Origin of the sequence: Pannus brasiliensis CCIBt3594 (genome assembly GCF_036688125.1) — a bacterium.
Lineage (GTDB): Bacteria > Cyanobacteriota > Cyanobacteriia > Cyanobacteriales > Microcystaceae > Pannus > Pannus brasiliensis.
Genome location: NZ_JBAFSM010000002.1, coordinates 56750 through 114420 on the forward strand (window position 1 = coordinate 56750; position 57671 = coordinate 114420).

Genomic DNA, 57671 nt, shown 5'->3' on the forward strand with positions numbered 1-57671 from the left:
AGGTTGTAGTTGGTATCGCCACTGTATTGATAAACGCGAACGTAATAAGTCCCCGCGCTTAGTTGACTGGTGATGCTGTCGTTGGTAGTACCGCCGTTGTACGAACCGGCGATCACGTTCCCGTTCGTGTCGAGGAGGGAGACATCGGCATCCGCGCTCAGTCCCGTTAACGCGAGGTTGAAGGTAGAGGTCGCGCCCAGGGTGAAACGGTAGTAATCGTTGGTGTCCACCGAACCGATAAAATCGCTGTAGGTGGTGGGGGTCGCGCCGACGGCGATCGCCCGCGCGGTCGCGAGGGTGTTACCCGCGTTATCGGGAGGGGTGACGACGGTGGCCGAGAGCGCTAGGTTGTAGTTGGTATCGCCACTGAATTGATAAACGCGGGCGTAATAAGTCCCCGCGCTCAGTTGACTGGTGATGCTGTCGTTGGTGGTACCGCCGTTGGTCGAACCGACGATCACGTTCCCGTTCGCGTCGAGGAGGGAGACATCGGCATTCGCGCTCAGTCCCGTTAACGCGAGGTTGAAGGTAGAGGTCGCGCCCAGGGTGAAATGTAGGTGGTGGGGGTCGCGCCGACGGCGATCGCCCGCGCGGTCGCGAGGGTGTTGCCCGCGTTATCGGGGGTAGTGGCCGAGAGCGCTAGGTTGTAGTTGGTGTCGCCACTGTATTGATAAACGCGGGCGTAATAAGTCCCCGCGCTCAGTTGGCGTGTGATGCTGTCGTTGGTGGTACCGCCGTTGTACGAACCGGCGATCACGTTCCCGTTCGTGTCGAGGAGGGAGACATCGGCATCCGCGCTCAGTCCCGTTAACGCGAGGTTGAAGGTAGAGGTCGCGCCCAGGGTGAAACGGTAGTAATCGTTGGTGTCCACCGAACCGATAAAATCGCTGTAGGTGGTGGGGGTCGCGCCGACGGCGATCGCCCGCGCGGTCGCGAGGGTGTTGCCCGCGTTATCGGGGGTAGTGGCCGAGAGCGCTAGGTTGTAGTTGGTGTCGCCACTGTATTGATAAACGCGGGCGTAATAAGTCCCCGCGCTCAGTTGGCGTGTGATGCTGTCGTTGGTGGTACCGCCGTTGTACGAACCGGCGATCACGTTCCCGTTCGTGTCGAGGAGGGAGACATCGGCATCCGCGCTCAGTCCCGTTAACGCGAGGTTGAAGGTAGAGGTCGCGCCCAGGGTGAAACGGTAGTAATCGTTGGTGTCCACCGAACCGATAAAATCGCTGTAGGTGGTGGGGGTCGCGCCGACGGCGATCGCCCGCGCGGTCGCGAGGGTGTTGCCCGCGTTATCGATCGTTAAAGTTCCCAGTCCCCCGTTAGAAGGAGAGGCAGTATTCGGTAGAAGCGATAAATTCTGCCACGAGGAGTTTTGGAAATTCAAGAAACTTTGAGGGAAAACCGAGTTCGTTGTATTCGCGCTAGTCAGAAGGTCAAACATCATTCAATCTCCAAATTTTTAGTTCGCTGAAGCAGTTCGGGAACAATACGACTGAATACGATCGACGAAAATCTTTTTCAATCACGCGAGGCCGTGAATCACGAGTGAAAAATTTAAACGATGCCAGATTGAATCTAAAACTAGATAGTTAGCTGATCGGTGTCGCGAGCGAGTCTGCCCTTCTTTATCACCGATCGCGTCTAGCCTTCACTGAAAATCGGTGTGAAAAACTAGATTTCACACACGGGGTAAGCGCGTCTTATTTAGGAACAGAACCTAGAAATTTTCCCGCCTTAATACGCTCTGAACGAGCGAGTGACGAAAAATAAAGCTTTCAGCCCTTACCCATTGGATTCCCCGTTCGGTTTTCGAGAGATTTCGATCCCGGATCCAACCTGGATCGCTTAACAATTCGGAGGTCGTGAATCGGGGCAGGAAAGCTTGAAACCCTTATACAGAAAGAATTATAGTTAGCTCATAATCGGGCATCTCTGTCAAGGATCGTTAAGACGCGCTTACCCGGATTTCGCGAGCCGATTCGTTCAAAAAATCGGATCTAGCTGGCATAGTTAAACGAGCATCACTAGATCGAGTCGGTTCGCTCATCCTTAAAATGATAGTTAGAGTCACAACTAAATATACTAAAATCATTTGGCGAGCGTGACTGTGATTCGGATCACGCTCTCCACAAAGGTCTTAAGAACTTAATAGAAATAGACACCTCGACCTTTTTTCTGTTCTTTTTCCCGGCTTTCAACCGTTAGTCGAGAAGCTTCAGCTTATTTATACAGCTAAACAGAAGTATCGATCGCCCCTCGCTCTATTACCTATCAGTAGGTCATATAGGCTCGTGAAACAAACCGAAACCAAAACCCGGATACTCGATGTCGCGCGGGAGCTAAAGCGAGAGGGTCGGCATCCGTAAGGCGAGCGCGCGCGCCCATTCCCCGAAAAAAGACGAGCTACTGGAAGCCCCGATCGATACACCGATCGATTCCCGCGGAGCGTGGACGGTATGGGAGATTCCCCGGAGGAGAAATCACGCCGGTACCGCGGGCTATTCTACCCGACGGGATCGAACCTGTCCGCGTGTTACAGGGCGCGCGAGATGCGGACACGATTTTCACGCCAACGATTAGCCATCACGATCGTTATTTTTTAGCCTTTTTTTCCTGTATTCCGCGGTAATAGCTCCCGTCCGATGTAAAATTTCTTCTTCAGTTCTCCCAGTCGCCACCATAGCCCCGCGCTAATCAAAGCTACCCCCGTTAATACCGCGACGATCGCCAGACCGGATCGATCGACCAGCAGGGAGAATAGGGGTAAAGAAATCCCGAGGAACAACGTCACCACCGCGAGGAGAGTCCGTATTCGGTTAAGGTTTATTAACGCACCTTGACAACTAGCACAGTTTTTAGTATGTGAATGATAGCGCTCTAGCAGAACTTCCTTCGGTTTTCGCGGGGGTAGGGGAACACCGGGGAACGGTTCGGCGTTATATTGATTCACCCACGATCGCAATTCAAAGACGAACAGATCCGCTTTCGTCGGCAGATAACAGGCTCTCGCGTAATTCTCGCTACCGCCACTCTCTTCTAGATAACGCTCTTGAAAATAGAGAAAGATCTGATCGTCTTCGAGAATGCCGTTTTGATTCAGGTGGGAATACCAGGTCGGCGTGATTTTTAAAAAGAATTTCGGCAGATTCGACGAGAATTTAAACGGGAAACGGGCGAAAAGACGACATTCTCCCTTACGGATCGGGGTCGCGTAGACGACGGTTAAGGTACGTCCGAACTGTTTCGAGGTGAGATCGTGCCACATCAAAGCGGGCGCGACGAAAGTGGTGTATTGTTGGCCCAGTGTACCGCGACGCGGCCCCTCCGGCCAGATCCCGGTAAATCCCTGTCGATCGCTGTGGGTAACTTCCAATTCTACCGGGGCGGCGTTGGCGCGGTTGCCGATCGTCAGGTGATGGGTGTAGGGAATGTGACTGGAATCGAGGACGTTTTCGATGAGCGTCAGCGCGTCGTAGGGCAGATCGCGGAAGGTATCCAGACAGATCCAACCGTCGGGATCTTCCTCCATCGGTTCGATAATCGGTACTTTGGTATTCGGGGCATTGTTCGGATCGCCGGCGTAGACGAACAGGAGTCCCTGCCGGACGGTAGTAGCGAAGGAAGTCACGCAAGCGCGTCGGGAGGTTTCCGCGCGGGTTCCCTCCGGCTGTTGGGGGATGAACTCACAGTTACCCGCGCCGGAGAAAGACCAGCCGTGATAGGGACATTCAAGCTGTCCCGCCTCGTTAACGCGACCTTCGGAGAGAGGGGCGAGACGGTGGGGACATTTATCCTCGAAAACGCGCCAGGATTCTTGATTTTTATCCCACCAGATCACGAGATCCCGATCGAGTAGGGTGAAGGGAGTCGGGCGATTTTTAGCGAGATCTTTGACGTAGTGGACGGGATACCAAACCTCGCGCCAATCGAAGCGATCGAGTTCGGTTCCCCCCGCGGGATGACTGCTAACGGGGACGGTGAGGCCGGACATAAATCTTAAAAAAACTTGAACTCTTTACAGAATGTAACAAGTTTTGTCCGGACTTCGCCGGCGAACTTTTAGCGATCGAGGAATTCCGACAGGGGAACGACCGATACTACCGAGTCTAGATCGATCGGGCCGTAAACGTGGGGGAAAGTTTCCGATTCTTCTACCATAGGGAGAGAATCCCCGTCGGGGTGCGCGGGGGCTTCCCATCGCAGGGAAGCGGTCAATTTGTCGCTATCGATGCCTAAAACCACGAGATTCGGCATATCCCGATAGAACGCGTCGGCGATTTTGGGAACCTGTTCCCGCGTCGAACAATGGATAAATCCTTCGGTTTTCAACGACTGGGCGCGATATTCGCCCATCTCGCGGGCGATCTGCCAGCCTCTTTCCGTGGTGATGTGATAGATCATTCGATCGCCGTGACTGCATAAACCTCGATCCTATTGTAGAGCCTCGGAGCGATCGGGCCGAATCCCCGTCCCCTCGCGTCGCGGGAATTTTTCGCTACCGTGTCCGGGAGACGGAAAAGGCTCGGGATTCCTGAAAGTAAGGGCTTACGGGCGAATTTTCCAGCCGGGAGGGTTGACGGGGATGGAACGGGCGATGGGATACGTCCTCTCTCTCGATCGCGCGCGTGGTCGCGTTATCGCGGCGGAAACCGTCGAACCGTCGCGATCGAATGTCGCGGTGGCGCGACGTTGGCGGCCGCTAGAGGAAAGCGATCGAACCGCGCGTCGGAATATCCGGCCAGATAGCGCGTTTTTCCGCCAGTGGACGTGATAGGGGAAGAGGGAGGCGGGGAGACGGGGAAAAAACGGTCCGCGATCGGCGAAAGACGATTCACTAGCAATTGATCGCGAAAAGCTGAAAGTTGAAAGCTGACCGCCGATCGCGCGATTGTTTACCGGGGGTTTTTGGGCAAGCTAAGAGTAGTCGCGTTCCGTCCGGCCAGAGAACGCGCGACACCCGTTCTATGCACCGCGTCCCCCGTTCCTTCCTCCCCGACATTCGAGCGCCCCGGCAATTTCACTGGATACAGCGCTCGCGTCAACAGGGCAATCGGTTATTCGTGTTACTATTCAGCGATATCTTGGCTCTGGCGGGGGCTTGGTTCTGCGCGCGCTCTCTGAATCGTTTTTTCTCCCCCCTTCCCTCGGAATTGGTGTGGTGGAAATGGCTGGGCTTACCGAGTTTATTCTGGGTGTTCGTTCTCGTTACGGTACTCGTGTTCGTTTACGGGGGTCTGTATAATCCGGGGCGATCGAGTCAGGATTACCTGAAAACGACCAAATTAATCAGCCTCGTTTATCTTTCCTCCCTCGTTCTCGGTTATTTTTACGATCCGAAACTCGATCCCCCCCGATCGCTTTTTTTCAGCGCGTGGTTTGCCAGTATCGTTTTCATTCTCGCTTTCCGGTTGGTAGCGACGTTAATTATCGGGCAAATGAAGACGGAAAAGGGGAAAGTTCCCGTTTTTCTGATCGCTCCCGCCGTGAAAGTGCGGAAATTAGTCCGGATCTTGGAACAACGCTATCGGTATCGGGTGGTCGGGGTCGCGCTCGCTAATCACGCGAATTCCGCGGTAACATTGAGGGCGATCGCCGAATCGGGAGCGGTGGAGGTGTTAGCCGACGACATCCCGAACACCGATCTGGCCTCCCGATTGTACTGGCATCTCCGGCGATCGGGCATCGTCCTCCGGCTTCTCCCCTCCAGTCGCGAGATTCTCTACCGTCGCGGTCGCCCGGAAGTGGTCGCCGGTTTACCGACTCTTAGAGTGGAAACGCCCTTATTATCGGGATGGGATTACCGTTGCAAACGGATTCTCGATTTTGTCGGCGCTTTCGTCGGTTTAATTCTTCTATCGCCCCTCTTTCTCGTCGTCGCCATCCTGATTCAAATCTCCTCTCCGGGGCCGGTCTTTTTCCGGCAGGAGAGAATCGGTTTACAGGGAAAACCTTTCCCGATGTGGAAATTCCGCACGATGGTGGTGGACGCGCCGCAACTGCAAGCGCGACTGGAAGCGTGTAACGAGAGCGCGGACGGGGTGTTATTCAAGATGAAAAACGACCCGCGGATCATTCGTTTCGGTCATTTCTTACGGAAAACCAGTATCGACGAATTACCGCAATTATTTAACGTTTTACTCGGTCAGATGAGTCTCGTGGGGCCGCGTCCCCTGCCCGCGCGGGATGTGGAACGGTTCGATCGATGGCATCATATCCGCCATCAGGTGTTACCCGGTATCACGGGACTCTGGCAGATTTCCGGACGTTCCGATCTCGATGATTTCAATGACGTGGTTCGTCTGGATCTTTACTATATCGATAATTGGTCTCTCAATATGGATCTCGATATTTTGGTGGAGACGGTGCGGATCGTGCTGTTCGGAAAAGGCGCGTATTGATGGGGGATTTTCGCTATCAGATATCGGCTTTTAACGCGAGAGTTGTTTAGCGGTTGTATTGGGTTGACGGCTATCGATTTTCGTCGGGATACAGAAAAACTTTACATAGTCAATGCCTTTATGACTTTCTATAACAATCTTTTATTTTTTTTTGATTAACTTCTCAAAAATTAACAATAAATATACCGATCGAGAGAAGGTCAAAAATCAGAAACATTCGAGACGAAAAAGCGATCGATATCATATCGGTTTCAGATAAGTTCCTGTTATTATTCCCTGGAAAGAGAATTTCGCGGGAGAAAGCGATCGCGTGGTTATCGAGAAACGAACGGATAGAGATCGAGCGGGAATCGCTTCTTCCCCTCGTCTAGGAACCCTATATATGCCTAAAAAGCGAGAGAAGCGCGGGAATTCCCTCGCTCTTTATGCGAAAATCATGGTAAATTACGCTATCTGCGTCGGAGTGGTCATTGCGGGTAGTATCGTTCTCCGCGATATGAATACCCGACCCATGAGGGTAGCGCGTCAGGATAATCTCGATCGCCACGCGCGTCCCGCGGCCGCCGCGCTGATCGCCAAGCACTGCCCGATCTGTAAGGAACCCTAACAAATTCTCGCCTTACTCTTGACAGATGCTCTTTAATGTGATAAAGAATTCGGGATAGGAAATACCGGCCGCCTCCGCTCGATGAATGGTGGTGGGGTTTTTGGCGTTGAGGGCGGCGATCGCTAGACTCATGGCGATGCGGTGATCGGTGAAACTGTCCAGTTCCCCACCCTGTAAGCCCGTTCCTCCCGTGATTTCCAGTCCGTCCGGGAGTTCGGTCACTCTCGCGCCCATGCGGTTGAGTTGGTCGGCCATTACCGCCAGTCGATCGCTCTCCTTCACCCGTAATTCCGCCGCGTCCTTGATAATCGTCGTTCCTTCCGCGAAAACCGCCGCCACCGCGAGGATAGGGATCTCGTCCACGAGACGCGGGATAATATCGCCGGCGATCGTCGTCGCTTTTAATTTCGCCGTTTTCACCCGGAGATCCGCCACGGGTTCCCCGGTGACGGTACGTTCATTTTCGAGAGCGATATCCGCGCCCATATCCTGTAAAACCTCTAAAATTCCCGTCCGGGTGGGATTAATGCCCACGTTCTCGATGATTAGCTCCGAATCCGGCACGATCGAACCCGCGACCAACCAGAAAGCCGCCGAACTGATATCCCCAGGCACGATCACCGTCTGCCCGGTTAACGTGGGATAGCCCTCGATCGAAACACTACAGGTATCCGGATCGACCTCCACGTTAGCACCGAAAGCCCGTAACATCCGTTCGCTGTGATCGCGCGATAACGCGGGTTCGGTGACGGTGGTTCGGCCCTCGGTTAACAGTCCCGCGAGGAGGATACAGGATTTCACCTGCGCGGAAGCCACGGGAGAGTGATAGTGAATCGGTTTCAGGGACCGCCCGCGTACCGCGAGAGGCGCGAGGGTATTTCCTTTCCGTCCGCGGATACTCGCGCCCATCTGTTCGAGGGGTTTGACGACGCGGGACATGGGCCGCGAACGTAGGGAACTATCGCCGGTGACGACGAAAAAGCGATCGACACTGCCAGCGAGCAAACCGAGCATTAACCGGATCGTCGTCCCGGAGTTGCCCGCGTCGAGGATGTCGGCCGGTTCCTGTAGATTACCTAAACCGATTCCTTGGATGACGATTTTCTCGCTGTTGAGTTCGGAAATCTCCACGCCCATCGATCGAAAACAAGCCGCGGTACTGCGGGGATCTTCGCCGAGGAGTAATCCTTGGACGATCGTTTCCCCGGTGGCGATCGCCCCTAACATGAGAGAACGATGGGAGATCGATTTATCGCCGGGGATGGTGATGCGGCCCCGCAATCCCCCGATCGAGGCGGGATCGATCGCTAGATCTTGATGGGAGTCGAGGGAATGAAGGGTAACGATAGCCATGAACGTTTTCGGGGTAGACAGGAACCGTGATCTATTTTCTCCCCTTCCCTCGTTTTTTCCCTGTAAACTTATGTAAAGAAGTTTTCAGAATTAGTTCTCATGTCCCGTCGTCAGTTGTTCGGTTTCCTCGGGGCGATCGTCCTCGCGTGGTTCGCGTTGATTCCCGGCGCGCTCGCGTTAGGCGGCCCGCGACCCCCGTTACATCAACCCGCGCCCGATTTCACCCTTCCCACCAACACCGGGGACGGAAATATCTCCCTCTCCGACTACCGGGGAAAATGGGTGGTTCTCTATTTCTATCCGAAAGATTTCACCCCCGGCTGTACCCTAGAAGCGCGCCGTTTCCAGCAGGATCTCCCGAAATACCTCGCTAAAAACGCGCGAATTCTCGGGGTCAGTGCCGATGATGTAGATTCTCACGCCGAATTCTGCGATTCGGAAGGGTTAAAGTTCCCCCTTCTCGCCGATACGACGGGAGAGGTCAGCAAAGCCTACGGATCGTGGATGGGCTACGTTTCCCTCCGTCACACCTATCTCATCGATCCCGACGGCATCCTCCGAGAAATTTATCTGGGAGTCAATCCCGCCATTCACAGCGCGGAAGTTTTAGCCCGTTTGGATGAACTGCAAGCCGGTTGAGGTTTTGGGTAGATGGAGGGATGGGGAGTTCGGAGTTCGGAGTTCGGAGTGGGAAATCAAGATAGAGAGGAGATAATTTCGGGAAAAAATCGAGAGTTTCGAGAAAGTTACTCCCTACTCCCTACTCCTGCCTTCTGCCTTCTGCCTCCTGCCTCCTGCCTCCTGCCTCCCTCACCATAACGGATCGGAATACAGATGAATCGTTAGGGAATCTCGATCGCCCGGAACCCCGCTAATACAGGTACAGAGTGGGGTTCCGTCGTCTAACTCCACCTCGCAAGCGTGACACGATCCCATCAAACAGCCGGTAGTGATATGAATTCCCGCTTTTCGGGCGACATCGAGGAGTAATTCCCCCGGTTCCGCCTCGATAATCACATCATCGGGTAAAAATCGAATCTGTACGCTCATAATATACCTACGCGCGGAGTTTACAAGTTTTCGTGTGAGGAAGGAGTCAGGAGCTAGTAGTCAGGATTCAGGAGAAGGAATACGGGATAAGATAGCTCGCAATCGCAATAAACGCCGATTTAACTTTATATAATTCTAATTTTTGAGGTTTTTAAACTTTTTAAAAGACTAATCTTTACGTGACCTCTCGCGGAATTCATTTTCGCCCCTCTAAAAGCTTCAAGAATTACGATCTAGGACAATATTGCCATTTTTCTCGAAGTTTGCCGATTATTTGATTCTTCCTCCTGACTCCTGACTCCTACCTCCCGCTCGATCGCTTACAAACCCGACAGAATCGGTCTTAAATCGAGATTTTCCTCGATCAGTCGGGCGATCCGATCGAGCGCGACCTCCCGTTGTTCCCGATAATTGCCGATCCCGGTCGGCAGGGAAGGTAAACCGCGCCGTTGGGCGAGATGATTTAACCAAGCGCGTCGCCAGGGGCCGTTATCGAACAAACCGTGTAAATAACATCCCCACAGAGAGAGAGAATCGGTAACGCGTCCCAAACTACTATCCTCGACGAATAAAGAGGGATAATCCCCGTCCGTCTCCCGATCGAAACGACTGATCCCCTGATGGATCTCGTACCCGGTCACGGGTAAACCCTCGCGGGGATAATACGAAATCACCTGACGCTGACGGGTAACTTTATCGGGCGAGATCACCGTGGTCATGGGGAATAAATTCAACCCCTCGCACTCGGTCAGATCGCTCTCCCGGCGATCGGGATCGAGAATTTTTCGCCCTAACATTTGAAACCCGCCGCAAATGCCGAAAATAATCCCCCCGGCCGCGTGATAGTTCCTTAGCTGTTCGGCCATGCCGCTTTCTTGCAGGGCGGCCAGATCGGCGAGGGTGGTTTTCGTGCCGGGGAGGATCACCGCGTCGGGAAAACCGAGCGAGTCGTACAGTGAAGTATAGCGAATGTTTACCGATTCTTCGGCACTTAAGGCATCGAAATCGGTGAAATTAGCGATTCGCGGCAAGCGAAGGATACTGATATCGATCGAGTTTCGCGACGGCCGCGACGTTCGATCGAGCAAACTTAAGGAATCCTCGGCGCTGAACGGGATCTCGCTATAGGGCAGGACACCGAGAACCGGAATCCCCGTATACTCCTCCAGCCAGGTGATCCCGGAATCGAGTAACGATTTTTGCCCGCGGAACTTGTTGATCACGATCCCCTTGATTAACGCTTTCTCCTCGGGTTCGAGAAGGGCTAACGTACCGACAACGTGCGCGAACGCGCCCCCCCGATCGATATCCACCACCAACAGCGTCGCCGCGTTTAAATGTTTCGCCACCCGCATATTCGTGAGATCCCGGTGTTTGAGATTAATTTCCGCGGGACTTCCGGCCCCCTCGCAAACCACGAGATCGTATTCCATCGAGAGTTTTGCCAACGATTCGGTAATCGCGCGCCACCCCCGATCGAAATATTTCTCGTAATATTCCGAGGCCGTGGTCATCCCCACCGCCTGACCCTGAAGAATCACCTGCGAGGTCATATTTCCCTGCGGTTTCAGTAAAATCGGGTTCATCTCCACTCGGGGGATCGTGCCGGCCGCCCACGCTTGTACGGCCTGCGCGTGACCGATCTCGCCCCCCGTCGCCGTCACGTAAGCGTTGAGCGCCATGTTCTGACCTTTAAAGGGCGTGACGTGCCAGCCCTTTTTCGTCAGCAGACGACAGAAACCGGCGGTGAGAAAAGATTTACCCGCGTGGGAGGTGGTTCCCACGATCATGATCGCTTTCATAAAGGAGGCAGGGGGCAGGGGACAGGAGGCAGGAGGCAGGAGGCAGGAGGCTTTCAAGGCGAGAGTTTTTCAGCCGTAGCTACTATCTAAAGAGAGATCTAGCTGACCGCTATCTCGAAACCGAAAACCATCGATCGAGCGTATCCAATATTCTCTGCCAGAAACCGAGACCCGGCAGATCTCCCCCCGCGGATTGCCATTTCTCGACCAACTGCCGCCCGAGAGGGGTCAGGCGGAAACTATCGGTAATTCCCTGTCCGTCTACCTCGCGGCGCAGGATACCCACTTTAATCAGCCAGAGCAGGTGACGTTCGACTTTCGCCTCGCCGAGAGGGGTTCGGGTATAACCGCTCTCGACCCCGGAACGGGCGACGATCGATAACAGGGGAATCCCCCGCTCTTTCATGGCGGTAAATAATTCTAATCGGAAGGGAGAACCGCGGAGGGCGCGATCGGCGCGGCGGACGGTCGCGGCCGGGTACTCGATCGAGGATTTCGGGGGAGAAGATAGGGTCATGGCGATCGGCGACGTGGCGGTTTATTGATATTTAACATTGTATCGACGCTCGATCGCTCTCGTCCCCCCGACGAAACTCGGTAAAATAGAGATCGATCGTTATCTCTACCGGCTATGAACTTTCCCGAATCCCCCGATCGAGACAATCCCTACACCGCGGTCGAGGTCGAGATCGAACCGAACGACGCTCCCCCTCCCGACCCCTCCGAACGTTTCGCCCCCCTCCTGACGAAACTGAAAGCGTGGTACAGCGAATTACCCGTTCCCGCGCGGGTCGCGGTGGCGGTGGTCGGCGCTTTTCTCGCGCTCTCGACCCTGACCGCGATCCTGCGTTTGGTGAGCGCGGTATTAAGCGTGTTAATTCTGGGCGCGATTTTTCTCCTCATCTATCGGTACGCCCTCAAACCGGGCAAAACCTAATAACACATTTAGCGCGCCCTGTCAAGCAATAGGATAAATTATCGATGAACGAGTCAGGAAAAGGAGACATTCTAGCGGAAAACGTCGAGAAGTTAGGCTTGCGGCATATCCAGCGTCATCTATTTCTCTGCTGTGACCAAACCAAACCGAAATGCTGTAGTAAAGAAGAAGGATTAGAAGTATGGGAATACTTAAAGAAACGATTGAGTGAACTAGGACTCGATCGACCCACCGAGGAGCGCCCCTTCTGTATTTTCCGCACGAAAGCGAACTGTTTACGTGTTTGTACCGAGGGGCCGATCCTGTTAGTGTATCCGGATGGGGTATGGTATCGAAAGGTGAATCGGGAGACGATCGATCGGATCGTTCGCGACCACTTACTCGATAACCGGATCGTCGGGGAACACGCTTTCCTCGCGAGTCCCTTATCGGCAGTCCCGCCGAATCCCGACGGATCGAGCGGGGAAAACACCGTTCCGGCGCCAGAAAACAAGTAACTTTACAAATTTTTCCCCGATCGGGGATGTGTATCTGAAATTCATGAATTAAAATCGTGGTAAGCTACCTCGTGACAATACGGGATCTTCTAGAGGTTACTTCCGCGAAACCCGCGATAGGGAATACTGCCGATGAAAGACGCGAACAAGGACAGCAAAAAAAAACTTTTACTGATCGATGATGACCCGAATTTAATCTTACTGGTTAAAGATTACTTAGAATTCAAGGGTTACGTGATCACCACCGCGGAAAACGGTCGAGAAGCCCTAGAAATTCTCGAAAACGAACTACCGGATATGATCATCTGTGATGTCATGATGCCGGAAATGGACGGGTATACCTTTGTCAAGCGTCTCCGCGAGGACGGTCGCGTCAGTCGGATACCGGTGATGTTTCTCTCGGCTAAAGGGCAAAGTCAGGATAAAATCGCGGGGTTAAACACGGGCGCGGTCGTCTATATGGTCAAACCCTTCGAGCCGGAAGAGTTGGTCGCCCAAGTGGAAGCCCTGCTCGCCCGCCCGATCGGCCCGCCCGATCGCTACGATAATATCATTCAGGTTTCCCCGAACGTCGAATTGACCCCGACCGAATTAAAGGTCGTGCAGTTAGTGGCCCAGGGGATGGCGAACAAGGAAATCGCCGAAAAACTGAACGTCAGCCAGCGCACGATCGAGAGTCACGTTTCCAATATGCTCAATAAAACCAGTCTCCACAACCGCACCGAATTGGCGCGCTGGGCGATCCAGAATCGCATGGCCTAGGAAGGAGGGACGGGGAAAAAATCGGCTTTTCCGCCCGGCGTTTCCCGACGATCCCGACTCTCTCGCGAAAGAAACGAAGATCCGCGACCGGTTCGATAGGTCGCGGATCTAGTCCCGTTTTCGGGCGGGAGATTATTTAAACATATTGCTGACGGAATTATCCTCGTGGATACGCCAGATGGCCTCGCCGAGAATCGTGGCGACGGGTAAGACCTTCAACTGGGGGAAACGTCGGGATTCGGGAATGGGAATCGTGTTGGTCACGATCACTTCCTCGACCGCCCCACTGGATAAACGCTCGATCGCCGGGCCGGAAAAGACCGGGTGGGTGGCGCAGGCGTAGACCTGTCGCGCTCCCTTCGCTTTGAGAAGGCGCGCGCCCTCGGCGATCGTTCCCGCGGTATCGATCATATCATCGACGAGAACGGCGGTTTTCCCGGCCACGTCGCCGATCAGGTTCATCACCTCGGCCACGTTGTGGGATTGACGGCGTTTATCGATAATCGCCAACGGCGCGTCATCGAGTTTTTTGGCGAAAGCCCGCGCCCGGGCCACACCGCCCACGTCGGGGGAAACGACGACGAGATCGGGTAAATTTTTACTGAGAAGATAATCGATCGCGACCGGCGTACCGTAGACGTGATCGAAAGGAATATCGAAGTAGCCCTGAATTTGTGCCGAGTGCAGATCCATCGCTAGAACGCGATTCGCGCCCGCTTCCGTGATTAAATTGGCTACCAATTTCGCGGTGATCGATTCGCGGCCCGCGGTTTTACGATCGGCCCGCGCGTACCCGTAGTAGGGGAGTACGGCGGTGATCTGTCTCGCGGAAGCCCGACGACAGGCATCGATCATGATCAACAATTCCATCAGGTGATCGTTGACGGGATTGCAACAGGGTTGAACGAGATAGACATCGCAACCGCGGATCGATTCCTGGATCTGGATGTAAAGTTCACCGTCGGCGAACCGTTTACGGAGCATCGGCCCCACATCCATCCCTAGATAACGGGCGATGTCTTGGGCGAGCGGGAGATTAGCCGAGCCAGAAAACAAACGAAGACGATTACTCTCCGAGGCCGCTTGAACCATCGGATGAAGCGTCAAGGTGGCAGAATAGCTCACGGTAGGTTCTTTACCCTCAACTCAAGGCACGTTCTCTATCATCTCAGGTTTTCTGAAAATGCGAGAAGGTTTATTTCGATTTCGATCATAGCTAATTAATTTTTTACATGACGTAAAATCCGGTCACTTTGTCGGGTGATCCCGATCGATCTCCCGGTTTTCCCCGTATTTTCCGGGAACCGATCCGGGGCGCGGGACGATCGAGCCGCCATCTTCCGGTCGATTCGCGATAAACTATCGATCGCCTTTTCTAAATCCCGATTCGCGACCGACGCGACGCTCGAACCCTTTATGACCCCTCTTTTCATCACCGGAACCGATACCGACGCGGGAAAAACGGTTATCACTACCGCTCTCGTCGCCTATTTTCGTCAATATTTCCCCGAAAAAAGCGTCGGATTGATGAAATTAATGCAGACCGGGATCGGCGATCGAGAATGGTACGGACAGATCTTTCCCGAAAACGTGGAGATCGTCACGCCCCTACACTTTAGCGCGCCCCTCGCCCCCCCCGTGGCCGCCGAGCGGGAAAATCGCCCCATTCCCCTAGAAATCGTCTGGCGGGCCTTTCAGGATTTACAACGGGAACGAGATCCCGTGTTCGTGGAAGCGCTGGGGGGATTGGGTTCCCCGGTGACGCGGGAATTAACCGTCGCCGATATCGCCGCCGATTGGCGTTTACCGACGATTCTGGTCGTTCCGGTGAAATTGGGAGCGATCGCTCAAACCGTCGCCAATGTCGCCCTCGTCCGACAGACGAAGGTTCATCTCCGGGGAATCGTCCTCAACTGTGTTCAACCCCGCACCGAGACGGAAATCGAGGAATGGACACCGATCGATCTGATTCAATCGCTCACCCGCTATCCCGTGTTGGGAGTGATGCCGTTTATCGAGGATCGATCGGATCTGGGGTTCCTCGCGTCGGTGGTGGAGGGGTGGGAGATCGATCGATGGTTCGTCCCGTTGTAATACCGAATTTCCGAGCCTCGTAGCGGGTATAAGAGTGGGGAAAGCCGGGAGAGGCCGATCCGTCCACCTTTTGCCCGTTCCCTTTGCCCTTTACGTTCCTACCTCCCCGCCGTCCCCGGATAGACGCGAGAATAGCGATCGGGGTCGATGTATTTCCCGTCGCAGTTTTCTTTGATCCGGTACTCGATCAATTGGAATCTGGTGTCTCGCCACCGGTAGCGCGCGAAGGTTCCGCAATCTCCCAGGCCGCGATATTTAGTATGGACGGTTAATAATTGTTGTTCGCGATCGTATTCGGGTAAACCGCCGATCGATCTCACCGGGGTTTTGCGATCGCTCCCCGTGTCCTCGATAATTTCTAGGGATAGGGGCGAGATGCTAAAGGTGCTATCCGTCGCTTTGTAGAGATAATATTCGTAATTCCCCTGATAAGCGCCCATGAAGCAGAGAAATTGTACGAGATAGCGATCGCCCGCGAGGGGATACACCGCGGACTCTTCGGCAACGGTTCGATCGATGTCGCCGTCGCATAATTTCAATCTCTCCCGATCGCCGTACACCCGCGCGAGGATATCTGCTTTCGTCACCGTTTTCGCCGCTAGAGTAACGTTGATCGGCGATTGTTGCGAGAACCCGATCGCGAATAACCCGAACCACCCGATCCAAGTGTTCATTTCCCCCCCTCGCGCCTTCGCTTTCCTATAATGAATCGATAGACCCGCCCGCTAAATTCTTCCCGTATGACCCGATCGATCTGGAAAATTATTATTCTCATTATCTCCATTATAGTTTTCGCGTTTTCCGTCCAGAGCATTTCTTTTTCTAACCGATCGTCTCCGATTGTCGCGACGCTACCCGATATCAGCGGACTAGCTTGGGTGGAGGACGGCCGGTTTCTCGCGGTTCACGACGCGAAAGATCCCTCGTCCGCTCGCATCAGTCTTCTGAGCGTTCCCGAGGACGGAAAAACTCTCTCCTGGCAAAGTTTAACGGTGAACTGGCCGGAATCGAGCGGCATCGGCAAGGATCTCGAAGCGATTACCGCCATTCCGGGGACGGATTTCTTTTTACTCGCCGAAAGTGGCGATCGAAAACCCAATCAACGGCTGTTTCTCATATCATACAAAAACGAAAAAGTCAAGATACTCGCGGTAACGAATTGGCCGGTTCCGGTGGAAAACGTGGAGGCGATCGCCGTTACGAGAGTTAACGATCGCTATCTTTTCCTCTACGCGGAACGGGCCGAGAATCGATCGGGTACCGATATCCGCTGGACGACGCTAACCCTCGATCCGTTGCGGTTCGGGGAATTTCGCTCGGTTTCCTTTACCAGTCCCTTCGGTAGTGGCGAGTATGTCCGGCAGATCTCCGATCTCGCGCTGGATAGTCAGGGGAATCTCTATATCGCCTCGACCCGCGATCCGGGAGATAAGGGAGCTTTTCGGAGCGCTATCTATCGAATCGGCCGGGTTTCGGGAGAAAGTGGCGTGATACTCGACCCGAATCCCCGTCCGTTGGGCGAGATCGACGGTTTGAAAGTGGAGGGGGTAACGATCCAGAAGAGGACGACGGGCGATCGATTGTTTTTCGGGACGGATGACGAGGATTACGGGGGGGTTTTCCGTCCGTTGCCGGAAGGATGAGGTCGAAGGAGGCGGGAGGCATCGTCCTACCCTTACCCCGTAGCGCTTACAGAATAATTTTTGCCAAAATCAACGCGAAATCGGTTTATTTTTGCAAATTCATGGCGTTTCCAGGGCGGAATTCGGGGATTTTCGGGTGGCCACGCGTCCCTCTTCCTATCCCGCGGTCTTCCGACCCGCGCGGGGGGAACTTCTCGATCGAATTCTAGATCGATCGCCTCTCCCCCGATCGCCGGATCGCCACCACCGCGGGACGGGGGGGATCGTTCGGTTGTTTTCCGGGCCAGTTCGAGCCGATCGGAACCTTGCGAATCTGGATAAATTCCGCCCCGTCGGTCGTCATCAGGGTAAATTTCCGCTCCTCGAAGGCCATATCCCGCCGGGTTCCCCCATCCTCCCCCGGATGCTGAACCGAGAGGAATAACGTTTCGCCGTCCCCGGTAAAATACGGCCCCGTTAACTCCGTTTCCATCGGCCCGAACGCGAAGGGATAGGCCGTTTTTTCGCCTTTGGGAATCACCCACGCGGAATTATTGCCGAAAACCCCCAGTAACTCCCGCTGGCTTAACGGGACTCTCTCTTTATACCGGCTAGGAACCGCTTGATTTAACCCGCTATTAGAAATATCGCTCACCATCCAGAGATTTCCCTTGCCGTCGAAAGCGAGGTTATCGGGATTGGAAAAACCGCTTCCCCCGTTCGCGGGTTCCCCTCCCGTGGCTACCATTTCCCAGCGGAAGGTCAGCGAGGCAGGATCGTTATTATCCTCGCTTATTTTCATAATCCAGCCGAATTCATAGGGAATTTCGCCCCGCAGCCCACGGAAGATCTCTCGATCGGCCCCGCCATCGTCCGCGTCGGGAGTTCCGGAGGTGAAGGTCAGATATAAATTCCCGTCCCCGTCGATTTCCGCGTCTTCCGGACGACCGGTAGGGGTGATCCCGACCGCGTTGGCCGCGAAATGGGCATCGATGACAATCGCCCCCTGTTTTTCCGTCGCGGTTCCCTCGTAGAGATCGCCTAGGGTTTTGTAGTGGGCTTTGTATTGAATTACTTCTTCGTCATCTCTCAAAAGGAATAAATCCGCGTCGGTGGCGGTTCGATCGACTTTCGGTAACGCGATCACCCCCTCCCCGCGACCCGCGGCGATCTGACTCGGTAGGACGGGATCGATCGCCGTTTCCGGCCGCAACGCGATCCAGCGACCGGTTCCATCCGGGTTAAATTTCGCCCCGTACAGCGTTCCCTCCTCGAATAAGCGGGAATTCCCTTTATCTTCCGGGTTAGAAACCTTGCCGCTAGAGACGAATTTATAAACGTGACCCCCCCGGCGATCGCACCCGGAATAAACGGCGATCGGTTGGCCGGTCCGCGCGAGAAAAGCGACCGACTCGTGGCGAAAACGTCCCAACCAAGTGTGTTTCGTGCCGTAATCGTCCGGATTGGCGGGATCGATCTCCACCATCCACCCGTATTTATTGCCCGCGAGGCCGAACACGTTCCCCCGTCCGTTCACGTCTGCCGAGGTGATCCGAAAAGGGGTCGTATCGGGATCGAGGGAGGAACCGTCGGCTAACACCGGGTCGCTGACCTGATCTTGAAAGTTTTCCTCGGCGCTGAAGACGGTTCCCCACGGGGTCGTTCCCCCGGCGCAATTTTGAAACGTACCGATAATTTTCGCCCCTAAGCCGTCCTCGTAGCCTTTTTTGGCGGTTTTGGTGAAAATGGCGACCGCGGGGCCGGTAGCCTTCAAATAACGTCCGTCATCGAGTCCGGAGATGCCCGTTACCCGTCGATCGCTTTTACTATACGTCCTCTGCCATTTGCCGCGCGCGTCCCGACGCAGGGAGATCACCCCGATTCCCTGATCGATCAGTCCCTCTCGGGAAATCTCGACAATCTTGGCTTTTAATTCGGGATCGTCGAGTTTATAGGCTTTAATCCGCCCGTTTCGCCCCGCTTTTTCTCTCACTTCCTCGAAAGGAAGCTTTTTCCCGATCGCTCTCTCGAAGGTTTGCATCCATGTCCGACCGCTAAGATATTCAAAATTCACGGTTAGATAGCCTTCCCCCGGTCGCGTTTCGACGAACGAGAGATAGTCGTTGTTGTAGCCGAAACGGGAATCGCCGACTTTATCCCCCCAGACCGCGACGATATCGTAGGTAAATCCGTCCGGAAGTACGAGATCGTCGATAATTTCGTAGGTTTGATAGGCTTTCGCTTGATTTCGGGCGGGGATTCCGTCAAAGGGTAGGGGAATGGGCGATCGAACGGGTCGGAAACCTAAGCGGGCCGGATTCGGGGCGATCGAGGCGGATAATGGGCGTTTATCGCGTAAACCGAGGCTAGAAACGCCGATACTCGCGGTTAAAAAGGTGAGGAAACGACGGCGATCGAGAGTCATGATGCGGACGCGGGGTTGACAAAAGTTTATCGAAATTCTACCCCCGCGAGGTTATGAAAGCGTTAATAACTGTTTCTCGATCCACGGCTCGTTAAATATCCGGTCGTAGATACGGTTTTTGACTTTTAAAAAGCCGTTTTCCCGCACGATCAGGCCGGATAATAGTAACTCGATCTCTTCGGGACTCGAACTCGTTTTCACGTCCCCTCGCGAGCGGATCTCCCGGTACAGGTTCAACAGATCGACGGGCGATCGATGGGAATTATAGAGAATCCGATCGGAGATCGTTTTCAGGTGTTCCGGATTATCGTTCACCTCCCAATTTTCGAGAATCGTCGATCGCACCAGATCGTCTACCCATCCGGTCTCGTTTACCTCGGGAATTTCGTCCGCGTATTGATGGATCGTCCGACAGATTTTCTGGGTTAAAAAGGGTTGTCCGTTCGTCCAGTTTAAAATCGCCTGTAAGACAGACTGGGGATTTTTTACCCGTTGTTGAATTCCCCGTAATAACGGTTGCGCTTCGTGCGCTTTAAACCCCTCTAAATGGATCGCCTGTCCGAGGTTAAAAGGGGTGGAATCCCGATCGACGATCAAGCGAGCGGGGGTCGCCACCCCGAATAAAGCGAGGGTTAAGCGTTGGAACTCCGGTCGATCGGAACGTCGGTTATAGAAACTCCGGATCAACGCGAAGAAATCATCCATACAGAACGGTAAATTCAGGATACTATCGATCTCGTCAATGTAAAGAATAATCGGTTCGACGATCTCCCGTAAAATCACGCTCGCGATAAACTCGGAAAGACGGTAAACGGGGGAAAGATCTTGATGTTCCCGCCACCATTGGCGGTGATTGATGCGGGTTAATAGGTCTAACTCGCTGGCCAGGGAATAGGCGAAGCTGGTGTACCATTGCTCTAGCGTCATCTGTTGACTACCGATGCCGGAAATGTCGATCGCCGCGCATTTATATCCCTCGGATTGGAATCGTTTTATCGATTGAATTCGTAGGCTGGATTTTCCCATCTGTCGGGCGTTGAAAACGTAACAGAACTCTCCTTTTTTTAGCGATTTATACAGTTGTCGATCGGCGTTTCGAGCAACGTAAGTTAACGAGTCGATCGGTAAACTCCCTCCCACTTGATACTGATAGAGAAGGGTATCCCGTTCCCCTCTCAATACGGAGTTCTCGATAATCAACTCCGATTGTGTCGCCTCTAAAATCTCTAGGGTTTGTACTAACTCCAGGGTTCTTTCCCATACTTTTTGTTCTAGGGTATTATTCGAGACCGCTAATTCTTGGCGGATCGCTTCTAGGTCGGCATTTTTAGCGGCGAGTCGATCGATGAATTTAACTCTCTCGTTTTCCGCTTTTTTGCGTTCGGTTATATCGGTAGAAATCCCGCAAAGGATAGAAGAATTATTTCGAGGATCGGGCAGGGGAAATTTATTAGAAATATAGGTATGAATTTCTCGATCGTGGATAAGTTCTTCTTCAAATTCTAGGGCTTTTTTTTGTTTCAGTACCGCCAGATCGTTTTTCCGGAGTTTTCGGGCGATCGCCGGATCGAAGATTTCGCGGTCGGTTTTCCCGATAATTCGATCGCCGGAGATCTTGAAAACTTTTTCAAATTGATGATTGACCAATACGTATCGTCCGCGGGTATCTTTTACATAAATCGTCGCCGGGGCGTTATCGAGAATCGCTTGTAAATTTTTTTGATTTTGTTGTAAGGTCTGATTTTCGATCCGGAGAGTTTCTATCTCGGCTTGAAGATTTTGATGGAAAGCGAGCGAGGATTCGTATTGTCTCGCGATCTCGATCGAGATCGCCGCTTGCCGACAGAGAATTTTCAGGGATTCTAACTTTTCGATCGAGAAAGCGCCGGCCATTTCCCGATCTTCCAAATACAGTAATCCCGTGAACCGCTCTCGATCGTGTATCGGCAGGCACAGAACGGATTGAATTCGATGCCGATTCAGATAGACATCCCGACCGAAATGATCGTCGGTGAACGCGTTATCGAGAACGATTTCCCGTCGGGTTTTCCACACTCGATCGACTAGGGAAAGCGGTAGGGTTCCCGCGTCCCGCGCGCTTCGAGACGGACGGACGGCCGAAGCTTTCGAGTCCCTCTCCCCTCGCGCTTCTATCCATAAATCCCCCCGATCTTCCCCGATCAGAACCCCCGTTCTCGCTCCCGAAATCTCTAAGCCGATCTCGATTAACCGGGCCGATAATCGATCGAGGCGAATTTCCCCGGCGATAGTCCTAGAATATTCGAGGAGCGAGGGAAAATCCAGATCGCCGGTAGCCATGAGCGAGTTCTCCTAAAAAGAGAGAGAAAGCGAGTTACCCCGGCGAATCGTCCGAACTCTCGACGTTCGAGTTGATTTCATCGGTCGCGGGCCGGTCTTCCCCGCTCGATCGCTCCTCGATTTCCGGGAGCTTCAGTAAGAATCCCGCGAACAACCAATAATAAATCGAGACCGGTTCGACCGAAAGGGGATAATAGTAAGGATTGTAACTAATAAAAAGAATAAAAATCCAGATACAGAGTCCCCAATGTCGGAACGCGGGAGTTCGTAAACTTCGATAGGCGCGCCAGGTCAAAACACAGAGAATCGTCACCGCTATCATGAAGGCCACGAAACCGACGATCCCCACCTCGTAGAATAATTTGGCGTAATAGGTTTCGATCAGACGGGTTCCATCCTCGTCCGCCAAACGGCGCGCCCCGCTACTAGCCTCTCCTAAACCGAAGCCGAAGGGTTGAACGTACCGGAGAATCCATTGAATCTGTCTGGCCACAAAATCGGTAGGGGGAGAAGCCTGCCATCGAGCGATTAAATTTAACGCTCTCTCTCTCAGAAAAGGAATGAAAAGCACCGAAAGAAACGAGATAGCGCCGATCGTTCCTAATTTTAACGGTAAGCGTTTTTTATTTCGAGCGGTCGCTATCAGCAGAACGAGATAGAAAGCGGGAACCAGTATCAGGGGAAGTCGTTGCCCGGAAACGAGTGTCGCTAACAAAACCAACCCCATCGCGCCCCAACCCGCGATCCGCCACCGGCGCGAGGGGTCGCTAAAACTGGCCGCGTAAGCGATCGCGCTACCGGACACTAAAAACCACCCCCATTGCCAGGGGTCGGAAAAAGTTCCGGGGAGACGGATCATGCCTTGAACGGGATTGTACAGCACCGATCCCCCCACCAAACATTGCGCCTTTAAGGTCGCCTTACGCGTGATATCGGGATAAAAGCGGGTCTGGGATACATCCACTCCCACGGCTAGACGGTTCAAAACCTCGTTATCCGGACACACGCCCTGTACTAATAAAAAATACTGCACCAAGGCCAAACCACAACAGATCAAGAGGAGGACGATTAATAGGCGATTGACCACGAAGAGATCTCGGCGCTGTTGGAGAAGATAATAACCGCACAGAACCAGGGGAATATAAGCGAGAAGGGTTTGTAATCCGACGATTCCCGTTAAAATTCCCCGTCCGCCCTCGGGAATATTCACGAAAAAGAACGTGATCAGACTACTGAGCGTTAAAACACCCGCCGCGATTAAAAAGGGCCGGGTTTGTAAACGGAATTTTTCAAAAGTTTGGGTGGTTAGGAGAATTTTCGCGAGCGCGGGGTAATAAAAAGCATCTTTCGCGATTTTATACAGGGGATAGGCTTCAGCGAAGCGGATCAAGTTTCCCTTGACGGTAAACACCTTAACGATCGAGAAGGCGACGGTACTACTAAAAGGAAGGTAGATGAGGAGCGCGAGTAATCCTAAACGAGGATGGATAAAGGAAGCTACCATCGCGGGAACGGCGAAGATCCCTAACAAGGCCGCTTTCACGTCAAACACGATTCCGAGAACGATAGCGATCATCAACGTCACGATCGCTAGTACCGTTAATAATAGTGAGTCCCTTTCTTTCATCGAGGATTTTGGGTCGATAACCCCGTCCTAAAAGGACGGCTTGACATTCCCACGGGGGAAACCGGTTTTTGTTCCCGATCGGGTGAGAACCGGCTAACTCGTTGAAGTCTCTTCGCCCACCGTTGAGAAACCGGGCCTCTCTTGAACAATACCCGCGTCCATCGGGAGCGCGAGGGAATCCGAACCGGGGACGCGTTCGGAAATAGGTCGCGGATAACGACCCCACGGCTATTTACCGCTTATTTTGCCAGAATCGTTCCTAGCGATCCTCTCCCTTCAACGGTGAGGTAGGTGAAGTGAAGGGCGAAATGATGAGGCTTAGGAGACAGTGTAGCCGATCCGCGGTTTGTAGTCACCCGATCGCTCTCGCTCCTTTTCCTTCCGGACGATTCCGGTCGCTACCGCCCCGACCGGGTTCGATTCGTGAAAATCGGGGGATTCGTAGACAATCTAGTTTTTTTATGTTATAATTGTAGATTGTGCAAATTTCAAAACGAGAGGGTTAATCATGGCGGGTAGCGAACTGAAAGCGGATCTCTGGGTGAACGAGTACATCACGCCCTGGGACATTTATAGTCACGGGGTTTCCCGAATTCTCGCCTATCGGAAAACCGCTTTTCAGGAGATGTACATCGTCGAGTCGGGAGCCTACGGAAAAGCCCTCGTTCTCGATGGCAAATGGCAATCGTGTACGGGCGATGAATTTATCTATCACGAGGCGTTGGTACAACCCGCGACGATCGCCCACGGACAGCCGAAAACCGCCCTGATCCTCGGTGGGGGAGAAGGCGCGACCACCCGCGAACTCCTGCGCTGGAAATCGATCGAGCGGGTGATGATGATCGATATCGATGGCGAGGTGGTGGACGCGTGTGAGGAACATCTCGCGGAAATGCACCGGGGCAGTTTCGACGACCCCCGTTTTGAATTAGTCGTCGCCGACGCGCTGGAAGTGCTGGACACGACCGCGGATAAATGGGATATCATCATCTCGGATCTCGTCGATCCGATCGAGGAAGGCCCCTCTTTCCCCCTCTTCACCAAGGAATATTTTGAAAAACTGCAACGCGTCCTTGCGGAAGGCGGCATCGTCGTCGTCCAATCCGGCCCCGTTTCGCCTCCCTCGGTGAAATATCACGCGCGTCTGGTCAACACGCTCAAAGCCGTTTTCCCCCACGTTCATTCCTACCACGCGCCGACCCCCAGCTACGGATCGCCCTGGGGTTATACCCTCTGCGCGAACCACCCGCTCGATACCCGTCCCGACCCCGACGTGGTAGATAAACTCCTCGCGGAAATGACGACGGGAGAGTTAAAACTGATCGACGGTACGACCCTACTGGGATTATTACAAACCCCCCGCTATATCCGCCGGGCGATCGAGGACAATCCCGAGGTTTACACCCTCGCCGCGCCCCCGAAATTCTTCGGTCAGGGAGTGGTCGGCAAGGAATCATAGACTTCCTGCAAAAATCCAAACTCTCTTGTAGCGACAGGAGTCAGGAGACAGGAGTCAGGAGTCAGGAGGAGAAAGGAGAATTGAAGAGCTTTCAAGGGTATAAAACCGGTATTTCGGTTTAAATATTCTTGAAATTGCAACTTTTTAACTTCAATTCAACTTTCAATTCTTACTTTTGCAGGAGACGAGCGTGAACTAACGTTCACAACCGAGTATGAAAATCTATTTTCATACCGATTTTCCGGGCGTGCCAGTAGGGATACGGGTGGGGGCAAAGGAGAAAGCCTGATGAAGCGACCTTTTTCCTTTAACCTTTTCCCTATTACAAACGAATCTCTCCTGTTTTTAGAAAATCGGGATTAGCCCAAAAAAACACCGAATCCTCGCCCGCTCTCCCCGTCCGGATCGTCCTCGCCACTCTCGGGCCAGGTGAAGCGAAAAGTCGTCCCCCGATCGCCCTCGGATTCCACCTCGATTTTTCCCCCTTCCGTCTCGACGATCTTGCGGACGATCGACAGACCGATGCCGGTGTTTTCGCGCTCGTCGCGGGATTTGAGGGTATGGAAGATCTGGAAAATTCTCTCGTGGTATTCGGGGGCAATACCGGGCCCGTCATCGGTCACGGTGAACTCGTAGCGATCGCCCGCGGGCCGGCCGCCGATCTCGATCCGTCCCGCGCCCCGATCGTGATGTTTGATGGCATTACTAATGAGATTGGTGAACACTTGCCACAACAGCAGACGCTTGGTAAACAAACGGGGCAGATCGGGAGCGATGGCGAACACGAACGAGGGAGGCGGCTGGAGAGAATCGATCGCCTCTTCCAGCAAACGACCGACATCGGTGACTTCCGCGGCCACCGGGAACCGACCGATCCGGGAATACTGTAACAGCCCCTCGATCAGATTCTCCAAACGATAAACCCGCTTCCGCAGTAACTCTAGATGCTGGCGCGTTTCCCCCGGCACTCCCTCGCCGAGATCGTCCTCGATCCAGACCGAGAGATTGGCGATCGCCCGTAAAGGAGCCTTCAGATCGTGGGAAACGACATGGGCGAAGCGATCGAGTTCTTGATTGCGCCACGCTAACTCGTCCGTAAAGCGCCGTAGGGAAACATTCAAGCGATTCATTTCCTCCTCCCGCTCGCGGGCGCGTAGTTCCGCCCGTTTGCGTTCGGTGATATCGAGCGCGATCCCCGTCATCCGGCAGGGATTTCCCGCAACGTCGTAAAACGTCCGGCCGATCGCCGTTAACCAGCGCCTCCCCCGCGTCGGGTGGTGGATACGGAACTCGACATCGAGATCGGCGTGACGTTCTAGCGCGTCCCGGCAAGCCCGATCGACCCGCTCGCGATCGGCCGGCTCGATCGATTCCAGCCAGTTTTTGTAGGACGGCATCACCGAGCGATCGACCCCGTACAATCGATAGTATTCCTCCGACCAAGTGACCCGATCGCCCGGGATATCCCAATCCCACAATCCCGCGCCCGCCGCCCTCTGTGCCAGCCGTAACCGTTCCTCGCTCTCCCGTAGCGCCTCCTCGGCCCGCACCCGATCGCCGACATCGCTGACCGAGGCCACGAATCCCTCGACCTTTCCGGTTCGATCGAATCGGGGAATATACGTCGCTTCCACGTACCGGCTCGGCGCGCCCCGATAGGGAAGCAGAGCCTTGTAAGTAACGATCTCTCCCGCCAACACCCGCGCCACGTAGGGACGGATAATCTCGTAGGCCGCGGGACCCAAAACCTCCGCGAGCGACTTTCCTAACACTTCCGTCGCCGGACGACCGAACCATTCCTCGTAACGGGCGTTGACAAAGTGATATTTTTGTTCGACATCGATAAAGGCGATCAGCGCGGGCAGGGAATTGGTGATCGATCGCGATTCCCCCTCTCTCTGTCGTAGCGCCTCTTCCGTCTGTTGTCGCTCGATCTCCGCCGCCGCCTGATCGGCGAAGATCCGGATCAGCACTTCCGGTTGTAAACTCTCGTCGATCGGTCGATCGTGTTGAACGGTCAGCAATCCCAATATCCGGCCGTCACTTCCCCGCAAACTCGTTCCCAAGTAGCTTTCCACGCCCATCTCGACGAGCCAGCGATCCTCGGGAAATTGTCGCGCCACCCCCCGCCGGTAGAAGCGATCCCGGAGGTGGATCACCCGCTCGCAGGGCGTTCCGGCGAGGGGATACTCGAACTCGGCGCTCGGTCGGCCGTCCATCCAACCGGCGATCGTCCTCGCCCGATCGGGGTTTTCCGGATCGAGGCGACAGATGAACGCGTACCGAACCCGCAGGGTTTCCGCGAGCGAGCGAACTAGGGTTCGGAAAAATTCCCCCCCTCGCGAAGTCGCGCCCTCCACCAAGCGGCGGAGCGTTTTCTCGTAGCGGTGGCGATCGTCGATATCGGTGGAGGTCCCGTACCAATGAACGATCCGGCCCCGTTCATCCCGAACCGGGACGGCGCGAGTCAGAAACCAGCGATAAACCCCGTCGCTCGCCCGTTTAATCTGGGTTTCCGCCTCGTACAACGACTCGCTTTCTAAAGCTTCCGCCCATTTCGCGTAGAGTCGATCGATGTCGTCGGGATGGATCACCTCGCTGTATCGGGAATAGTCCCGCGTTTGTTCGAGGGTGAGACCGGTGTAATCGGTCCATTGTCGGTTGACGTATTGTAGCTTTCCCTCGCCGCTCGCTATCCAGACGATCTGCGGTAACGTGTTCACCAACTGCCGGAACAGTTCCTCGCCGAGCGGGGGGCTTTCTCTCCCGAGACGACGCTCGCCCGCCGACGCGCTCGGTCTCTCGATCGGATGATTTTCGTTTTCGTTCACGACTGTAGGGACGTAAAAGACGGTCGATTCTCGCGAGCCGCTTTCGGGAGATCCCGATCGGGCGGTGTTGATTTTTACCGGCTCACTCCGAATATGTATTCGATCCGTAGTGCCGAAAACTTCTATCGCGAGGGGGATCTAGCCCGATCCTAACTGTCGTCTCGCCTCGTAAAGAATCACCGCCGTAGCGATCGCCACGTTCAACGATTCCACGCCGCCCATCAGGGGAATTCTCACCGCTTCATCGGCTAATCCCGCGAGTTCCGCCGATAATCCCGCCCCCTCGTTGCCCAGTAAAATTAAACTCGGACGGGTAAAATCGATCTCCCAGTGGGTTTTCGTCGCGGTCGGTAAAGTGGCGATCGCCCTCACCCCCCGTTTCTGATAATCTTTCACCAACGAAACGAGATCGGACTCCCCCCCCATCGGCACGCGGAACCATTCCCCCGCGGACGAGCGTAATACTTTCGGATTATCGATCTCCACGCTATCCGCGCTCGACCACACCCCGTCCACTCCCGTGGCCACCGCGGTCCGGATAATCGTGCCGAGATTGCCCGGATCTTGTAATCGCTCTAAAACCAAGCCGATTTGTAACGGATTCCGGACGGGGGGCTGTAAATTCTCCCGGACGATCGTGGCGATCACCCCGTCCGGGTTCACCGTCGTGGCGATCGAGGCCAGGACTTCCGGTGTCACCGTTTCCACCCGTCGCGCCCTTTGTACGGCGGATTCCACCAGTCGAGGGTGTCGCTCGCGCCAGTCTTCCGTGAAACAGACCGTATCGAGGGAACCATTCACCTGAAAAACGGTCTCTAATAAGTGTGTCCCCTCGATCAAGCACAAATTCTGTTCCCGTCGTTCTTTTACACGGTGAAGCTTCCGAATCTGTTTGATCGCGGGATTTTGCTGACTGCTAATCATGCCTAAAAGATAGGTAAGCAAACTTCGAGCGAGCGAAAGTAATCGGCTTTTTTACTTTTCCTTGCTACCCTAGGCATCAGTCACTAGGGATGAATGCGGAACTCGGGACTTGAACCCGAAAGTCCTACGGACACTAGAACCTGAATCTAGCGCGTCTACCAATTCCGCCAGTTCCGCATTTTTTTTCTTACACGATCTCCTAGTATACTAACCCGATCGAAAAAAGTCAAGCGCGTGTTAGGTATTGACGAGACAGTTAAGATATTAGCAAGTTTGGAATAAAGCCGAGGGCGATTTTGCAGAAATCTGATAAAATTCAGATTCGCTCTGCAAACGCTCCCGAATCTACCGCTATTAACACGCGTGGTAAATTACCCTATGACAATCGAGAACGATCGACCCTATTTAGAAATTCAAGGCCGTTATCCCCTCAGCGGTGAGGTGTCCATTAGTGGAGCGAAAAACGCCGCCCTCGTGATCATGGCGGGAGCGTTACTCTGTTCGGACGAGTGCCGTATCCGCAATGTCCCGGCGCTGGCCGATATCGATCGCATGAGCCAGATCCTTTCGGCGTTGGGCGTGAATGTTCGCCGCGAGAGAGACTGCCTCGACATCGACGCGCGGGATCTGCGAAGAGTACAGGCGCCCTACGATCTCGTTTCCCAGTTACGGGCGAGCTTTTTCGCCATCGGCCCGATCCTCGCCCGCACCGGAGAGGCGAATATTCCCCTGCCCGGCGGGTGCGCGATCGGGGCGAGACCGGTCGATATCCACGTTCGCGGGTTACAGGCGATGGGCGCGGACGTGACGATCGAGCACGGGATCGTCCACGCGAGCGTGAGAGGAAACGGCCGCCTGCAAGGGGCGAGATTCTGTCTCGATTACCCCAGCGTCGGCGCGACGGAAACCCTGATGATGGCTGCCACGCTGGCCGAGGGAGAAACGATTTTAGAAAACGCGGCGCGGGAACCGGAAGTCATCGATCTGGCCAATTTCTGTATCTCGATGGGCGCGCGGATCGAGGGCGCGGGAACCCCGACGATCGTGATTTCCGGCGTTCCCCGTCTCCATAGCACCGATTACCCGATTATCCCCGATCGCATCGAGGCGGGAACCCTACTGATCGCCGGCGCGATCACCCGATCGCCTATCAGTCTCTATCCCGTCATTCCCGACCATCTCGCCGCGGTCATCGCCAAACTCCGAGAGATCGGCCCGGACGTGATCGAGGAAGCCCCGAACCGTCTCCGCGTCGTCCCCCGCGATCTGCAAGCGTCCGACATCGAAACCCAGCCCTATCCCGGTTTCCCCACCGATATGCAGTCGCAATTCATGGCGCTGTTGACGTTGAGCGAGGGCAGTAGCGTGATCAACGAAACCGTGTTCGAGAACCGTCTCCAACACGTCGCCGAGTTGAAACGCCTCGGGGCCGATATTAAGGTCAAAGGTAACGTCGCGGTCGTTCGCGGGGTTCCTTTCCTCTCCGGCGCTCCCGTGATGGCCACCGACCTGCGCGCTTCGGCGGCTCTAGTCTTGGCGGGATTGGCGGCACAGGGAACGACGATCGTGCAGGGACTCCATCACCTCGATCGGGGCTACGATAACCTAGAGGGCAAACTCAGAGGATTGGGAGCGAAACTACGTCGCGTCGAACCCTTGACGACCGAAGTATTAGAACCGGTCACGGTATCTTAGGAGGCAGAAGGCAGGAGGCAGGAGGCAGGAGGCAGGAGGCAGGAGATTAATTATCTCCCTCACCTCCCCCATCTTCCTCACCTCCCTCACCTCCCCCCTCCCCACTCTCTATCTCACCATTTTTTATAAGGTAAGAACTTACCGGACATGGTAATTTTGACTCGATCGCCCTTCGGATCTTCCTCTTTCTCCACGTCGAGGGTGAAGTCGATCGCGCTCATGATGCCATCGCCGAATTTCTCGTGAATCACCGATTTCAGCGGCATTCCATACACCTGCATAATCTCGTAGAAACGATAGATCAGCGGGTCGGTCGGCACGATCGGCCCCAGCCCCTTCACCGGATACTCGATCAAGCTCGCCACGACATCCGGCCCCAATTCCAGAGCCTCGGCGATTTTCTTCGCCTCTTCCGGCGAAGCGCTCGCCTGACGGTAGAACACGGCGGCGATCCACACCTCATCGCGCCCGACGATCGATTCGAGATCCGTGAAGCTCAAACCCTTGTCTTTCTTGGCCTGTAATAATTTTTCGGTGATTTCAGGTATCATCGGTCATTTTTTGCTGAATTTATCAGACATTAGTGTAATCGACCGAAAGCGATATAAGCAAAATTTATTCTTTCGATTAGAAAAAATTTTATCATTAAACTTTACAAAACTTAAAAAAGTCGCTAAGATAAGCTCATGTCAAAGCGAAGAACCTTGACAATTTCATACCTAACGGAATCATAAACCAATGACCACGACCCTACAACAGCGCGAGAGCGCTTCTCTGTGGGAGCAGTTCTGTCAGTGGATCACCAGCACCAACAACCGTATCTACATCGGTTGGTTCGGTGTTCTCATGATCCCCACCCTGCTCACCGCCACCACCTGCTTCATCATCGCCTTCATCGCCGCTCCCCCCGTGGACATCGATGGAATCCGCGAACCCGTAGCCGGTTCTTTACTCTACGGCAACAACATCATCTCCGGTGCTGTCGTTCCCTCTTCCAACGCCATCGGTCTGCACTTCTACCCGATCTGGGAAGCCGCTAGTCTCGACGAATGGCTCTACAACGGTGGTCCTTACCAACTGGTAATTTTCCACTTCCTGCTCGGCGTGTTCTGCTACCTCGGTCGTCAGTGGGAACTGTCCTACCGTCTCGGTATGCGTCCCTGGATCTGCGTGGCTTACTCCGCGCCGGTATCCGCCGCTACCGCCGTGTTCCTGATCTACCCGATCGGACAGGGTTCTTTCTCCGACGGTATGCCCCTCGGGATCTCCGGAACCTTCAACTTCATGTTCGTGTTCCAAGCCGAGCACAACATCCTGATGCACCCCTTCCATATGTTGGGTGTTGCCGGGGTCTTCGGCGGTTCTCTGTTCTCCGCGATGCACGGTTCTCTGGTAACTTCCTCTCTGGTGCGTGAAACCACCGAGATCGAATCGCAAAACTACGGTTACAAATTCGGTCAAGAAGAAGAAACCTACAACATCGTTGCCGCTCACGGTTACTTCGGCCGTCTGATCTTCCAATACGCTTCGTTCAACAACAGCCGTTCTTTACACTTCTTCCTCGGAGCCTGGCCGGTAATCGGTATCTGGTTTACCGCGATGGGTGTAAGCACGATGGCGTTCAACCTCAACGGTTTCAACTTCAACCAGTCGATCCTCGACTCCCAAGGTCGCGTGATCAGCACCTGGGCTGACGTTCTCAACCGCGCCGGCATCGGGATGGAAGTAATGCACGAGCGCAACGCTCACAACTTCCCCCTCGACCTCGCCAGTGGTGAAACCGCTCCCGTGGCTCTGACCGCTCCCGCGATCAACGGTTAATTCCGAATTAACGAACAAAAAGGCATCCTCGAAAGGGGGTGCTTTTTTGTCGCGAAAATTTTGACGGAAAAACCTGTTTATAAACTATCAAGTAATGTACGGAAAATGATTTATTTCCAAAAGACAAATTATCAAATAGCCTTTAAAATCGATCGAGAATCTATGAGTTTAGTCTCTCGATGGCGAAAAGGCTTTGAATATTCGCCTAGTCAACAAGAATATCTGATGGGAGCCTGTGATGGTACGCCTAGTATTCCGACTATCCTGAGAATAGTCGATCAACAAAAAGTTTACCTAAAAATGGAATTCGATTTTAATTATATCTTTGAAGGTGTTTTTGAAGGATGTGAATCGAGTGAGTTAGTCTATAGGGAAGCTACAAGCTATCCAAATAACGCGCGAGAACCGAGAGATATTGTTCTCAAAATTGAAGGAGAACCCTATCAATCTTCGATCGCTTGGCAAAACTGGTATGATTCCGAAGTTTTTTCAGGGAACTATACCTATGAATTCTTGGAAAACCCGACTTTTGATATGAGGGATATTAGGGTTAGATATAGTAATGGTGAAGAGATTTATTTAGATGACTCATTAAGCCTTTGGAGTAATTAATAAATTATATCCGGTTCGCCCGTAACCTAACTGAATTGCCAGCACTTTCTAGTTCGATCGCTCATCTAGATGCTGAAGATTCCCTCGCGCTCATTAATATACCTTCTGCAAAAGTGAGAATTGCAAGTAGAATTTACTTTAAAACTGACGATTTTAAGAATATTTGGCGAAAAATCCAGTTTTTATATTTTTTTAAATTTTTCCTTCTCCTTTCTCCTCCTAACTCCTGACCCCTCTAATGATTCGGCAGACGTAGGCGCGAGGATTGCATCGGGATTAAAATTCTCGTGAGTTCGCGTAATTGTTCCGCGGTTCCCATGCAGATTAACAGATCTCCGGCCATCAGTTCCGTTTCTCCCGTCGGCCCGCCGATGAGTGTGCCGTCGGCGCGACGGATGGCGAGGACGAGCGCGCCCGATCGAGAGCGTAAATGGGCTTCCCGGAGGCTCGAACCCACGCAGGGGCAGGTTTTCGGGTCGATGAGAAACTCTTCCATGTAAAACGATCGATCCGTCCCCGTCAGAATCCCATCGACAAAATCCATCACCTGCGGTCGTAAAGCCGCCGCGGCCAGCCTCCGGCCGCCGGTAATGTAGGGAGACACCACCGCGTCCGCTCCCGCGCGTTGTAGCTTCTGTACCGCCTCTTCCGTACTGGCGCGGGCGATCGCGCGGATCTTCGGGTTGAGGGTTTTCGCGGAGAGGACGGTGTAGAGATTTTCCGCGTCGGAAGTCAGCGCGGACACGATACAGATCGCCCGATCGATCTTCGCCGCGATGAGGGATTCATCGAGGGTCGCGTCGCCGAGAAAGGCGATATAATTCAATTCCTTGGCCCGATCGATCTGTACCGGATCGGCATCGATGACCACGAAGGGGATTTTCTCCGCGTAGAATTCGATCGCCACCTGTCTCCCGGTGCGACCCAAACCGCAGATAATGTAGTGATCGGATAATTGCTCGATCAAGCGTCGTTCCTGTCGTTGACGGATACCCTCTTGAAAATAGCCTTGAATTAACGCCTCGGTCAACCGGTTGACGATATAACCGATGCTCACGACTCCCAAGATGATCAGAACCATCGTGAACAATCGTCCCCTCTGTCCCAGCGGGTTGATCTCGCCGAAACCCACCGTCGCCAGCGTGCTGATCGTCATATAGGCCGATTCGATCCACGTCCAGCCCTCCACGAAACGATACCACAGCGTACCGAGAAGGAACACGCTGGCGAGGGCGATGAATCCCCGGATTAACTCCTGGCGTAGTCGGCGGTATTTGTCTTCCACGATCGACAAGACGCGATAACCTCTTTGACTGAACGGTAAATTACAATGGTTAGAGTTGTTAAATTTACAGAATGCTAATCCGAGCGCCCCTTCGGTTCTGTTTACAATTTTCCCTCATAATTTAAGGATTAGGAGTAAATCGTGAGTCCTGAAACCCTTCTAGACCAGCCTACCGCGACGGCAACCCCGACATTGACACCCTTCGATCGAGACGCTTTCAACCAGTATGTAATGAATACCTACGCGCGCTTCCCGATCGCCATCGAAAAAGGCGAGGGATGCCGTCTCATCGACACGGAAGGCAAAGAATACCTCGATTTCGTGGCGGGAATCGCGACCTGTACCCTCGGTCACGCCCATCCCGCGCTGATCGAGGCCGTAAGCAAACAGATCGAGAAACTGCATCACGTCTCGAATTTATACTACGTTCCCGAACAGGGAGAACTCGCCAAATGGATCGTAGAACATTCCTGCGCCGATAAAGTTTTTTTCTGTAATTCCGGGGCGGAAGCGAACGAGGCGGCGATTAAATTAGTCCGCAAATACGCGCACACCGTCCTCGATTTCCTCCAGCAACCCGTCATTCTCACCGCTCGCGACAGTTTTCACGGTCGGACGTTAGCCACCATCACCGCGACCGGTCAACCGAAATACCAGAAAGATTTCGATCCCCTCGTGCCGGGTTTCGAGTACATTCCCTACAATGACATCGAGGCGGTGGAGAACGCGGTCGCCGATCTCGACGAGGGCAACCGTCGCGTCGCCGCGATCATGCTCGAACCGTTACAGGGAGAGGGAGGAGTCCGCCCCGGCGATATCGAGTATTTCCGGAAACTGCGGAAAATGTGCGACGAGAATAATATTCTGCTCGTTTTCGACGAGGTACAGGTCGGCGTGGGACGTACCGGGAAACTCTGGGGTTACGAGAATCTCGGCGTGGAACCGGATATTTTCACTTCCGCGAAAGGACTCGCCGGCGGCATTCCCATCGGCGCGATGATGTGTAAAAAATTCTGTGACGTGTTCGAGCCGGGTAATCACGCGAGTACCTTCGGGGGGAATCCTTTCGCCTGCGCGTCGGCCCTCGCGGTACTACAGACGATCGAGCGGGATAATCTCCTAGAAAACGTCCGCGAACGCGGCGAACAGTTACGCGCGAAGTTAAAAGGAATCGCGACGAAATACCCCGGTATCTTCGTCGATGTCCGCGGTTGGGGCTTGATTAACGGGATGGAAATTAGCGCCGATAGCGAGTTAGTTTCCCCGACGATCGTGAACGCGGCGTTAGCGGAAGGGTTATTGATCGCGCCCGCGGGGCCGAAAGTTCTCCGTTTCGTTCCCCCGTTAATCGTTACGGAAGCCGAGGTCGATCGGGCGATCGGGAAACTGGAAACCGCGATCGCGAAAGTCGTGTAACGGCAAATCTCGCGCGAAAAAGCGAGGGGGTAATCTAAATAACCATCCCCGAAAAAAGTCTCTGCTACACTAAAACCAGTAGATGCACCCTGATAAAGCCGGAGAGTCAGACAGATGGCTCTCCTTTTTTTCGCGCGCCGCCCGTCTAGAGAACGGCGCGATCCGTGATTCTACCGACGCGGTACCTTCGCGGTTCGGGCCATATCCTTGAATTGATTCAGGCTGGGGCCGGGACGACGACGGGACGCGGGAGGGGTAATCAGATATTTGGTCGCGAATTCCACTTCCTTCGGTTCTACCTTGCCGTTGGTGCTGGCGGTAGGAGCGGGAGCGGGAGCGGGGGCGGCTTTGGGTTCCGCTTTTTTTACCGAGGTTTTTTTCGAGACTCCTTTTTTGGCCGTCGGGGCGGGCGCCGGGGCTTCGGCGGCCGGGGCTTCGGCGGCCGGGGCTTCTACCGCGGGCGCGGGAGTTTCGGTTTTGGTCGCGGGTTTACCGCCATCGGTATCTTTTAGTTCTAGGAAAAATTTGGTTTCTTTCTTGCCAAAGATTTTATTTAACATCGAGGATCTCTCCGGAAAAATCGGGAAACGCGAAAGACTAAGCACTTAAAAATCTATCATTTTCCGGGATCGGGAATCAAATCAATTCGATCGAGCGTTCTCTCGACTCCGAACCGACTTTAGAAGGCATTTTCGAGGATTAAAACGCGAAAGTAATCTATAAAAGCGATTGCAATCGCCTAAATTCTCGATAACTTCTTTTTGATAGCCCCACTTTCCGTTCTCTTCGGCAAGCCGAGCGATCGAGAGGGGAGAGAGAAAAACGGTTCCGAGCGTCGATCGGGGGATTTTTGGCAATATTTCTTTACAAAAATTCACGGAATCGGAAGATAACTTGATAGCCCGAGAAAATCCGGTAAAGTTACGCGACAGATCGCCCGATCGATTCTCAGAAAAAAAAGAGTGGCAATCCTTACCGATCGCCACTTTACCGATGTCAATACCGAATTAACGATAATTCACGATCCGGGCGAATCCCGCCGCGTCCAGACTCGCGCCACCGACGAGCGCGCCGTCGATCTCCGGTTGTGCCATAATTTCGTCGATATTGTCCGGTTTTACCGAGCCACCGTATTGAATCGTCACGTCTTTATTCGAGAGTTGTTCGCGGATCAGCCCGATCACGCGGTTGGCTTCCGTCGCCTCGCAGGTATCCCCCGTCCCGATCGCCCAGATGGGTTCGTAGGCGATCACCAGATTACTCTGATCCACGTCCACCAGACCGCGTTTAATCTGGTTGATAATCACCGTTTCCGTCTCGCCCGCGTCTCTCTGCGCCTTACTTTCCCCGACACAGAGAATCGGGATCAATCCCTGTTTCTGCGCCGAGATCACCCGTAAATTCGCGGTTTCGTCCGTTTCTCCGAAATATTGGCGGCGCTCGCTATGGCCGATCACCACGTAATGCACGCCGAGTTCGGTGAGCATGGCGGCCGATATCTCGCCCGTGTAGGCTCCCGATCGCTCCCAGTGGACGTTTTGCGCCCCCAGACGGATACGCCCGCCGTGGAGGGTTTTCGAGAGGACGGGGAGGGCGGTAAACGGGGCGCAGAGTACCACTTCCCGATCGTCGGGCGTTTCGTCTAAGTGTGATTTAAACCCTTGCAAAAACTCCAGCGCTTCCGCCTGGGTTTTGTGCATTTTCCAGTTACCGGCAATGATAATCTTCGGCACAGCTAAATTAATCTAGTTTGTTTCATAAATTTATCGCGAACCTCACTATACGGCTTTTTGTGACCCTAAGCAAGATCGACGATCGCCGCCTGTTGCCGGCAGATCTCGCGGATACCGATCTCGGCCAGATCGAGAATCCGATTTAACCGCGCGCGGCTGAAGGGTTTTTCCTCGGCGGTTCCCTGAATCTCGATCAGATCCAGATTCCCCGTCATCACCACGTTACAATCGACCTCGGCTTTCATGTCCTCGATATAGTTCAAGTCGAGAAAGGGTTCCCCGTCGATCAAACCGACGGAAACCGCCGCCACGGGGTAGAGAATCGGCGATCGCTCTAGAATTCCCCCGCTGACTAATTTTTTCACGGCGAGAGCGAGGGCGACGTACCCCCCGGTAATAGCACAGCAACGCGTTCCCGCGTCCGCCTGGATCACGTCCGCGTCCACGAGAATCGTTCTCTCGCCGAGTACGGAAAAATCGAGGCTCGATCGCAGACTTCTCCCGATCAATCGCTGGATTTCTTGGGTTCTTCCCGATAATTTGAGAAATTCCCGTTGCTGTCTCTCCTGTGTCGCCTGGGGGAGCATCCGATATTCGGCGGTTAACCAACCCCGTCCGCTACCCGCGAGGAATTTCGGTACACCTTCTTGAACGGTGACGTTACATAATACTTTCGTGTCCCCGCAACTGGCTAACACCGATCCCGCGGAATAACGGGTGTACTCGGTTTCAAAACGGATCGGGCGGAGTCGATCGAACGGTCGATCGTCGGGACGTTGCCAGGGCATCGGAATTTCAAACAGGAGTTATGGACTGTTCTTATAGTAGGCGATGGAGTCGCGAGCGCGAGCGATCGATTTAAGATAAAAGCAAATCTTCAATAAAATCGATCAGAATTTCCGCATTATTGATTTGTTCTTGGGCTTTCTCTACGGACACGGCATTTAATTCTCCATAATCTCCTGTATTTCGTAAATCTTGAGCGTTAATTACGAAGCGATGAAATTCTTGAGGAACGATTCCCTATCTGGCGAATTCCCGCCCCAAGGCGGCAATAACGGCTTGATGGCTCGAAAACGATAGATTTTTAGTCAATAGAAGGGCTTCAACGGCATAAAACATACTATAATACGCGCGTGAAGTGGCATAATCCGCGAATCGGTTAGTTTGTAGCACTTTAGCCGCTTCTAAACTCTGTTTAGCTTTCTCGATTAAATTTTGTTGTTCCGGGGTCAAAATGGAATTCCTTCTTTACGAATATTTAAAAGTAGCGGACTATTGGTATTCTGAAATTTATCAGCGTCCATGAATAGACGGCCGATCACCTGATCGTATTCCAGACATAAATCGGAGACAAAATGACCGGTTTTTTGGATTTCATCGCCCACGTCAACCATATCTTTAAGGACGATTAAAACATCGATATCGGAATCTTCCGTCGCTTCCCCGCGGGCTTGAGAGCCGAACAATATCGTTCGATCGAGACGTTCCCCGTAGAGTTCCGAGAGATAGTTTTTGAGTTTACTTAATAGCTCTTGTAATGTTTCGGGCATAACTCGCTCCCTTCTCCAAGTCAATCCTTTAGAATTCACCGATAAAACTTTAGGTAAAAGTTGACCGTCTTCGCCCCGGAAATGATTTTTGAAAGCGGCGATGATCTCCAGGTCGCGGGATCGTTTCCCCGATCGAGGCGTAAATTTCCCCGTCGATATCCTAGACGATCGGCTAGAATAAAGCGAGAAGTATCTATAATTTACCAGCACCTTCGGCTAGATAAAACCCTACGTGAAAGAGCCTCGAACCACTTCATCCCTCGATATATCGTCGATTTTCCCCTTTGAACTCGATACGTTTCAGAAATCGGCGATCGAAGCGCTCGATCGAGGGTCTTCCATCGTCGTCTGCGCCCCCACCGGCGCGGGTAAAACGCTGATCGGCGAGTACGCGATCGTTCGCGCCCTAGCCCGCGGCAAGCGGGTTTTCTACACCACGCCCCTCAAAGCCCTCTCCAATCAAAAATTCCGCGATTTTCAGGAAAAATTCGGTCGAACCCCGACACGGGGAGACGAGGACAGTCCGCTACTGTTTCGCGAGGTGGGATTGATCACCGGCGATATCGTCATCAATCCGGACGCGCTAATTGTAGTCATGACTACAGAAATTTTCCGCAATATGCTCTATGAGACCCCGATCGGTCAGGTGGGAACCTCGTTAGAGAACGTGGAAACCCTCGTACTCGATGAGTGCCACTATATCAGCGATCGGGGTCGCGGGACGGTGTGGGAAGAATCGATTATCTACTGTCCCAAGAGTATTCAACTGGTCGCGCTGTCCGCCACCATCGGCAATCCCCGCGAACTCACCGACTGGATCAATCACGTCCGGGAAATGCCGGATAACGGGGAAAGCGATCGATCCGCCTCCCTCTGCGAACTGATCGATTCCGATTTCCGTCCCGTTCCCCTACGTTTCTATTTCGCCACCAAAGACGGGATTTTCCCCCTTCTCGACCCCAAACAGACAAAAATGAATCCCCGTCTCAAGGGGACGAACAGCAACGGCAAACAGCGTCGCCTGAAACGGGAAGATTGTCCGAGTATCCGCTCGATCGTCCACGAATTGCGCGATCGCGATATGCTTCCCGCCATTTACGTCATTTTTAGCCGCAAAGGATGCGACGGCGCGATCCGGGAAATGCAGGATACCAGTCTCGTTAATTCCGAGGAAGCGCGGGCGATTTACTATCGTTTACTCCTGTTCTTTTTAGAGGATAACGCCCCCCTTCAAGAAGCGGTTCTCTCCTTTTTCGCCATCGAGAATCCGCCCCTCCAGCGCAAACTCCTCGCCTTTCTCGCCAATAATCCGAACGCGGCCGAAGATCTGTTAAACCAGTTGATCGACGATCCCGACAGTAAAAATCAACTGTTCGCCTTCCTCGCCGAAGCGTCCCAATTAGTGCGATCGGAGCAGGTAGAACCCTTAACCCGCGGGATCGCCGCCCACCACGCCGGAATTCTGCCGTTATGGAAAGAATTGGTCGAAAAACTCTTCGAGGCGGGTTTAGTGAAAGTGGTGTTCGCGACCGCCACTTTGTCCGCGGGGATCAATATGCCGGCGCGGACGACGGTGATCTCGGCGCTTTCTAAACGCACCGATGACGGTCATAGTATGTTAACCCCGTCGGAGTTCGTGCAGATCGCGGGACGCGCCGGCCGGAGGGGGATGGACGAGGTTGGTCACGTCGTCACCGTGCAAACGCCTTTCGAGGGCGCGAAAGAGGCCGCCTACCTCGCGACCGCCAGCCCGGAACCGTTACAAAGCTGTTTTACGCCGAGTTACGGCATGGTGTTGAATTTATTGCAGAAACACACGTTAGAGGAGGCGAAGGATCTTCTAGAACGCAGTTTCGCCGAATATCTCGCCGGATTGAAGCTCACCCCGGAACGGCAAGCGATCACCTCGCTGACTACGGAACTGGCGAAACTGGATATGGAACTCGCGGGGATCGATCGCTCTCATATTTCCAGCTACGAGAAGTTACGGGAACGTCTCCGCGAGGAAGAACGGTTATATAAAATCCTGCATAGCCAAGCGGAGGCGAATAAACGGCAGGAAATCCACGCGAATTTACCGCATATTCCCATCGGCACGATATTACACCTGAAAGGGAAACATATTAAACTACCGACCCCGGCCCGATCGATCTTCCTGGCGATCGCCCCAGGTTCCGGACAGGTTCCCGCGTTGGTCTGTTTAAGCGAGGATAACCGTTGGTATCTGGCGACTTATCAAGATGTCACCGAGATCGATACCGCGTCTTTCTCCGCGAGGGAACTGCGATCGATCGATCCCCCCTCCCTAGAAGGTTTACACCCCGGCGGTTGGCGCAAGGGAGACGAAACCACCGCGGAACTGGCCGCCTCGATCGCCCCGCGCGCGGCCGGCATCGAACCTTTCCTCGAATTGGTGGAACAAGCACAAAGAATCGAAAATGTCAATACCCAAATCGCGGAACATCCTCTGCACCAACGCAAAAACCCCGGCCGGCTGATCAAGCTGTACCACGATCGGGAGATCGCCAAAGACAAGCTTCACAAAGCCCAGATCAAGTACCAGAAACAACAATCGAGCAAATCCTATTATTGGGAGGAATTTCTCGATCTCATCGAGATTTTGCGCCAGTTTAACGCCCTAGAGGGGTACACGCCCACCCCGTTAGGAGAGGCGGCGGCGACGATCCGCGGGGAAAACGAACTGTGGTTAGGATTGGTGTTCATGTCCGGGGATCTCGATCGATTGACTCCCCCGGAACTCGCGGCGGCGACCTGTGCCGCCATCACCGAACCGCCGCGCCCGGATAGCTGGTGTAATTACGCCCCGCTACCGGAAGCGATCGAGATTTTCCGCCAGAGCGACAATAATCCCCATAATTTACGGGAAATCCGCCGTCAATTGTATCAGGCGCAATCTCACCGGGATATCACCATTCCCGTCTGGCTGGAGACGCAATTCATGGGCATCGCGGCGCGCTGGGCGATGGGGACTTCCTGGGCGGAACTGTGCGACAATACCAATCTCGACGAGGGGGATCTGGTGCGGTTGTTGCGTCGTACCGTCGATATTCTCTGGCAGATCCCGCAGATCCCCGGCGCGTCTCAGGTGTTAAAAGATAACGCCAGAAGTGCCGTTACCGCGATGAAACGATTCCCGCTTTAGGCGACAGACTCGGCTACTTCCACGAGGGGGAAGAAAGGCAGATAGGGGGAAACCGTCCAGCGATAGATCTTTTTGGTGGTGGTGGATTGGAGATTGACGCGCAGGGAGAGGAAGGGGAAGAAGGGGGAGACTGACCAGCCCCAACTTATCGCGGGTTGGTTGGCGGTCGCCTCCGCTTTGACCGACCACGCGGGGAATTGAAACGATTCCCCGATCACCTGTAATCCCTCGTCGGTGACTTGCGCTCGACTGCGACTGATGCCGGAAACCAGACAGAGACTATTTTTCGTACAATTATCGTTAGACGCGACGATCAGGATATCCTTTCCCGCGTCGGCCATCTCGAAGGCGATAAAATCTTCGGCTTGCCAGTGAACGAGGACGGTTTTGCCGTCAATGTCGAGATAACGGGCTTCAATGGGTTCGGGATCGATCAGGCAATCTCGATCGCCCTCCAATCGTCCCCGGACTTTGCCGACGAGAAGGCTATTATCCTCGAACCGATACATCCAGTCGAAAACCCGATCGCTCGCGGACGCTAGATCTCGATCGCTCATCTCGCCTCTCCCCGAAAAACGAAACCGCCACTACTTCCGAAGGTATCACAAAATACAAATGGAGAAAGGGAAAGATTTGTTAAGTTTTTAGCGAATTCTGCCGATTCGAGTGGATCGATAACGAAACTCCGTAGGATCGGTTAGCGCTCTTCGTAACCCATCATTCCCCCGGAATCGCGCGAGGACAACCGTATAAATTCCCTCGATCGAGCGATTTTTTTCAAGGAATATTGATGTCTTAAAAGATGTATTTTAGTGGATTAGCGAAGCGTGTCCACCCTACGAAAATACTTCGATCGCCCTCAAGCCCCTCACCAATCTCTCCACTCCCTCGGCCGCGGTTTCTGGTTGTAGCGCGCCGTAAGCTAACCGCAAATAACAACCCGTATCCATGCCGAAAGTCGAACCGGGTAATAACGCCACCCGATACTCCTCGATTAACTTTTTCACTAACTCGAAATCGTCGATCGATCTCCGAATTTTTAGGAAAAAATAAAACGCGCCGTCCGCGGGAGCGATCGAACAGATATCCCGTACCGACTCCAACGACTGTAAACAGATTTCCCGCACCCGATCGATCGTTTCTAGTTTCTCTACCGGGTAGCTTTTTCCCACCTCTAACGCGCCGATCGCCCCGTATTGAGAGATCACCGGCGGACAGATTAAAATCGTGTCCTGAATCTTATTAACCGCCTCTAACAGCGCTTTCGGAAGAACCATATAGCCGATCCGCCAACTCGCGAAACCGTAGGCTTTAGAAAGACTAAACAGGGAAATCGTATAGGAATCACTTCCCTCGATCGAACAGGGAGAAAAATGCCGAACCCCGTTATAGGTAAAATACTCGTAAGCCTCATCGTGAATATGATAGATTCCCCTCTCCCGACAAACGCGATTTACCTCCCGTAACGCGCTTTCCGGATATACCGCGCCGGTAGGATTATTCGGCGAAATGGTGACGATCGCCCGCGTTTTTTCGGTGATCGCCGCCTCGATCGCCTCCGGACGTAACTGAAAATTCTCGTCCGTCGCCACGAGAACCGCTTGACAATCGGCCATTTTTATGGCCATCTCGTGATTGAAATAATAGGGAGTATTGAGGATAATTTCATCGCCCGCGGACGCGATCGCGAGGAGCGCGTTCATAAACGCCATATTTCCCCCCGCGGTGACGACGATCGTTCTCTCGTCACCGATTTTCACCCCGCTATCCCGATCGAGTTTGGTGGCGATCGCTTCCACTAACGGGGGAATGCCGCGCACCGCTTTATATTTATGATTCTCCGGATCGGCGAGAAACGAGGAAATCGCCTCGATCGCCCCGATCGGGGGAGGATAAAACACCACACCCTGTCCTAACGAGATCGTACCCGGATTTTCGCGGATTAACTGACCGACCACGGGAATAATCGGCGTTTGCACCGTCTCCATACGGGAGGAAAAATGCTTCATTCGTCGGCTAGGGATTGAAAGTGATACAGCGTTTCCTCGGCAGACTCGATCTCGAACAGTAGATTGATCTGTTGATAACTGCCGAAAGTGATTCGATCGCCGCTGTGAAGCCTGATCCGTCCCTCGGGCAAAAGTTCCCCGTTAATCGAGGTTCCGTTCAGACTCCCCACGTCTTCCAGATAGAATCCATCTCTCTCGATATGGACGATCGCGTGAACGCGGGAAATAATCGACGAGTCGGGCAGTTCGGAGAAATCGAGATCGATCTTGATCTTCTGATTCCGTTTCCCCAAATAAACGCGGGTTTTGCCGGTAGGGATTTCCCAGACCGTTTCCGTTTCTTCATGCAGGAGAAAAGCGGCAGGCACTTCGTTTCGATCCCCGAGGGTTGCAATGGAGCCGAGCAGAGTCGAACTGCTGTCCAAATTAGGTATTCACTGTCCGATCGTTCACAGGCTTAGTTTCGATGACCCTCGAAACGGGGACTACCACTTATCCCGGATAGTGGGATGCTCTGATTTAGTCTTAGTCGGTCAGCTAACCAGAGAATGCTAACCGAAGCATCCGTTGGGGTTTATCCATCGCTCTTAACGGAGTCAAACGATGAATGCTCGAGTCTATAAGAGACGATTAGGCGGCTACAGGAGCGGCTTTACGAGCGAAAGGAACGATGTTGTTCGCATTTACGTTTTTTTCGAGCCTTGGATTTACGAGAGACGACTCACTCTCGGCCTGCATCACGGGGGAGCTTTCGCTAACCTGTCGAAACCGTTACGGCCCCTTGGTGATTACACCCTCATTATAAAACTTAATTTCGAGAATTGACAAGCGAGGGGATGGGGAGATGGGGTGTCGGGTGTCGGGTGTCGGGAGATTTTCGGGAAAAGGGGAAGGGGAAAAGGGGAAGGGGAAAAGACCACTTTGAATCGATTGACCTCGGAGGCGGAATGTTGACCCTCGGAGACGGAACCTTGACCCTCGGAGGCGGAATATTGACCCTCGGAGACGGAACCTTGACCCTATTCTCCTACCTCTTGCCTCCTGCCTCCTGCCTCTTTTCCCTTTCCCCTACACCCTTCCCTCCTGCCTCTATACCCCCGAATGGGGAAAAAAATATTACAAAATATTAAGATAATTGTCCGTCGCCTATACTGAAAGAGTCCATTTTCCCAGGGGCGATCGCTCTTTATCTTAGTATTTGGATTAAACCATGCGTCACAGCGGAATCCTATCCCGACCGAAAGCCAAGCTACCCCGTCCGAAACCGTCCCCCTCGCCGTCGAGGAAACCCGGCAACCCGTGGAGAGAGAACGAGAGGACGGTGGGCCGGAATTTTCAATCCTGGCTGATCTTGGGGTCGATCGCTACGGTTTTACTGGGGGGGGTGGGTTCGCGTCTCGCCTACCTGCAACTGTACGAGGGAAAAGCGAACCGGGAACGGGCGGAGAATAACCGTATCCGGATTATCCCGAAACCGCCGGTACGGGGGAATCTGTTCGATCGAAACGGCAAGGTTCTCGCCACGGCGCGCCTCACCCACGCGGCCTACATCTGGCCGAAATCCCAGCGGAACCCGAATCAGGTTCTCAATCTCGATCGCCTCTCCAGTATTCTCAATATCCCTAAAGCCGAACTCGAAAAACGTATTAACGAGGCCGACGAGAATCCTTCCACCCTTGTCCGGATCGCCCGTAGTCTGACTCCGGCGCAAATTATCGCCCTAGAGGAATTTAAAGACGAACTGACGGGGATCGAGGTGGACGTGGAATCGGCGCGCTACTACCCCAACGGTAAAACCGGCGCGCACGTCCTCGGCTATACGGGAGAACTCACCCCGGAAGAATATAAGGAAAAACGCCTGCAAGGGTATCGCCTCGGCGACGTGATCGGTAAAATGGGCGTGGAAGCGACCCATGAATCACAGTTGCGGGGAGAATGGGGCGGATTACAGTTAGAAGTGAACGGATCGGGCAAAGTATTAAAGATTCTCGGACAGAAAGAGGCGAAACCCGGAGCGGATGTTACCCTGACTCTCGATCTCGAACTCCAGAAAGCCGCCGAAGCCGCGCTAGGGAAACAGAAAGGGGCGATCGTGGCGATCGATCCCCGCGATGGCGCGGTTCGGGCGATGGTTAGCTATCCCAGCTTCGATCCGAACGTTTTCTCCGCGCCCATCACCCTCGACACCTGGAAGAAATTACAGGCGGAGGGCAACCCGTTTATTAACCGCTCCCTGCGGGGATTCCCGCCCGCCTCGACCTTTAAAGTCGTGACCGATACCGCGGGCTTGGAATCGGGCAAATTCCCCCCGAACACGATCCTACAGACCGGCCCCGCTCTCCACGTCGGGGGAACGGCTTTCGGGGAATGGAATCACGCCGGTTTCGGCCCGATCGGTTATATTCGGGCGCTGGCGATGAGTAGTAACACCTTCCACGGACAGATCGGGCGCGGGGTGGGCGGCCCGGCCCTGATCGCGATGGCGCGTCGCTACGGTTTCGGACGGAAGACGGGCATCGACCTACCGGAAGAAACCAAGGGATTGATCGCCGATAACGATTGGAAATTGAAGAATTTCACCAATTGGCCCTGGACGGTGGGGGATACGATCAATATGTCGATCGGTCAGGGATTCACCCTCGCCACTCCCCTCCAAGTCGCCGTGATGTTCGCGGTTCCCGCCAACGGGGGTTATCGCGTCAAACCGCATCTCATCCGGGAGGGAGAAGCGAGTCAATGGCGAGAATCGATGAACCTGAAACCCGCCACACTGAATACCCTTCGGGCCGGATTACGGGCGGTGGTTGCCGAGGGAACCGGAAAAGCGCTCTCCGTGCCGCACCTGCCCCCGGTAGCCGGGAAAAGTGGCACCGCGGAAGCCCCGCCGGGGAAAGCTCACGCTTGGTTCGGAGCCTTCGCGCCCTTCGATAAGCCGGAGATCGTCGTTGTCGCCTTCGCCGAGCATTCCGGAGGGGGTGGGGGAAAAGTGGCCGCGCCGATGGTCCGTCAGGTGATGGAAGCTTATTTCAAGGTGAAACCGAAGGAGGAGGCTAAGGGATCGCCAAAGCCGCGTTAGTACCGGGATCTAGGGTCGCGTTCTCGTAGAGGGAATCGATCGATCCCGTGTACCCCACGCTTTTGAGTTCAAAGGTTCCCCGTTCGTCGTCGTAGGATTGGAATAACCAGATCCCGTCGCGCTCGCGTCGGAAACAATCGATCCGCCGGTGTTTTGTATTCACGAGAACGTATTCCTGTAAAGTTTCTAGCGTTTGATAGTCGCTAAATTTATCGCCCCTGTCAAACCCCTCGGTAGAATCGGAGAGAACTTCGACGATTAAACAGGGAAAACGTTTATAAGTATCGGTTTCTCGATCTCTCGGGTCACAAGTCACCATCACGTCGGGATAGAAAAATCGATTCCGTCGCTCGATTCGCGCTTTCATATCGGCGATATACACCCGACACCCGGAACCCCGTAAATGGCTCAAGAGAGAGGCGAAAAGATTGCCGGTGATCGTGACGTGGGTATCGTTCGCCCCCGCCATCGCGTAAATTTCTCCCTCGATATATTCGTGTTTGATGTCCGCTTTTTCTTCTATTTCTAGGTACTCGTCGGGAGTCAGGGGGATAAAACTAGGGTTCGCTACCATGAGTGTACGGGAACTCGGTTTATCTAGATCATATCCCGATCTCGGGCGAGGTTGTTCCGACTGTTTTGAGAGATCTTTTCCGAAATGATCGTGAGCGACGATAACCAGGAATCTTATGAAATTCCTAGAGCGTGGTTCGATCGCTAATTACGAGCGCTACCATTAAAGTTATCTCGAAAAAACTGACGAACCAATGAAAGGACTTTATCAAGACCGTCGCGAGCGATATTCTCTATAGAGTGCGTTACAGGGTATAATCCGTTTGTGAGAAAAACCCGAGGTTTACTTTAAAGATTTTATCGGGATTCTTTCCAGCGCGGGATGATTAGCTCAATAGACACGAACATGAAAAAAATATTTCCGATTTTACCTTTTATTTTACTAGGCACGATCTTCGCCGCTCCCGGTTACGCGAGAGAGATCTCGATTCAATTCCCGCGGGGCAGTCACTGCGGTTCCTATAGCGGACGGGTGAAAGTGGGAGATAATTTCGTTTTAAATTTGGCGAAAGAACAGCAATTAATTATTAAACAAACCACCTCTCACGACTATTCGGTGATCGCTCCCGACGGGAGATCTTTAAAGGTTATCCAAACCTTTCCCGATAACGAGAATCAATACTGGACGGGCAATCGATCGGGGAAATTTAAAGTGAAAGTCGGTAGCGTACCCGATGGCAGACCGATCGATATCCAGTTCTGCGCGTATTCCGGGGAGGGAAAACTGTAGAGAATCGATCGACAAAAATTAACGAAAAAACGCTTGAAGTTATCGAAACTATCCGCCTTACCGGTCTCGATCGCCGGAAGGTGCTAATCGATCGAGAACATCCCCTCTCGATTCTCGATCGATTCCCCGCTGGAAAAACGCCGTATAATGAACCTGGATCTCTCTTCACGGCAATTTCCATGAGTTATCGCATCGATCGACGCACCTACGCGGAAACCTACGGCCCCACCACCGGCGATAAAGTTCGTCTCGCCGACACGGAACTCTTCATCGAGGTCGAACGCGATTTCACCACCTACGGGGACGAGGTAAAATTCGGCGGCGGTAAGGTGATCCGCGATGGTATGGGACAATCGCCGATTTCCCGCGAGGATGGCGCGGTGGATCTGGTGATCACCAACGCGCTGATTCTCGATTGGTGGGGCATCGTGAAAGCCGACGTGGGCATTAAAGACGGGCGGATCTATAAAATCGGTAAGGCGGGAAATCCCCACATTCAGGACAATATCGACATTATTATCGGTCCCTCGACCGAGGCGCTGGCCGGGGAAGGCATGATCCTCACCGCGGGGGGGATCGATACCCATATTCACTTTATCTGCCCGCAACAGATCGAGACGGCGATCGCCTCCGGGATCACGACGATGATCGGGGGAGGAACCGGCCCCGCGACGGGAACCAACGCGACCACCTGTACCCCCGGCGAGTGGAATATCTACCGGATGTTGCAGTCCGCCGACGCTTTTCCGATGAATTTAGGATTTTTGGGCAAGGGGAATAGTTCTTGGCCGGAAGGGTTAGCGGAACAGGTGAAAGCGGGGGCGATCGGCTTAAAGCTACATGAAGACTGGGGAACCACTCCCGCGGCGATCGATACCTGTTTAACCGTCGCCGATAAGTACGATGTTCAGGTCGCTATCCACACCGATACGTTAAACGAGGCCGGTTTCGTGGAAACGACGATCGCCGCTTTTAAAAACCGCGTCATTCACACCTATCACACCGAGGGCGCGGGTGGGGGCCACGCGCCCGATATTATTAAAGTTTGCGGCGAATCGAACGTTTTACCCTCGTCTACCAATCCCACGCGCCCTTACACGATTAATACCCTCGAAGAACACCTCGATATGTTGATGGTCTGTCATCACCTCGATCGAGGTATCCCGGAAGATGTGGCTTTCGCGGAATCCCGTATCCGTCGGGAAACGATCGCCGCAGAGGATATCCTCCACGATCTCGGCGCGTTCAGTATTATTTCCTCCGATTCTCAGGCGATGGGACGGGTGGGGGAAGTGATTATCCGTACCTGGCAGACCGCGCACAAAATGCGGGTACAGCGAGGGAAATTAAGCGGGGAAACGGGAGAGAACGATAATTTACGAGCGAAACGCTACGTCGCCAAATACACGATTAATCCGGCGATCACGCACGGAATTTCCGATCATGTGGGTTCGATAGAACCGGGGAAATTAGCCGATCTCGTTCTCTGGAAACCCGCGTTTTTCGGCGTGAAACCGGAAATCGTGGTGAAAGGGGGAATGATCGCGTGGGCGCAGATGGGCGACGCGAACGCCAGTATTCCTACCCCGCAACCGGTCTATCCGCGTCCGATGTTCGCCGCGTTCGGGGGGGCGATCGGAGCGACTTCCTTGACATTTTTATCGAAATCTGCTATGAAGGCGGGCGTTCCCGATCGCCTGAAACTCCAGAAAATCCCCGTCGCGGTCTACAACACCCGGAATATCAGCAAAGCGAGTATGAAACTCAACGACGCGCTACCCCGCATCGAGGTCGATCCGGAAACCTACGAGGTACGCGCGGACGGGGAATTACTCACCTGTGAACCCGCGACCGTTTTACCGATGGCCCAACGGTATTTTCTATTTTAACCCAAGTTGCTAGTTACAAGTCTCGCACTCTAAACTCTCGTTGCGATCCCCCCTAACCCCCCTTAAAAAGGGGGGGAAATGAGGGAAAGTCCCCCTTAATAAGGGGGATTGAGGGGGATCGGCCGTCTAGGATTTATAACTAGCAACTTACGTTAATAGAACTTATTTGCCCCATTTCTACGCTCACACTATCTAAACGGTTATCGCCCCGACGATAGGACAAAATTTCTACGCCGATCGGCTCGTCTGTAGCCGAGTCTTTAATGAGCATTACGCCGTTATCGAGTTCGGTACAAATTTGGTTTTCTCTGGGAGGTTGCCAGAATACAGTTAAAAGTTCGGTTTCAGGCTCGTAATAGACTTTTCTTTGTGCCATCGGATTTCTGTTTTGAATCGAATAAGTCCAACTAGCAATCTAATTCCCCCCTTTTGAAGGGAGGTTAGGGGGGATCTCCCGATTCAACAGTTAAAAATTCGGTTTCAGGCTCGTAATGGACTTTTATTTATGCCATAAGATTTCTTTTTTGAATTAAATAAGTCCAACTAGCAATCTAATCCCCCCCTTTTGAAGGGGGGTTAGGGGGGATCTCCCGATTCAAACGATCGCAAACTCCTTCAAATTCCTGAAAGATTTGGGCATTGGTAAACCGAATAACTCGGAGTCCGTAGCTTTCTAGGATGGCGGTTCTTTCGCGATCGTAGGCGAGTCCTCGATCGGTGAAGTGGCTGTCGCCGTCTATTTCGATGACGAGTTTGAGAGGAAAGCAATAGAAGTCAACGATAAAGTTGTCGATCGGTCGTTGGCGCAGGACTCGATAGGGAAAGGTTTTGAGGTAACGTTCCCAAAGTTTTTTCTCGGCGGGGGTGGCGTTTTTTCGGAGTTCTTTGGCTCTGGGGATGAGGGCGGGGTTGTAGGGGAGGTGGAAGTCGGTGGTGTTGAGGTGGGGGCGATTCATGGGGATTGGTGGTGAGGCTACAGGTGATCCCCCCTAACCCCCCTTCAAAAGGGGGGAATTGGGGTTTTGTGGGGTGTCTGGGGATGTGATCCCCCCTAACCCCCCTTCAAAAGGGGGGAATTGGGATTTTATGGGGGGTCTGAGGTTATTTCTGATAGTAGCCCTCGACAGTCGGTGGCGAGGGGATGATCGGGTTCAGGCTACGTTAAAGAGGGGTTTGAGGAGGGGAAGAGGTTCGCCGTTTTCTCGCGCCGATTCGACGAGCAGATCTAGGACTTCTTGGGCGTTATGAAAGGCTTCTTCGTAGGTTTTGCCGTGGGTGACGGGTTGCATGACTTCCTCGAATTCGGGCAGGAAGACGACAAAACATTCGTCCTCTTTCGACCATTGAATAACGATGGTATATTTCACGGTTCGTTTTCCTCGCTATTGATATTTCTGAGTTTTTTTAGGGCTTCTTCTACCTGTCGCTCTAGATAGGGTTTGGCATCACTTCCATCTTTTCCGGCGATAATGATGGATTGCGCGAGCTTGGGATGCGTCCATTTGCCGTGACTGCCTTTGGCGGGCTTTTCGGTAAATCCGGCTTTTTTCAGTAGGCTTTTGAGTTCTCTAATTTTCTTGGGCATCCCCGTTTCCCCCTTCAATTTCTGATAGTAGCGCTCGACAGTCGGCGGCGAGAGGGATGCCGAGATCGGTGGCGAGTTGGAGGGCTTGCCGGCAGTAGTCGCGGGCGCGATCGGGTTGGTGGGTTTGGTGGTAGAGGGTGGCGAGGTTTTTGAGGGCTAGGGCTTCTCCAGCGGGAAATTTGATGTTTTGAAAAATGGCGAGGGAGGCTTCTAAGTGGGCTAGGGCTTCGTCGTGTTTTTTTAGTTTAATTTCTTCACCAGCTTGATTGCACAGGACGAGGGCTTCCCCCCGGCGATCTCCGATTTCTCTCGTAATAACTAAATTTTGCCGGTAGAAGTCGATCGCTGTCTCGATCTGCCCTAAATCCGCGTAAGCGTTTCCCAAATTGCCCAAAGCGTCGCCTTCCCCCCTGCGATCACCGATTTCCCTCGCAATGGCTAAAGATTTCCGGTAGAAGTCGATCGCCCACTCGATCAGTCCTAATTTCTTGTAAGCAATTCCTAGATTGCCCAAGGCTCTGCCTTCCCCCCTGCGATGGCCGATTTTCTTATCGATAACTAGCTGTTGCGAGTAGAAATCGATCGCCCGCTCGCTCTGCCCTAAATTGGCGTAAGCAACTCCTAGATTGCCCAAGGCACTGCCCTCCCCCCGACGCTCGCTGATTTCCCTCGCGAGTTTCAGGCTGTTTTCGTGAGCATCGATACATTTCGAGTAATTGCCGAGGCAGAGGTAGGCGTTACCGATCCCTGTCCAGCAGATGATATCTATTTTCTTCCCCGCCTTGCCCAAAATTCGCTGGCAGAGGTCGATTTCCTGTGGATAGTGTCCCCAAATATCCAACTGCCAAGATAATATATGGCCGGACTCGCCTATGGGCTGATTAAATAGTTCGCTCGCTTCGTCCCAATCCTCGGCATCGCAGTAGTGATAAAACGCCTCCAAATACCCCCGCACCGTCTCCAAATTCGGTGCGTCCGCGACGGGTTCGTAGTCCTCCAGCCATAGCGCCGCCGCTTGGCGTTCCGCGGCGCGCCACGTCGCCCTATCCTGCCGTAACATCTCGTTCGCCACGTTGCGGATTAGATTGTGCTGTCGTAGCGGGATCTCTCCGTCCGCGCCGTACCATTCCCCGACTTCCCACACCTCCTCGGCCAGCGATCGAGCTTTCAGGACGTTTAGCGCCGACTCCGCGCAGTCCGGCAATAGCGCCAACCAAAAGCGCTCCGGCACCGATCGCCGGAACACCGACACCCGACGGAGCAATTCCAAGCTATCTTTCGGTAGCCGTAGCAGGGAAGCCTTAATCCGTTCCCTGACATCGGTTTGCAGTTTACGGCGCGTTAATTTCGCCGGATGGCCCGCCTCTAGCGTCTCGAATTTCTCCACCTGCCAGTAACGGGCGATCGCGACTTCTAAAGCTTCAAAATCGCAGGGTTGGGCGCAAATGGATTTGATATCCTCGGCGATGACCCGTAGGACGAGGGGATGACCGCGGTAGATCTTGCCGACGCGTTTGAGGAAATCGAGGGCAGATCCCCCGGAATTTTCACTGGAGGGAGATCCCCCTAAATCCCCCTTAAAAAGGGTGACTTTTGGGTTTTCGGTTGGAGTTTGGGGCGATCCCCCTAAATCCCCCTTAAAAAGGGGGACTTTTAATTGATCCGGGGGGATTATACCGACTTTAGCGAAGAGGGCTAACTGTTGGGCTTCGTCGAGGCCGCGCAATTCTTGGGCGTGCCATCGTGCCGGATAGCGCGAGGCTACGGTTTCTAATCCCGCGGGAATCTCCTGACCGGTTAGCACGATCTGGCTCTGAAGGCGATGTGGCTCCGCCACCGCTTCGCTCCCGCCCGCCAGAATATCGTCGAACAACCTCAGCCACTGCGGATCGGCGAATTCGCTCCATTCTTCTTCCCTTTCCTCGGTTAGCAGTCGCTCCAGCGAGTCGATCTGTACCCGCAGGGGGCGATCGCGCAGGGTTTCGAGTAAATGCCGGCGCAGGTTATCGTCGGATTTTTGGTCTTCGATCGTCACTTCTTCCCCCAGCGATCGCAATAGTTCCGCTCCACTGTTGGAAAATTGGGCCTTAATGTCGCCCCGATCGAGATTCAGACGGCAAAATTGACGATGATCGGCGAGGGTAGCGATCGCCCGTTCCGCCAGCGCCGTCTTGCCAATCCCCGAAATTCCCGAAATCGCCACGATCCGGCGATCGCCACGCAGGGCATCGAGCAGGATATCGGTCTCGATCGGGCGATCGACCCAGATTCTGCCGTCAAATGCCGCGCCGGGGTGGTACGGGGTCGCGGGCGGAGAATTGTCCGTTTCTACAAGGCTTTCCCAATCGTCAATGCCAACAACCTTACACAGATCCTTAAACGTCTTCGCTAAAATCGGCTCGCCCGATCGAAATCGCTTCAGGGTTGCCAGCGTCGTATTGGCCAACTGATACCAAGCTTCTTCCTGCGCTTTCCACCTTTTTTGTTTTCTAGCTCTCTCTATTGTTTCTAAACCCGCTTTTGAAGCCTTAACACTCGCCGCCATAGGTGCGATCTCCCGAAAACCCTTAGCTCGGTCAATAGCTCAATTCTATCTCACCGACAGTTCGCACTAGAAAAAGAGCCAGTTTTGAGCCGGATTCAAAGGATACGCGTTCGACGATAGAGATAACGAATTCGAGGACATCTTTTATGAATCTACAGCCTAGCACTCAAGCCCAACCTTCCCAGACCGCGATCGCGCCCGCGGTGCCGATCGATACAAACTCGCTCCTCGATCGCCCGGAGTCGCCGACGGCCATTATCTTAGCGATCGCTGTCCTGCTCGTCCTCGGCGTGCAGGCCATGACCGGACTGATCGAGGTGATCCTGCGATCGCGAAAGTAACCGAAACAGGGGCGATGGTGATACCTTTCCGGATAGATCCCGATTAATTCACCGCGCCCCGTGTGAATAGTTGTCCGATCGCTTCCTCCTACGAGGTACGCGCGGACGGGGAATTACTAACCTGTGAACCCGCGACCGTTTTACCGATAGCCCAACGGTATTTTCTATTTTAACGATCGGGCGAGGTTAACGTACATTATCTCCTAGATTGACATCGACCAATCACGGAGTTTTTAACTTGGTAGAGGCGAGGTTCGCGACGTTTTCGGGATCACTGGAAAAGGGGAAGACAAAAATATTTTTAATCTTCGGGTTTTTCACTAATTCGGGTAGATGTTGTAATTGTCGATCGGTGATCGCGATTCCCGAGTATTGTCGGGCGTATTCTAGTTCCTGCCGATAATTATCGTCATTATAGGCTTGAATAAAAACCCGATCGATCCCCCATTTCTGCCAATCCGCGTCAAAATATTTTTTCGCCCAATAAGGATTATGATGGCAAATATCGAAAGATACAGAAGGATTCGCTTTTTTCATCGACGCGATCATCTTTCGTGCGAATCGGGTTAACTTTTCGGTGCGATCGACCTGTCCCGGTAGTTCCGCGTGATAGCCTAAATAATCGTCCCACTGCACCGCGTCGATCGTCGGGTATTTCCGAACGAATTCCGCCACGATCTCGGGAAATAAACGGGCGATTTCTGGTACTTCCACATCTAACACGTAATGCTCGATTCCCGCGTAGGTTCGATCGACCCCCGGAACGAGCCATTTCCGCGCGATCGCCCGCTCGTAAATCGGGCTATTTTTATCGATTTTGATTCCTTTCTCGAAGTAGGCGTGAACTTGCATTCCCTGTTTATGTGCCTCGTCGAGTAACCAATCTAACCATCGATCGTTAAATTCGTTGGGACAACTCCGATAGCCTAAAATCCGGGCGCTAACCTCGCTATCGTACATCGTGCAACCGTTCCCCCACACCCCTTGAACGATCGTGTTAAACCCTCGCGAGCGATAGAAACGAACTCTCTCGCGGATTGTTTGTTCGTCGGCATTATTCGTAATTTGATAACGGCTTAAATAAATGCCCCGGATGGGTTGTTTCTGTCGGGAAATCGGGCGATCGGCCGGGGTCGATCGAGGACTGGCGATCGGTTTCGGGGCTACCTTTGTATCGATCGGTTCGGGAGACGGGGAAACGGGCGATCGGGTGGGATCGCTCTCTTTCCCTAACGATCGGCTCGCGGGTTGTCCGTAAGTGTCCCGGCCGTCAGTAGGGGTCGGAGAAGGGGAAGGAGCGGCGCTATCGACTTTTTTCGGGAGTAAATCTACAATGCCCGCGCCGGTTTCTCTCGCGGTATCAAAAGTGTTTTGAACTAATACTTTTAAATCCCGACCGATCCACTCCACATTAGGAGACCGGGGGGAGGAATCGGTAGATGGGGGAGGCTCGGGGGTCGATCGAGTGAGAGAGCCTTTATTCAACGAGAAAAACGGCGATTTACCGAAATTATCGGCGAAAAGATATTGAAAAAAGATACCCAGCGCGGCACCCGTTACCAAGAAACCTAAAAATGATTTGAACATCTCGTTTTTCGAGGACAGATCGATCGATAGAGTCGAGATCGACCGTCTTCTTCATATATAGCTCCAATCCGTCCGAGCGGGTTTCCAGAAAATTTTTCCCTTTTCGGGAATAGACGATCCGCTCGATCGTTATTCTAAATTGACGGGCGATCGGTCATTCGAGCCTAAAGAGCGGTAAGTGCCAGAATCTGAAAAAATACTAACGATCGGGAACCCCGACGACAGAATCCGATTAACTGATAGCGGAAGGGAAACAGGATGTACAATATCGAGCCGGATTCGATCGCTCGACCTCTCAAGCAGGATAGAAGTTATAAAATGAAAGAAAAATTCTTGTTCCAAGCCTTACGCGGTGCTTTGGCCGCTTCCCTGTTAGGTTTCGTTTCGTTACCGCCCGCTCTCGCCTGTAGCCGAATTCTCTGGAATAATAACAAACTCGCGGTCGTGGTCGGTCGCACGATGGACTGGCCCGAATCCACCGAGCCAATCCTGACCGTACTCCCGCGGGGTATGAAACGTGACGGCGGCAAGCTCGGCTCTACGGTAGTGGTGAAGGAGAATCCCGCTAAGTGGGCATCGAAATACGGTAGCGTCGTTACGACCGTTTACGGGATCGGTACGGCCGACGGCGTGAACGAGAAAGGCGTGGGAATTCATATGCTGTACCTGAACGCGACCGATTTCGGGCCGCGCGACCCGAGTAAACCCGGTGTACACGCCGGACTCTGGGCGCAGTATCTTTTAGATAACGCGGCGACCGTTAAAGAAGCGATCGAACTGCACCAAAAAATTCAGCCCATCATGGTCGAGGTCAACGGTCATAAATCGACCGTGCATCTGGCGATCGAGGATGCCACCGGAGACTCCGCGATTATCGAGTACATCGACGGCAAACCGGTGATCCATCACGGCCGCGACTACCGAATCATGACCAACGATCCGGCCTACGACCAACAGTTAGCCCTCCTGAAAAAATGGGATTTCTCCGAACCCAGTAGTCAAACTCCCCTACCGGGTAACGTTTCCGCGACCGATCGCTTCGTCCGCGCCACCTATTTCCAAGCGCTACTACCGGAACCCAAAAATCAACGGGAAGCGATCGCCGGTGTCCTAGCGGTCGCCCGGAATGTTTCCGTTCCCTTCGGCGCGCCCTACAAGGGTTTCGGGATTTACAATACCGAATACCGCACGGCGATCGATCTTACCAACAAACGCTATTTCTTTGAACTCACCACCTCTCCCAACGTGGTTTGGGTCGATCTCTCGAAAATGAATTTAACAACCGGCGCGCCGGTAATGCTCCTGAATCCGGATAATATCGCCCTCTCCGGGGACGTTTCGAGTCAATTTACTA

At 53.5% G+C, this 57671-nt stretch carries 52 protein-coding genes, 1 tRNA gene and 1 other RNA gene (2 of these 54 running past the window's edge); 20 read left to right on the forward strand and 34 right to left on the reverse strand.

Annotation, left to right across the window (positions count from 1 at the left end):
- From V0288_RS01530 to V0288_RS01545, 4 genes are all read right to left on the reverse strand, one after another.
- A protein-coding gene (locus tag V0288_RS01530) for a S8 family serine peptidase (protein WP_332863366.1) crosses the window boundary here: on the reverse strand, window positions 1-545 show its 5' portion. The gene continues 1000 nt to the left of window position 1, outside the view; the window shows 545 of its 1545 coding nt (coding positions 1-545); it begins with the start codon at window positions 543-545; its stop codon lies off the left edge, out of view.
- Window positions 512-1441: a PPC domain-containing protein gene (locus V0288_RS25255; RefSeq protein ID WP_332863242.1), complete on the reverse strand. Its 930-nt coding sequence runs from the start codon at window positions 1439-1441 to the stop codon at window positions 512-514. The genes V0288_RS01530 and V0288_RS25255 overlap by 34 nt, the downstream gene beginning before the upstream one ends.
- Before the next feature lie 1155 nt (window positions 1442-2596).
- A complete protein-coding gene (locus V0288_RS01540; protein ID WP_332863243.1) occupies window positions 2597-3988 on the reverse strand; it encodes an aromatic ring-hydroxylating dioxygenase subunit alpha in 1392 nt (463 codons plus the stop codon).
- Window positions 3989-4056: 68 nt separating this feature from the next.
- Window positions 4057-4398, reverse strand: a complete 342-nt coding sequence (locus V0288_RS01545; RefSeq protein ID WP_332863244.1) for a DUF952 domain-containing protein — start codon at window positions 4396-4398, stop codon at window positions 4057-4059.
- A gap of 172 nt (window positions 4399-4570) precedes the next feature.
- Between V0288_RS01545 and V0288_RS01550 the strand changes: the two genes are divergently transcribed.
- The 3 genes from V0288_RS01550 to V0288_RS01560 all read left to right on the forward strand — a co-directional run bounded on the left by V0288_RS01550 (window position 4571) and on the right by V0288_RS01560 (window position 7002).
- Window positions 4571-4768, forward strand: a complete 198-nt coding sequence (locus tag V0288_RS01550; RefSeq protein WP_332863246.1) for a hypothetical protein — start codon at window positions 4571-4573, stop codon at window positions 4766-4768.
- Window positions 4769-4859: 91 nt separating this feature from the next.
- Window positions 4860-6395 carry a sugar transferase gene (locus tag V0288_RS01555; RefSeq protein WP_332863247.1) on the forward strand — a complete coding sequence of 512 codons (1536 nt, stop codon included), beginning with the start codon at window positions 4860-4862 and terminating at the stop codon, window positions 6393-6395.
- A gap of 436 nt (window positions 6396-6831) precedes the next feature.
- Window positions 6832-7002 carry a hypothetical protein gene (locus V0288_RS01560; protein ID WP_332863248.1) on the forward strand — a complete coding sequence of 57 codons (171 nt, stop codon included), beginning with the start codon at window positions 6832-6834 and terminating at the stop codon, window positions 7000-7002.
- Between the two features lie 12 nt (window positions 7003-7014).
- On the opposite strand, the gene aroA is transcribed toward V0288_RS01560, so the two are convergent.
- Complete coding sequence (gene aroA / locus V0288_RS01565) at window positions 7015-8355, reverse strand: 3-phosphoshikimate 1-carboxyvinyltransferase (protein ID WP_332863249.1); 1341 nt, start codon at window positions 8353-8355, stop codon at window positions 7015-7017.
- Between the two features lie 99 nt (window positions 8356-8454).
- Here aroA and V0288_RS01570 point away from each other — a divergent pair, with 99 nt between their 5' ends.
- Window positions 8455-8994 (forward strand): peroxiredoxin, encoded by a 540-nt coding sequence (locus V0288_RS01570; RefSeq protein ID WP_332863250.1) that lies wholly within the window; start codon window positions 8455-8457, stop codon window positions 8992-8994.
- A 171-nt stretch (window positions 8995-9165) separates the two neighbouring features.
- Here the strand turns inward: V0288_RS01570 and V0288_RS01575 are convergent, their stop codons facing one another.
- The 3 genes from V0288_RS01575 to V0288_RS01585 all read right to left on the reverse strand — a co-directional run bounded on the left by V0288_RS01575 (window position 9166) and on the right by V0288_RS01585 (window position 11724).
- The gene (locus V0288_RS01575; RefSeq protein WP_332863251.1) at window positions 9166-9405 is read right to left on the reverse strand and encodes a 2Fe-2S iron-sulfur cluster-binding protein; all 240 of its coding nucleotides are present in this window, start codon (window positions 9403-9405) and stop codon (window positions 9166-9168) included.
- A gap of 320 nt (window positions 9406-9725) precedes the next feature.
- On the reverse strand, window positions 9726-11207 hold the full coding sequence (cobQ, locus tag V0288_RS01580) for a cobyric acid synthase CobQ (RefSeq protein WP_332863252.1): 1482 nt from the start codon (window positions 11205-11207) through the stop codon (window positions 9726-9728).
- Window positions 11208-11316: 109 nt separating this feature from the next.
- On the reverse strand, window positions 11317-11724 hold the full coding sequence (locus V0288_RS01585; RefSeq protein ID WP_332863253.1) for an Npun_F0494 family protein: 408 nt from the start codon (window positions 11722-11724) through the stop codon (window positions 11317-11319).
- A 114-nt stretch (window positions 11725-11838) separates the two neighbouring features.
- Between V0288_RS01585 and V0288_RS01590 the strand changes: the two genes are divergently transcribed.
- From V0288_RS01590 to V0288_RS01600, 3 genes are all read left to right on the forward strand, one after another.
- Entirely contained in the window at window positions 11839-12144 is a 306-nt protein-coding gene (locus V0288_RS01590) for a hypothetical protein (RefSeq protein ID WP_332863254.1), read from the forward strand.
- 44 nt (window positions 12145-12188) lie between these two features.
- The gene (locus tag V0288_RS01595) at window positions 12189-12641 is read left to right on the forward strand and encodes a (2Fe-2S) ferredoxin domain-containing protein (RefSeq protein ID WP_332863255.1); all 453 of its coding nucleotides are present in this window, start codon (window positions 12189-12191) and stop codon (window positions 12639-12641) included.
- A gap of 132 nt (window positions 12642-12773) precedes the next feature.
- The gene (locus V0288_RS01600) at window positions 12774-13403 is read left to right on the forward strand and encodes a response regulator transcription factor (RefSeq protein WP_332863256.1); all 630 of its coding nucleotides are present in this window, start codon (window positions 12774-12776) and stop codon (window positions 13401-13403) included.
- 132 nt (window positions 13404-13535) lie between these two features.
- On the opposite strand, the gene V0288_RS01605 is transcribed toward V0288_RS01600, so the two are convergent.
- Entirely contained in the window at window positions 13536-14528 is a 993-nt protein-coding gene (locus tag V0288_RS01605) for a ribose-phosphate pyrophosphokinase (RefSeq protein WP_332863257.1), read from the reverse strand.
- Window positions 14529-14819: 291 nt separating this feature from the next.
- Here V0288_RS01605 and bioD point away from each other — a divergent pair, with 291 nt between their 5' ends.
- Window positions 14820-15497, forward strand: coding sequence for a dethiobiotin synthase (bioD, locus tag V0288_RS01610; protein WP_422661871.1), 678 nt, complete (start codon window positions 14820-14822; stop codon window positions 15495-15497).
- Between the two features lie 98 nt (window positions 15498-15595).
- Here the strand turns inward: bioD and V0288_RS01615 are convergent, their stop codons facing one another.
- Entirely contained in the window at window positions 15596-16171 is a 576-nt protein-coding gene (locus V0288_RS01615) for a DUF1176 domain-containing protein (protein ID WP_332863259.1), read from the reverse strand.
- Window positions 16172-16237: 66 nt separating this feature from the next.
- Here V0288_RS01615 and V0288_RS01620 point away from each other — a divergent pair, with 66 nt between their 5' ends.
- On the forward strand, window positions 16238-17140 hold the full coding sequence (locus tag V0288_RS01620; RefSeq protein ID WP_332863260.1) for a hypothetical protein: 903 nt from the start codon (window positions 16238-16240) through the stop codon (window positions 17138-17140).
- A gap of 205 nt (window positions 17141-17345) precedes the next feature.
- Here the strand turns inward: V0288_RS01620 and V0288_RS01625 are convergent, their stop codons facing one another.
- From V0288_RS01625 to V0288_RS01635, 3 genes are read right to left on the reverse strand one after another with little or no spacing between them, the layout of a single operon-like run.
- The gene (locus V0288_RS01625) at window positions 17346-19544 is read right to left on the reverse strand and encodes a PhoX family protein (RefSeq protein WP_332863261.1); all 2199 of its coding nucleotides are present in this window, start codon (window positions 19542-19544) and stop codon (window positions 17346-17348) included.
- Between the two features lie 51 nt (window positions 19545-19595).
- Window positions 19596-21863: an AAA-like domain-containing protein gene (locus V0288_RS01630; RefSeq protein WP_332863262.1), complete on the reverse strand. Its 2268-nt coding sequence runs from the start codon at window positions 21861-21863 to the stop codon at window positions 19596-19598.
- Between the two features lie 34 nt (window positions 21864-21897).
- The gene (locus tag V0288_RS01635) at window positions 21898-23490 is read right to left on the reverse strand and encodes a hypothetical protein (protein WP_332863263.1); all 1593 of its coding nucleotides are present in this window, start codon (window positions 23488-23490) and stop codon (window positions 21898-21900) included.
- Between the two features lie 508 nt (window positions 23491-23998).
- On the opposite strand from V0288_RS01635, the gene V0288_RS01640 reads away from it, so the two are divergent.
- Window positions 23999-24949, forward strand: coding sequence for a fused MFS/spermidine synthase (locus tag V0288_RS01640; RefSeq protein ID WP_332863264.1), 951 nt, complete (start codon window positions 23999-24001; stop codon window positions 24947-24949).
- Window positions 24950-25308: 359 nt separating this feature from the next.
- Here the strand turns inward: V0288_RS01640 and V0288_RS01645 are convergent, their stop codons facing one another.
- From V0288_RS01645 to V0288_RS01655, 3 genes are all read right to left on the reverse strand, one after another.
- Window positions 25309-27780 (reverse strand): PAS domain S-box protein, encoded by a 2472-nt coding sequence (locus tag V0288_RS01645; RefSeq protein WP_332863265.1) that lies wholly within the window; start codon window positions 27778-27780, stop codon window positions 25309-25311.
- Window positions 27781-27918: 138 nt separating this feature from the next.
- Window positions 27919-28704 (reverse strand): TrmH family RNA methyltransferase, encoded by a 786-nt coding sequence (locus V0288_RS01650; RefSeq protein ID WP_332863367.1) that lies wholly within the window; start codon window positions 28702-28704, stop codon window positions 27919-27921.
- 94 nt (window positions 28705-28798) lie between these two features.
- Window positions 28799-28881: transfer RNA gene (locus V0288_RS01655), tRNA-Leu, on the reverse strand.
- Window positions 28882-29082: 201 nt separating this feature from the next.
- Between V0288_RS01655 and murA the strand changes: the two genes are divergently transcribed.
- Entirely contained in the window at window positions 29083-30399 is a 1317-nt protein-coding gene (gene murA, locus V0288_RS01660) for a UDP-N-acetylglucosamine 1-carboxyvinyltransferase (protein WP_332863266.1), read from the forward strand.
- Window positions 30400-30512: 113 nt separating this feature from the next.
- On the opposite strand, the gene cynS is transcribed toward murA, so the two are convergent.
- Window positions 30513-30950 (reverse strand): cyanase, encoded by a 438-nt coding sequence (gene cynS, locus V0288_RS01665; protein ID WP_332863267.1) that lies wholly within the window; start codon window positions 30948-30950, stop codon window positions 30513-30515.
- 187 nt (window positions 30951-31137) lie between these two features.
- Here cynS and psbA point away from each other — a divergent pair, with 187 nt between their 5' ends.
- Both psbA and V0288_RS01675 read left to right on the forward strand, forming a co-directional pair.
- A complete protein-coding gene (psbA, locus tag V0288_RS01670; RefSeq protein ID WP_332863268.1) occupies window positions 31138-32220 on the forward strand; it encodes a photosystem II q(b) protein in 1083 nt (360 codons plus the stop codon).
- 60 nt (window positions 32221-32280) lie between these two features.
- Window positions 32281-32832, forward strand: a complete 552-nt coding sequence (locus V0288_RS01675) for a hypothetical protein (protein WP_332863269.1) — start codon at window positions 32281-32283, stop codon at window positions 32830-32832.
- A gap of 235 nt (window positions 32833-33067) precedes the next feature.
- Here the strand turns inward: V0288_RS01675 and V0288_RS01680 are convergent, their stop codons facing one another.
- Window positions 33068-34126 carry a potassium channel family protein gene (locus V0288_RS01680; RefSeq protein ID WP_332863270.1) on the reverse strand — a complete coding sequence of 353 codons (1059 nt, stop codon included), beginning with the start codon at window positions 34124-34126 and terminating at the stop codon, window positions 33068-33070.
- A gap of 132 nt (window positions 34127-34258) precedes the next feature.
- On the opposite strand from V0288_RS01680, the gene V0288_RS01685 reads away from it, so the two are divergent.
- Complete coding sequence (locus V0288_RS01685) at window positions 34259-35533, forward strand: aspartate aminotransferase family protein (protein ID WP_422661863.1); 1275 nt, start codon at window positions 34259-34261, stop codon at window positions 35531-35533.
- Between the two features lie 170 nt (window positions 35534-35703).
- Here V0288_RS01685 and V0288_RS01690 read toward each other — a convergent pair whose 3' ends face one another.
- The 5 genes from V0288_RS01690 to V0288_RS01710 form a co-directional block, all read right to left on the reverse strand.
- A complete protein-coding gene (locus V0288_RS01690) occupies window positions 35704-36093 on the reverse strand; it encodes a hypothetical protein (protein WP_332863271.1) in 390 nt (129 codons plus the stop codon).
- A 447-nt stretch (window positions 36094-36540) separates the two neighbouring features.
- The gene (tpiA, locus tag V0288_RS01695; RefSeq protein ID WP_332863272.1) at window positions 36541-37266 is read right to left on the reverse strand and encodes a triose-phosphate isomerase; all 726 of its coding nucleotides are present in this window, start codon (window positions 37264-37266) and stop codon (window positions 36541-36543) included.
- Window positions 37267-37331: 65 nt separating this feature from the next.
- Window positions 37332-38054, reverse strand: coding sequence for a ribonuclease PH (gene rph / locus V0288_RS01700; protein ID WP_332863273.1), 723 nt, complete (start codon window positions 38052-38054; stop codon window positions 37332-37334).
- A 235-nt stretch (window positions 38055-38289) separates the two neighbouring features.
- The gene (locus V0288_RS01705) at window positions 38290-38502 is read right to left on the reverse strand and encodes a HEPN domain-containing protein (protein WP_332863274.1); all 213 of its coding nucleotides are present in this window, start codon (window positions 38500-38502) and stop codon (window positions 38290-38292) included.
- Window positions 38499-38819 carry a nucleotidyltransferase domain-containing protein gene (locus V0288_RS01710; RefSeq protein WP_332863275.1) on the reverse strand — a complete coding sequence of 107 codons (321 nt, stop codon included), beginning with the start codon at window positions 38817-38819 and terminating at the stop codon, window positions 38499-38501. The genes V0288_RS01705 and V0288_RS01710 overlap by 4 nt, the downstream gene beginning before the upstream one ends.
- Window positions 38820-39051: 232 nt before the next feature.
- Here V0288_RS01710 and V0288_RS01715 point away from each other — a divergent pair, with 232 nt between their 5' ends.
- Window positions 39052-41982 (forward strand): DEAD/DEAH box helicase, encoded by a 2931-nt coding sequence (locus V0288_RS01715; protein ID WP_332863276.1) that lies wholly within the window; start codon window positions 39052-39054, stop codon window positions 41980-41982.
- Here the strand turns inward: V0288_RS01715 and V0288_RS01720 are convergent.
- The 4 genes from V0288_RS01720 to ssrA all read right to left on the reverse strand — a co-directional run bounded on the left by V0288_RS01720 (window position 41979) and on the right by ssrA (window position 44772).
- The gene (locus V0288_RS01720; RefSeq protein WP_332863277.1) at window positions 41979-42539 is read right to left on the reverse strand and encodes a hypothetical protein; all 561 of its coding nucleotides are present in this window, start codon (window positions 42537-42539) and stop codon (window positions 41979-41981) included. The genes V0288_RS01715 and V0288_RS01720 overlap by 4 nt on opposite strands.
- Before the next feature lie 279 nt (window positions 42540-42818).
- Entirely contained in the window at window positions 42819-43991 is a 1173-nt protein-coding gene (locus tag V0288_RS01725) for a pyridoxal phosphate-dependent aminotransferase (RefSeq protein WP_332863278.1), read from the reverse strand.
- The gene (locus V0288_RS01730) at window positions 43988-44359 is read right to left on the reverse strand and encodes an FHA domain-containing protein (protein ID WP_332863279.1); all 372 of its coding nucleotides are present in this window, start codon (window positions 44357-44359) and stop codon (window positions 43988-43990) included. Before V0288_RS01730 ends, V0288_RS01725 begins: the two co-directional genes overlap by 4 nt.
- Window positions 44360-44382: 23 nt before the next feature.
- Window positions 44383-44772: a transfer-messenger RNA gene (gene ssrA, locus V0288_RS01735) on the reverse strand.
- Between the two features lie 429 nt (window positions 44773-45201).
- Between ssrA and mrdA the strand changes: the two genes are divergently transcribed.
- Window positions 45202-47067: a penicillin-binding protein 2 gene (mrdA, locus tag V0288_RS01740; RefSeq protein ID WP_332863280.1), complete on the forward strand. Its 1866-nt coding sequence runs from the start codon at window positions 45202-45204 to the stop codon at window positions 47065-47067.
- On the opposite strand, the gene V0288_RS01745 is transcribed toward mrdA, so the two are convergent.
- Complete coding sequence (locus V0288_RS01745; protein ID WP_332863281.1) at window positions 47042-47641, reverse strand: Uma2 family endonuclease; 600 nt, start codon at window positions 47639-47641, stop codon at window positions 47042-47044. The genes mrdA and V0288_RS01745 overlap by 26 nt on opposite strands.
- A gap of 345 nt (window positions 47642-47986) precedes the next feature.
- On the opposite strand from V0288_RS01745, the gene V0288_RS01750 reads away from it, so the two are divergent.
- Window positions 47987-48370, forward strand: a complete 384-nt coding sequence (locus tag V0288_RS01750) for a hypothetical protein (protein WP_332863282.1) — start codon at window positions 47987-47989, stop codon at window positions 48368-48370.
- A 179-nt stretch (window positions 48371-48549) separates the two neighbouring features.
- Window positions 48550-50259 (forward strand): urease subunit alpha, encoded by a 1710-nt coding sequence (ureC, locus tag V0288_RS01755; RefSeq protein WP_332863369.1) that lies wholly within the window; start codon window positions 48550-48552, stop codon window positions 50257-50259.
- Between the two features lie 139 nt (window positions 50260-50398).
- On the opposite strand, the gene V0288_RS25035 is transcribed toward ureC, so the two are convergent.
- The 5 genes from V0288_RS25035 to V0288_RS01775 form a co-directional block, all read right to left on the reverse strand.
- The gene (locus V0288_RS25035) at window positions 50399-50635 is read right to left on the reverse strand and encodes a hypothetical protein (protein ID WP_422661864.1); all 237 of its coding nucleotides are present in this window, start codon (window positions 50633-50635) and stop codon (window positions 50399-50401) included.
- Between the two features lie 175 nt (window positions 50636-50810).
- Window positions 50811-51215, reverse strand: a complete 405-nt coding sequence (locus V0288_RS01760) for an endonuclease domain-containing protein (RefSeq protein WP_332863283.1) — start codon at window positions 51213-51215, stop codon at window positions 50811-50813.
- 195 nt (window positions 51216-51410) lie between these two features.
- Window positions 51411-51626: a type II toxin-antitoxin system HicB family antitoxin gene (locus tag V0288_RS01765; RefSeq protein WP_332863284.1), complete on the reverse strand. Its 216-nt coding sequence runs from the start codon at window positions 51624-51626 to the stop codon at window positions 51411-51413.
- Entirely contained in the window at window positions 51623-51844 is a 222-nt protein-coding gene (locus tag V0288_RS01770) for a type II toxin-antitoxin system HicA family toxin (RefSeq protein ID WP_332863285.1), read from the reverse strand. The genes V0288_RS01765 and V0288_RS01770 overlap by 4 nt, the downstream gene beginning before the upstream one ends.
- Window positions 51828-54389: a tetratricopeptide repeat protein gene (locus tag V0288_RS01775; RefSeq protein WP_332863286.1), complete on the reverse strand. Its 2562-nt coding sequence runs from the start codon at window positions 54387-54389 to the stop codon at window positions 51828-51830. The genes V0288_RS01770 and V0288_RS01775 overlap by 17 nt, the downstream gene beginning before the upstream one ends.
- Before the next feature lie 146 nt (window positions 54390-54535).
- Between V0288_RS01775 and V0288_RS01780 the strand changes: the two genes are divergently transcribed.
- Entirely contained in the window at window positions 54536-54730 is a 195-nt protein-coding gene (locus V0288_RS01780; protein WP_332863287.1) for a hypothetical protein, read from the forward strand.
- Window positions 54731-54952: 222 nt separating this feature from the next.
- Here the strand turns inward: V0288_RS01780 and V0288_RS01785 are convergent, their stop codons facing one another.
- Complete coding sequence (locus tag V0288_RS01785) at window positions 54953-56317, reverse strand: family 10 glycosylhydrolase (protein ID WP_332863288.1); 1365 nt, start codon at window positions 56315-56317, stop codon at window positions 54953-54955.
- Window positions 56318-56575: 258 nt separating this feature from the next.
- On the opposite strand from V0288_RS01785, the gene V0288_RS01790 reads away from it, so the two are divergent.
- Window positions 56576-57671 carry the 5' portion of a linear amide C-N hydrolase gene (locus V0288_RS01790; RefSeq protein ID WP_332863289.1) on the forward strand. 23 nt of this gene lie beyond the right edge of the window, so the window shows 1096 of its 1119 coding nt (coding positions 1-1096); it begins with the start codon at window positions 56576-56578; the stop codon falls past the right edge of the window.

Excerpts from the sequence above, each read along its gene's own strand:
- V0288_RS01630 (WP_332863262.1), bottom strand. The coding sequence starts at position 21,863 with ATGGCTACCGGCGATCTGGATTTTCCCTCGCTCCTCGAATATTCTAGG.
- ureC (WP_332863369.1), top strand. The coding sequence starts at position 48,550 with ATGAGTTATCGCATCGATCGACGCACCTACGCGGAAACCTACGGCCCC.
- mrdA (WP_332863280.1), top strand. The coding sequence starts at position 45,202 with ATGCGTCACAGCGGAATCCTATCCCGACCGAAAGCCAAGCTACCCCGT.
- V0288_RS01540 (WP_332863243.1), bottom strand. The coding sequence starts at position 3,988 with ATGTCCGGCCTCACCGTCCCCGTTAGCAGTCATCCCGCGGGGGGAACC.
- V0288_RS01640 (WP_332863264.1), top strand. The coding sequence starts at position 23,999 with ATGGCGGGTAGCGAACTGAAAGCGGATCTCTGGGTGAACGAGTACATC.
- V0288_RS01575 (WP_332863251.1), bottom strand. The coding sequence starts at position 9,405 with ATGAGCGTACAGATTCGATTTTTACCCGATGATGTGATTATCGAGGCG.
- V0288_RS01570 (WP_332863250.1), top strand. The coding sequence starts at position 8,455 with ATGTCCCGTCGTCAGTTGTTCGGTTTCCTCGGGGCGATCGTCCTCGCG.
- V0288_RS01785 (WP_332863288.1), bottom strand. The coding sequence starts at position 56,317 with ATGTTCAAATCATTTTTAGGTTTCTTGGTAACGGGTGCCGCGCTGGGT.
- V0288_RS01710 (WP_332863275.1), bottom strand. The coding sequence starts at position 38,819 with ATGCCCGAAACATTACAAGAGCTATTAAGTAAACTCAAAAACTATCTC.
- V0288_RS01615 (WP_332863259.1), bottom strand. The coding sequence starts at position 16,171 with ATGAACACTTGGATCGGGTGGTTCGGGTTATTCGCGATCGGGTTCTCG.
- V0288_RS01590 (WP_332863254.1), top strand. The coding sequence starts at position 11,839 with ATGAACTTTCCCGAATCCCCCGATCGAGACAATCCCTACACCGCGGTC.
- V0288_RS01725 (WP_332863278.1), bottom strand. The coding sequence starts at position 43,991 with ATGAAGCATTTTTCCTCCCGTATGGAGACGGTGCAAACGCCGATTATT.
- V0288_RS01720 (WP_332863277.1), bottom strand. The coding sequence starts at position 42,539 with ATGAGCGATCGAGATCTAGCGTCCGCGAGCGATCGGGTTTTCGACTGG.
- psbA (WP_332863268.1), top strand. The coding sequence starts at position 31,138 with ATGACCACGACCCTACAACAGCGCGAGAGCGCTTCTCTGTGGGAGCAG.
- V0288_RS01620 (WP_332863260.1), top strand. The coding sequence starts at position 16,238 with ATGACCCGATCGATCTGGAAAATTATTATTCTCATTATCTCCATTATA.
- V0288_RS01635 (WP_332863263.1), bottom strand. The coding sequence starts at position 23,490 with ATGAAAGAAAGGGACTCACTATTATTAACGGTACTAGCGATCGTGACG.
- V0288_RS01750 (WP_332863282.1), top strand. The coding sequence starts at position 47,987 with ATGAAAAAAATATTTCCGATTTTACCTTTTATTTTACTAGGCACGATC.
- cobQ (WP_332863252.1), bottom strand. The coding sequence starts at position 11,207 with ATGAAAGCGATCATGATCGTGGGAACCACCTCCCACGCGGGTAAATCT.
- V0288_RS01560 (WP_332863248.1), top strand. The coding sequence starts at position 6,832 with ATGGTAAATTACGCTATCTGCGTCGGAGTGGTCATTGCGGGTAGTATC.
- V0288_RS25035 (WP_422661864.1), bottom strand. The coding sequence starts at position 50,635 with ATGGCACAAAGAAAAGTCTATTACGAGCCTGAAACCGAACTTTTAACT.
- V0288_RS25255 (WP_332863242.1), bottom strand. The coding sequence starts at position 1,441 with ATGATGTTTGACCTTCTGACTAGCGCGAATACAACGAACTCGGTTTTC.
- cynS (WP_332863267.1), bottom strand. The coding sequence starts at position 30,950 with ATGATACCTGAAATCACCGAAAAATTATTACAGGCCAAGAAAGACAAG.
- V0288_RS01545 (WP_332863244.1), bottom strand. The coding sequence starts at position 4,398 with ATGATCTATCACATCACCACGGAAAGAGGCTGGCAGATCGCCCGCGAG.
- rph (WP_332863273.1), bottom strand. The coding sequence starts at position 38,054 with ATGCCCTGGCAACGTCCCGACGATCGACCGTTCGATCGACTCCGCCCG.
- V0288_RS01760 (WP_332863283.1), bottom strand. The coding sequence starts at position 51,215 with ATGAATCGCCCCCACCTCAACACCACCGACTTCCACCTCCCCTACAAC.
- V0288_RS01585 (WP_332863253.1), bottom strand. The coding sequence starts at position 11,724 with ATGACCCTATCTTCTCCCCCGAAATCCTCGATCGAGTACCCGGCCGCG.
- bioD (WP_422661871.1), top strand. The coding sequence starts at position 14,820 with ATGACCCCTCTTTTCATCACCGGAACCGATACCGACGCGGGAAAAACG.
- V0288_RS01625 (WP_332863261.1), bottom strand. The coding sequence starts at position 19,544 with ATGACTCTCGATCGCCGTCGTTTCCTCACCTTTTTAACCGCGAGTATC.
- V0288_RS01775 (WP_332863286.1), bottom strand. The coding sequence starts at position 54,389 with ATGGCGGCGAGTGTTAAGGCTTCAAAAGCGGGTTTAGAAACAATAGAG.
- V0288_RS01690 (WP_332863271.1), bottom strand. The coding sequence starts at position 36,093 with ATGTTAAATAAAATCTTTGGCAAGAAAGAAACCAAATTTTTCCTAGAA.
- V0288_RS01595 (WP_332863255.1), top strand. The coding sequence starts at position 12,189 with ATGAACGAGTCAGGAAAAGGAGACATTCTAGCGGAAAACGTCGAGAAG.
- V0288_RS01650 (WP_332863367.1), bottom strand. The coding sequence starts at position 28,704 with ATGATTAGCAGTCAGCAAAATCCCGCGATCAAACAGATTCGGAAGCTT.
- V0288_RS01745 (WP_332863281.1), bottom strand. The coding sequence starts at position 47,641 with ATGGTAGCGAACCCTAGTTTTATCCCCCTGACTCCCGACGAGTACCTA.
- aroA (WP_332863249.1), bottom strand. The coding sequence starts at position 8,355 with ATGGCTATCGTTACCCTTCATTCCCTCGACTCCCATCAAGATCTAGCG.
- V0288_RS01770 (WP_332863285.1), bottom strand. The coding sequence starts at position 51,844 with ATGCCCAAGAAAATTAGAGAACTCAAAAGCCTACTGAAAAAAGCCGGA.
- murA (WP_332863266.1), top strand. The coding sequence starts at position 29,083 with ATGACAATCGAGAACGATCGACCCTATTTAGAAATTCAAGGCCGTTAT.
- V0288_RS01600 (WP_332863256.1), top strand. The coding sequence starts at position 12,774 with ATGAAAGACGCGAACAAGGACAGCAAAAAAAAACTTTTACTGATCGAT.
- V0288_RS01780 (WP_332863287.1), top strand. The coding sequence starts at position 54,536 with ATGAATCTACAGCCTAGCACTCAAGCCCAACCTTCCCAGACCGCGATC.